Raw genomic sequence first — 56,718 nt, forward strand, 5'->3', positions numbered from 1 at the left:
TTCGAAGAGTCCTTTGGCGTGGTCGCGGGTGAGCGGTTCGAGGCGGACGCGTTCGCCCGCCAGGGTCGCGTGGTCGTTCCAGTCGTTCACGATCTTGACGTTACGTCCCGGCATTGGCCCTGCTGGATAGCCAGTTTCGAAGCATTCGAGAAGGCCACTGAGGCGTTGCCTATGCTCGCGGGAACGATCGAGAAGGCGAGGCGCGCATGGCCGAGGAGCGGGAAGAGCTCACCTGGGAGTTGTTCGGAACGGCCAGCAGGGAGCTGGCGCAGGCCGTCGCCGACGACGGGTTCGAGCCGGACCTGATCCTGTCGATCGCGCGCGGCGGGCTGTTCGTCGCCGGCGCGCTCGGCTACGCACTGGACGTGAAGAACCTGCACGTGATGAACGTCGAGTTCTACACCGGCGTCGATCAGCGTCTCGACCTGCCGGTGATGCTGCCGCCGGTACCGAACGTCGTCGACCTGACGAAGAAGAAGGTGCTCGTCGCCGACGACGTGGCGGATACCGGCGCGACGTTGAAGCTGGTCCGCGACTTCTGCGCCGACCACGTCGCCGAGGTGCGCTGCGCGGTCGTCTACGAGAAGCCGCGCTCCGACGTGAAATGCGAGTACGTCTGGAAGCACACGGATCGGTGGATCAACTTCCCGTGGTCGGTGCAGGCGCCGGTCGTGCGCCGCGAGGGTCAGGTGCTGGACGCGTGACGGATCCACTGAAGCCGCTGCTGGACCTAGAAGGTGTCGCGGCGGCCGCGAAATCGGCGCAGGACGCGGTGTTCGCCGTCCACCGGCTGCCCGCCAACCTGCGCGGCGGCGCGGCGACGGCCGCCGAAGCGTCCGTGCGGTCGGCGCGCGCGTCGGCCGGGATCGAGGGCGCGGCGCCCGAACTGCCGGAATCCGGCGAAGTGACCGATCCGGTGCTGGCGGGTGCGTTGCGCGTCGCGGAAGCGCTGGAGGGGCTGCTCCCGGTGTGGCGGCGTGCGCCGCTGCAGGCGTTGGCGCGCTTGCACGTCCTCGCCGCGTCGGATCTGGTGACGGACCTCGACGCGCTGGGACGACCGCGGTCGTCCGGTGACGTCGGGCCGCGGCTGGAGATGCTGGCGCAACTCGTCACCGGCGCGACGTCGGTCCCCGGACCGGTGCTCACCGCCGTCGTGCACGGGGAACTGTTGGCGCTGAAGCCTTTCGGGTCGGCGGACGGGATCGTCGCGCGGGCGGCGGCCCGGCTTTCGGCGGTGGCGACGGGGCTGGACCCGAAGGCGCTGACGGTGCCTGAGGTCGCGTACTTCCGGCGCGTGCCGAAGTACCTCGAAGCCGCTTCGGCTTTTACGGACGGGACTCCCGAGGGCGTCCGGTCCTGGCTGCTCTTCTCCTGCGAAGCCTTCGAGGCGGGCGCCCGCGAGGCGAAGTCCATCTCGGACGCCGCCGGCTGACTCCCTCCGCCCGCGTTTCGTCCTCTAGTTGCGGTACTTGCACGCGCAACTACCGCAACAAGAGGACGAAACGCGCGACTTGAGACACCCTCCCCCCCGGCTGCCCCCTCGCGCCCCTCCGGCCACCGGCCCCGGCTGGCCCCTCGCGCCCCCCGGGCTACCGCCCCCGGCTGACCCCGGACCCCCTCCGCCTCCCCCCGGACCGCCTCCGGCAGACGCTAGGAACGGGCCTTTCCTTGCAAAATTTGCAAGGAAAGGCCCGTTCATTGCGGGGCTCGAGGGGCACCGGGGCGACCCGACGTGCGGGACGCGACCGGACACCCCGGGCGTTTAGTCCTCTAGTGGCGGTAGTTGGCGGGACGAACGACCGCAACTAGAGGACGAAACGCGGGGGTGTGGTGTGCCGACAGGGGATCTTGAGCAGGTGTAGCGAGTAGCCACATGGCTTAAGTGCCTGCAGCGACCTAACGTCGTCGGGCATGAGTGGTGCGTATCACAGCGATCTGGCGGGTAAGTCCGCGCTGGTCACGGGCGCGGCGAGCGGGATCGGCCTGGCCTGCGCCGAAGCGCTCGCCCAGGCCGGGGCCAAGGTCCACCTCGTCGACATCGACGATGCCGTCGAGAAGGCTGCGGCCGAGGTCGACGGCATCGCGCACGTCGCCGACCTCACCGACGCCCGGGCCATCGAGACCCTCCCGGCCGAGGTCGACATCCTCGTCAACAACGCCGGCTTCCAGCACATCGCGCCGATCCACGAGTTCCCGCCGGAGACGTTCACCCGCCTCCAGACGCTCATGGTCACCGCGCCGTTCCTGCTCATCCGCCGCGTGCTGCCGCGGATGTACGACCGAGGCTGGGGTCGTGTGGTCAACATGTCCAGCGTCCACGGCCTCCGCGCGAGCCCGTTCAAATCCGCGTACGTCACCGCGAAGCACGCGCTCGAAGGACTCTCCAAGGTCACCGCGCTCGAAGGCGCCGAACACGGGGTGACCAGCAACTGCGTCAGCCCCGGCTACGTCCGGACCCCGTTGGTCACCGGTCAGCTCGAAGCGCAGGCCGAAGAACACGGCCTCGAACGCGACGCCGTCATCGAGCAGGTCCTGCTGCGGCGTTCGGCGATCAAGCGGCTCATCGAACCCGCGGACGTCGCCGCGTGCGTGCTCTGGCTCTCCGGCGACCACGCCGCCCATGTCACCGGTACCTCGATCCCCCTCGACGGCGGCTGGACCGCCGCGTGAACCCTCCAGAAAGGACGTCCCCGGTGACCACGCAACCCCGTGGCTCGATCGCGAAGGTGGTCAGTGCCAGCCTGATCGGAACGACGATCGAGTGGTACGACTTCTTCCTCTACACCTCCGCCGCGGCGCTGGTGTTCGGCAAATTGTTCTTCCCCACCAACGATCCGCTGACCGGCACGCTGCTCGCGTTCCTGACCTACGCCGTCGGCTTCCTCGCGCGGCCGATCGGCGGGCTGGTGTTCGGGCACTTCGGGGACCGGGTCGGCCGCAAGAAGCTGCTGGTGCTGAGCCTGCTGCTGATGGGCGGTTCGACCTGCGCGATGGGCATCCTCCCGACGTATGCGACCGTCGGCGTGCTGGCGCCGATCCTGCTGACGTTGCTGCGGCTGGTCCAAGGGTTCGCCCTCGGCGGCGAATGGGGCGGCGCGGTGCTGATCGTCTCCGAACACGGTGACGACAAGCGCCGTGGGTTCTGGGCGTCGTGGCCGCAGTGCGGCGCCCCCGGCGGGAACCTGCTCGCGACGGCGGTCCTGGCGATCCTCGCCGCGACCCAGTCCGACGAGGCGTTCCTCAGCTGGGGCTGGCGGATCCCGTTCCTGCTTTCCGGGGTCCTCGTGGTGATCGGGCTCTGGATCCGGCTCGCGGTCAGCGAATCGCCCGTCTTCCTGGCGGCACAAGAAAAGAGCGCGCCCGAGCACGCGCCGGTCGTCGAGGTGTTCCGGAACAACTGGCGCGCGGTGCTGATCACGATCGGTTCGCGCATGGCGGAGAACGTTTCGTACTACGTGATCACCGCGTTCATTCTGGTTTACGTCACCACCGGATTGAGTTTGCCGAAATCCGCGGGACTCAACGCGGTGCTCATCGGTTCGGCCGTGCATTTCCTGACCATTCCCTTGTGGGGCATTCTTTCCGACCGGATCGGCCGCCGCCCGGTCTATCTGTTCGGCGCGATCGGTATGGCGGTGTGGAGCTTCGCGTTCTTCGCGATGCTCGACACGAAGAATTCCGGTGTCATCATTCTCGCGGCGACCGTCGGGCTGGTGCTGCACGGTGCGATGTACGGTCCGCAGGCCGCGTTCTTCTCCGAGCAGTTCCCGACGCGGGTCCGCTACACCGGCCTTTCGGTCGGCGGGCAGCTGTCGTCGATCGCGGCGGGCGCGGTGGCGCCGCTCATCGCGGTCGCGCTGTTCAAGGAGTTCGGCAGCACGGTCCCGGTCTCGCTCTACGTCGTCGCGATGTGCGTGCTGACGGTGATCGCGCTGCTCGCCGCCCGCGAGACCAAGGGGGAATCCCTGCACTCCGAAGTTCTCACGGAGCGCGGTCACGTGTCAGCATGACCGTTGTGGACGGTGCGGAAACGACGAGGGCTTTGCGCCGGCTGCTCGAACTGCTCGCCTCCGGGGCGGGCAGTGAGCAGCTGGCGCACGTCCCCGTCGACCCGAAGGCCACCGAGCTGGCGCTGCGGATCCGCGACACCGTCGCCGAGCACCGGCGGCGCGAGGCGGAGCTGGCCGCGCTGTTCGACACGGCCAGCGACCTCGCCAGGCTGGACGATCCGGACGCCGTCCTCCGGTCGATCGTGCGGCGGGCGCGGGCACTGCTCGGCGTGGACGTCTCGTACCTCAGCCTCAACGACGAGACCGAGGGCAACACCTACGTCCGCGTGACCGACGGCTCGGTTTCCGCGCTGTTCCAGGACATCGTGCTGGGGATGGGCGAGGGGCTCGGCGGGCTGGTCGCGCAGACCGCGCGGCCGTACGCGACGGCGGACTACTTCAACGACAAGCGGTTCCGCCACACTTCGTCGATCGACACCGGCGTGCTCGACGAGGGGCTGACAGCGATCCTCGGGGTGCCGCTGGCGATCGGAAGCAAGGTCATCGGGGTGCTGTTCGCCTCGGATCGGACCACGCGCGAGTTCTCGCCGGAAGAGGTCGCGCTGCTGTCGTCGCTGGCCGACCACGCGGCGATCGCGCTGGACAACGCGCATCTGCTCGACGAGACGCGGCGCGCGGTCGCCGAGCTGAACGCCGCCAACGCGACGATCAGCGCGCACAACGACGCGATGCGCCGCGCCGAAGACGCGCATGACCGGCTGATGGATCTCGTGCTGCGCGGCGGTGACCTGGCCGAGGTCGCCGCGGCGGTCGCGGACGTGCTCGGCGGCGGGATCGCCGTCTACGACGCGGACGGCGCTGTGCTGGCCAGGACCGGTGGGGAGCTGAGCCTCTCGCGTGCCGCCGTGTCCGTGTCCCGCGCGAGTGGACGGGCGGTGTCCACTGAGGACGGTTGGCTGTGCGCGGTCCAGGCCGGGCAGGAGTTCCTCGGCAGCCTGGTGCTGGGTGGCGGGCGGTCGCTCGGCGAGGCCGACAGGCGGCTGTTCGAGCGGGCGGGCGTGGTCACCGCGGTACTGCTGATGCAGCGGCGGTCCGTCGCGCGTGCCGAGGACGAGGTGCGCGGAGAACTGCTGTCGGACCTGCTCACCGCGCCGGGCCGCAATCCCGCCGCGCTGCTGGCACGAGGTCGCCGCCTGGGAGTCGATCTGTCGACATCGCACGCGGTGCTGATCGCCCACTCCGACGACGTCTCCCGGCGGCGGCTGGCCATGGCCGCCGCCCGGCACGCGGATCTGGTCGGTGTCCACGCCGACGAGGTCGTCCTGCTGGTCCGCGGCGAGGACGCCGGCGCGCTGGCCCGGTCCGTCGCCGCCGAACTCGCGTCCACAATGGACTGCCCGGTGACGGTGGGCGCGGCGGGACCGGCCACCTCGCCACGGGCCCTGGCCGAGGCGCACGCGGAGGCCGCGCGGTGTGTCGCGTCGTTGCTCGCCCTCGGCCGGGTGGGTGAAGGCGCGAGCATGGCCGACCTCGGGTTCGTCGGGCTGCTCCTCGGCGAACACGCCGATCTCGACGCGTACGTGACGGCCACGATCGGCCCGGTCCTCGACTACGACGAACGCCGCGGCACGGATCTGATCGGCACTTTACGGGCGTATTTCGCCTGTGGCGGCAACTTGACGCGGGCGAAGGACCTGCTTCACGTGCACGTCAACACCGTCGTGCAGCGGCTGGACCGCATCGCGTCGTTGCTGGGCGAGCAGTGGCAGACGCCCGAGCGCGCGCTGGAACTCCAGCTCGCGCTCAGGCTGCACCGTCTCACCAATGACCGAACCGGATGACGTCGGAGAAGTCGCGTCGAGCGACCGTCGTCGCCGACGAGCCGGGCGATGGGCCGGGCTCGTCGCCGTGGCCGAGGGCCACGACGCCGATCGGATCGTGATCCTCCGGCACGCCGAACTCGCCGTGGAGGCGCTCCACACTCTCGGGGGCGAGGCCGAAGAACACCGCGCCCAGCCCCTCGTCGACGGCGGTCTGCAGGATCAGCAGCGCCGCCATCCCGGTGTCGACGTCCCAGTACGGCACGCGCCACCAGGAGTCGTCACCTTCGGCGAAACCCTTGTCGGGCTTGGCGTAGCGGTCGAGGTAGGCGTTCTTGACCGAGAGCGGCACGATCGCGACCGGTGCCGTGGTGACGGATTCCGGCGCCCAGCTGGCTCCGAACTCCCAGAACTTGGCGAGTTCTTCACCGGTCAGGACGAGAAATCCTTGTCCTTGTGAGAATCCGGCCGAGGGACCTTTCAGCGCGTTGCGCAGGATGCGCTGAAGGCTCGCCTGGGCGACGGGCTCGTCGGTGAACTTCCGGACCATGCGACGGCGTCGTACGACGTCCTGGAATTCCATGAGATCAGTTTAGTGCGCAAGAGCTCGCGAGGTCGCCGCTCGCGCGCGGGATCGTCGCCGAGGGCGGCGGGCGGACGCCGCCGAGCCAGCCTTCGAGCGCGGTGAACGCCGTCCGGAAGCACGGGCCGATCGGGCGCAGTTTGTCCGGGTAGGCGTCGTACAGTCCGTCGACATGGTTGCCGTCCACGATCCGGTAGTAGCGCTGGAGCCTTGCGCGGCCCTGATCGGCGATCATCCGCTGGTAGACGTCGGAATCGCGGGTGATCGGCAGGAGCGTGTCGAGGGTGCCGTGGAGGGTGATCAGCGGTTTGCCGATCCGGCCGGTCAGCGAGATCCGTTCGACCGCGCGATGCACCGACGGTGGGCGAGCGGTGTAGTCGTAGTCGGTCCCGGTGAACGACGGGTCGAATTCGGCCTGGTAGATGCGCTGGGTCAGCCCCCAGTAGACGTCGTTGTGGTACTGCCACAGGAATTCCGAGCTCGGCGCGAAACCGGCGTCGAGAATCCGTTGGTGTGCCTGGGCGGAACCGGCGACGTACGCGGGATAGGCCTTGATCGCGGGCGGGAGGAAGGTGAACAGGTTCGGGCCGTCCTCGTGCCAAAGCGTGCCCTCCCAGTCGATGCCGCCGTCGTAGAGCCACGGCCGGTTCTCGAGCTGCCAGCGGACGAGGTAGCCGCCGTTCGACATCCCGGCCGCGAGTGTGCGGTTCGGCAGGCGCCCGTAACGGTGGGCGACGGCGGCCTTCGCGGCGAGGGTCAGCTGCGTCACGCGCGAGTTCCATTCGGCGAGCGCGTCGCCGGGCCGCCGTCCGTCGGTGTGGAAGTCGGCGCCGGTGTTGCCCTTGTCGGTCGCGGCGAACGCGTACCCGGCGGCGAGGACCTGGTCGCCGATCGCGCGGTCGTTCGCGTACTGCCGTCGCACGCCGGGCGAACCCGAGACCACGAGCCCGCCGTTCCAGCGATCGGGCAGCCGCAGCACGAACTGCGCGTCGTGGTTCCAGCCGTGCGTGGTGTTGGCCGTCGAGGTGTCCGGGAAGTAGCCGTCGATCTGGATCCCGGGGACGCCGTGGGGGACGGGGAACCCGGCCGAGGTCAGCCCGGCCCAGTCGGCCTGGACGGTGTGCCCGGTGGCCAGGGTGCCGGTGGTCGTCAGATCGTCCAAACAGGACAGTTGTTGTTTCGCGGCCCCCGGAACGCGCACGTTCGCGCATCCGCTCGCCGCCGCTTCGGCGGGCGAGATCAGGGCCAGCATCATCGCGAGGACCAGAATGAGCCGCATCGGCCGACGGTAAACGCGTCCCTTCCGGATCGGTACCCGGCGCGACCACACAAAACGGGCCGTCGCTGTGGTGGTCGTCCACGTGGGAACCGGGCCGTGGCGGTTTTAGCCTGAAATGATGCGAAAACTCCTCATCGGCGCGGTGGTTTCGACATTGGTCCTTCTCTTCGCGACTCCGGCACAGGCGGCGGCGATCCGTCCCGTGACCGGGTTCGGGAGCAATCCCGGTGCGTTGCAGATGTTCGAGTACGTTCCCGACGGGTTGCCGTCCGGACGTCCGGCGGTGGTCGTGCTGCACGGCTGCACCCAGGACGCGGCCGGATATGCCCGTGGCTCCGGCTGGATCGGCCTCGCGGACAAGCTGCGGTTCAAACTCGTTCTGCCACAACAGGTTTCGGCGAACAACTTCAGTAAATGCTTCAACTGGTTCCAAGCGGCCGACATCAAGCGCGGCGTCGGTGAAGCCGAATCGATCGCGCAGATGGCGCGGTTCGCGGCCGGAAGCCGGACTTATGTGACCGGTCTGTCGGCGGGCGGGGCGATGACCTCGGTGATGCTGGCGGCGTATCCGGAACTGTTCGCGGGCGGTGGTGTCGTCGCGGGCCTGCCGTACGGCTGCGCGGCTTCGATGATCGACGCCTACTCGTGCATGAATCCCGGCAAGGATCTGACCCCGAAGCAGTGGGGTGACAAGGTGCGGGCCGCGGGCACGGGCGCGCGTTCCCCGGTCAGCGTCTGGCACGGGACCGCGGACTACACGGTCGCTTCGATGAATCTGCGTGAGCTCTCCGAGCAGTGGACGGACGTCGGCGCCACCGTCGACACGCACGCCGTCACCGGGATGGGGCACGGTCAGCCGATCGCGCCGGCGGCCGGTTGCGGGCAGGCCGGGCCGTATCTGCTGGACGTCGGCGTGTGCGCGGCGGCGGAACTCGCGGCGAAGTGGCGGTTAGGCGAGAACGGCGTCCAGTAGCCCGGGGAACCGCTCGTGGATGTCCTCGGTCCGTAGCTCGACCCAGCGGGTCCGGCCCTCGACGAAGGTGGTCGTGAGGCCGGCCTCGCGCAGGACCTTCCAGTGGTGGGAGAGCGTCGGCGCGCTGATCTCGACGTCGTACTCGGTGATGGCGCAGCTTCGCGGCGAAGGATTGCTTCGCAGGGCGCGGATCAGCTCCAGGCGCACGGGATCCGCGAGCGCCTGGAGCACCGGCACGATCTCGATTTCGCCGGTCGGCGGCTGCGGCAGCGTGCTGGTCACTTCGCTCCAACTGTTTGACAGTCATCGAATAGTCCGGCCACTATACCTCCCATGACGATTCGACGATCATCAAATGATCGGCTCGCCTTGGGGGCTCTGCTGGTACTCGCCGTCGGGACGTTCACCGTCGGCACCGACGGGTTCGTCTTGAACGGGCTGCTGCCCACCATCGCCGCCGACCTGCGTGTTTCCGAAGCCACCGCGGGACAGCTGACCACCGTCTTCGCGGTGACATACGCGATTTCTTCGCCGCTCATCGCGGCGTTCACCGGACGGCTCGACCGGCGCTGGGTGCTCGGCGCCGGGATGGTGCTGTTCACGATCGGCATGGCCGGGCAGGCGCTCGGCGAGTCCTTCGCCGTGGTCGCCATCGCCCGCGTGCTGGCCGCCCTCGGCGCCGCGGCGTTCCAGTCCAACGCGTATGTGCTCGCCGGCGCCCTGGCGTCGGACGAGCGGCGTGGCCGCGCCTTGGCGACGGTCTCCGCCGGGATGAGCGTGTCGATGGTGGTCGGTGTGCCGATCGGGGTGCTGGCGGGCACCTGGTTCGGCTGGCGCGCGGTGATGTGGGGGATCGGTGCGGTGGCGGTGGTCGTGGCGCTGCTCGTGCCGTTGCTGCCCGGTGTCCGGATGCCGACGGTGTCCCTGCGCGACAGGCTCGCCGTCGTCGCGCGGCCGCCGATCGCGCGCGTGCTCGGCGTCAGCGTTCTCGGCACCGCGGCGGGCTTCGCGGCCTTCGTGTACCTGCCCGTTCTGGTCGCTCCGGTCGCCGCGGGCGCGATGATCTCGTGGCTGCTCATCGGTTTCGGGATCGGGCAGATCGCGGGCAACGCCTTCGCGGGCCGGGCCACCGACTCGCTCGGGCCCGCACGCGTTCGCGCGATTTCGCTCGTCGGTACGGTCGTGACACTCGCGCTGGTGGACGTCGCCGTGCTGAGCCTGCCCGGCGCGCTGGTCCTCGCGCTGGCTTCGGGGATCTTCGGCGGGATGCTGATGGTGCCGCAGCAACACCGGCTGTTCTCGCTGGCACCCGACGCGCCGACGGTCGCCTTGGGGCTCAACGGTTCCGCGATCTACGCCGGTGGTGCCCTCGGTGCCGCGCTGGGTGGCGTCGTCCTGTCGTCGGCGGGCGTCTGGTGGGTCGGCCCCGTTGCCGCCTTCATCGCACTGCTCGCCTTCGCGCTTTCGCTCCCTTCGCGCACGCGGGTGGCCCAGCCCGCCTGATCGAAAGTGGGAGCAAGGGACCTTTGCTATCGTTAGCGTGGGTACGCTAAGTAAGCGACAGCAAAGGTCCCTTGCTCTCTTTCCACAGGTCAGAGGGCTACTTGACCGGGATCCTGGCCGACCAACGCTCCTCGATACGCGCGAAGCGCCACACGAAGAGCGCGAGGGCCCAAGTAAGCACGAAGAGCGCTACGACCGCGTAACCGACGTAGTCCAGGCTCAGGGACCCGATCGCCGCGAGCGGTCCGGTCGTGATGCCCAGGCGCTCGGTAAGGATCGAGATCAGCTCGATCGTCCCGATGAGCAGCGCGACCGCGACGGAAAGCGCCGTCACGGTGAGGTTGTAGTAGATCTTCCGCACAGGCTTCGCGAAGGCCCAGCCGTACGCGAAGTTCATGAAGCAGCCGTCGGCGGTGTCGAACAGCGTCATCCCCGCGGCGAACAGGATCGGCAGCACCAGGATCGCGTACCAGGGCAGGGAGAACGCGGCCGCGCCGCCGGCGAGCACCAGCAGGCTGATCTCGGTCGCGGTGTCGAAGCCGAGGCCGAACAGCACGCCGATCGGGTAGATGTGCCACGGCTTGCGCACCGCCTTGGTGGCACCCCGCAGCAGTCGGTTCATGAAGCCGCGGTTGTCGAGTTGCCGTTCCAGCGCCGCTTCGTCGAACTCGCCCCGCCGCATGCGCCGGAACACCTTCACGATGCCGACCAGTACGACCAGGTTCATGATGCCGATGAGGTACAGGAACACCGCCGAAACGGACGTACCGATCAGCCCGGTCGCCTCGTGCAACGTCGACGAGTCGTCCTCGACGGCGCCGGCGAGCGCGCGGACGCCGAGCGACAACAGCAGGCACAGGACGAAAACGATCGTCGAATGGCCGAGGGAGAACCAGAAGCCGACCGAAAGCGGCCGTTGCCCGTCGGCCATCAGCTTGCGGGTGGTGTTGTCGATCGCGGCGATGTGGTCCGCGTCGAAGGCGTGCCGCATCCCGAGCACGAAGGCGGTGACGCCGAGGCCGATCCCGAACACGCCCGTGGCGCCGAGCTCGTACTGGCGCGGCGCCACGAAAAGCGTCAGGACCCCCCAGCCCACGACGTTGAGCAGCAGGATGAACCCGGCCATCCCGGCGACGGACGCCCGTTCGCGTCGCGTGAGCGCGAGGCGTCGGGATGAACGGGGCTGTCCGCCGGTGCTCATGACCACCCGACCTCTCAGTCGCGAATACCTGAGAGCCTAAGCAGATGAGCAGGTGATGGGCAATCGGTGATGTTTCAGCTCGCGCGCACCCGCAGGGAGTCGAGAGCCTTGCGTACGTGGCCATCACTGTTCGCCAGCGCCTTCGCCGCGTTCGCGACGTCTTCGCCGGACAGCAGATGGACCAGCGCGACCTTGAGGTCGCCGTCGGCCTCGGTGAGCGCGTCGGAGCAGTCCGCCATGCTCATTCCCGTGGCCTCGCGCAGGATCCTGATGGTCCTTCCGCGCAGCTTCGCGTTGGTCGCGCGCATGCTGACCATCAGGTTCGAGTAGGTCCGGCCGAGTTTGATCATCGTCGCGGTGGAAAACGCGGTGAGGATGATCTTCTGGGCCGTGCCCGCCTTCATCCGGGTCGACCCGGCGATCGCCTCGGGGCCGGTGTCCACGGCGATGAGGACATCGACACCCGGCGGCATCACCGCGGCCGGATTGCCCGAGACCAGCGCGGTCCGGGCGCCGCGGCGGCTGGCCGCGGCCAGCGCGCCGAGAACGTAGGGCGTCCGGCCGGAAGCCGTCAGCCCGAGCACGAAGTCGCCGGGTGCGACGGTCTCGGCCACCTCGGCGGCTCCGGCCTTCGCGTCGTCCTCGGCGTCTTCGACGGCTTGGCGCAGAGCGCGCGCACCGCCCGCGTGATGCGCGATGAACCAGTCGGACGGCACGTTGAACGTCGGCACGAGCTCCGCCGCGTCCAACGTCGCCAGCCTGCCGGAGGTACCGGCCCCGAAGTAGTGCACGCGGTGTCCCGACCGCAGCGCTTCCACGGCGAAGTCGACCGCCCGCGCCACCTGCGGCAGCACCGCGGCGACGGCTTCGGGGACCCGGCGGTCCTCGGCGTTGATCGCGCCGAGGATGCCCATGGTCGACATCAGGTCGATGTCGGTCGTCCGTGGATTGCGCTGTTCGGTTGGCGAATCGACGTGCACCACCTGGCGTGGGACGGTCATCATGCGCCTCACTTTTTCGCTCATTTGCCGGTTTCCCGCGGCCGTCGCCTGCCGTCGGGCCGAACGCCCAGCCGGTGCGAACCCACCGCGTCCCTGGTCGCGTCGAGCGCGTTGACCGACGCGTCCATGTGCCGCTGCGCGACACCGATGAACAGGCAGTCGATGACGGTCAGCTGCGCGATGCGACTGGCGGTCGCACCCGAGCGGAACGTCGTTTCCCGCGCGGCCGTGGTCAGCACGTGGTCGGAGACCTCGGTGATCGGCGAACGCGGGAAGTTCGTCACGGCGACGGTGATCGCGCCGTGCTCACGGGCCACACGCAGCGCCTCGACGGTGTCCGTGGTCGCGCCCGTGTGGGAGATGCCGATGGCGACGTCTCCGGGGCTCAGCACGGCGGCCGAGGTCAGCATGATGTGCGTGTCGGACCAGGCGAAGCTGACCCGGCCGATGCGGTGCAGCTTCTGCTGCAGATCCGCGGCCACGAACGCGCTCGCGCCGACGCCGTAGACGTCCACACGGCCCGCGCCCGCCAGGACGTCGATCACGCGCTGTAGCGACGGGATGTCGAGCTGGTCGGCGGTCTCCTCCACGGCACGAGCGTCCGCGAAGCTGACCTTGCCGATGACCGCGGCCAGGTCGTCTTCCGGCCCGATCTCGCCGCCGAGATTGCGGCTGGACCGCGCCTCGGACCGGGCGGTGTCGGCCGCCAAAGCGATCCTGAGCTGCGGATATCCACCGACGCCGACCGCCTTGCAGAAGCGCGTGACGGTGGTTTCGCTGGTGTTCGCCGCGAGCGCGACCTCGGTGATGCTGCGCCGCGCGACCGTCGCCGGGTCGTCGAGGACGACCTTCGCGACACGCTGTTCGGCCCGGGCGAGCCCGGGCAGCAGTGAGCGGATCCGGACAAGCGGGCTCGCGTCAGCGTCCCGTGTCGGCTGGGCCGGCACGGACTCGGACGGTGCGACCGCGATTACGGATTCGGTATCGCCCACCGTGGGAAAGTTACTAACCGTTGGCATCTGCGACAAGGCTACCCACACCCTTCGGGAAGATCGCAACCTATCCGTGTCTGCGGATTCGATTTGCGATTAATCGTTGACCAGAAAGTCGCTAACCAGGTCGAGGCCGTTAACGAGGTCGAGCTAACGACTTGGCAACTTAGTGTCGCGACGCAAGGGGCTGTGTCCCGGTCAACGGGGCGGTTCGGTCTGCGAAACGGAACCGCTCAACTACCTAGCGCTCAACTTCCATCCGGTAGCTACAAAAGTAGGGGGATTATGCTCACTGTCCAGCAGTATCCGGCCTCGTTCAGTGACTTTCACACTGTCCAGGGAAATTCCGCGTCCCGTGTAACGGGCATCGGTCGTGTAACGCCACCGGAGGGTGATTTGTGAGCTTTGTGACACCTCGGCGGCGGCTCGCCACCAAGCCCGGTGTCCGTGCCCGCCGAGGCCGGCCAGGTCCCCCGCGGGAGCGCCTGGCCCGCTCGCACGCAGAGTAATCGTTTTCCAGGTGGCGCCACCGTCGGTACTTATTTCCAGGAAGAGCGAATCGGAGGGTCCTTCGGTGTCCACGAACGTGTCGAAGGAGACCTTCAGAGGGCCGCCACGGGTCCGCAACGGCGGGGTCGTGAGCGTGGCCGTGGAGACGTCCCCTGCGCCGCTGAACCACGCGTCACGGCCATGTGCCGGGCGGACGGCCATCGCCTTCGCGAGCGAACTCGCCCACGCCTCCCTGGCGAGGTTGATCGAGCCCCAGTTCCGCGTCGGGTGCACGCGGTTGGTGAGCAGGATCGCGAACGACCTCGAGAGCGGGTCGATCACCAGCGAGGTCCCGGTGAACCCGGTGTGGCCGGCGGTCGAGGGCGCCGACAGCGCGCCCATGTACCAGGGCTGGTCGAGTTCGAAGCCGAGTCCGTGGGAGTTGTCGGGGAACTTCTGGTTGTAGTTCGTCAGCATCGATCGCACGGTTTCCGGCCGCAGGATCCGCTGACCGCGGTACGCGCCGCCGTTGAGGATCGTCTGCGCCAGCACGGCCATGTCGGAGGCCGTGGAGAACACGCCCGCGTGCCCGGCGACGCCGCCCAGCGACCAGGCGTTCTCGTCGTGGACCTGCCCGCGTACGAGGCCCCGAGGCGGCTTCACCGCGTACTCGGTCGCCGCGACCCTGGCCAGTTTCGACGCCGGCGGGTTGTAGCCGGTGTCGGCCAGGCGAAGCGGAGCCGCGATGCGATCCTGGACCACCTTGTCCAACGGCGCCCCGGCCAGCTTCTCGACCAGGAGGCCGAGCGTCAGCAGATTGATGTCGGAGTAGAGGTACGTACTGCCAGGCGGGTTCTTCAGCGGGCTGTCGAGGATGGCCTTCCGGCGCGACGGGATGTCCGGATAGCCCTCCCACAGCGACGGGAGCGGTGTCGCGGCGAAGCCCGAAACGTGGGTGAGGAGCTGCTGGACGGTGACGGCTTCCTTGCCGTTCACCCCGAACTCCGGCAGGTACCGCACCACCGGCGCCGAGATGTCCAGCTTGCCCGTCTCGGCCAGCTGCATCACCGCGATGGAGGTGAACAGCTTCGAGATCGAGGCCATGTCGAAGATGGTGTCCGCGCGCATCGGCACCTGCTGCTCCGGTGGCAGTTCCGTGCCGTTCGCGTCGGCGTAGCGGACGGCACCGCCGACGGCCTGGCGCTCGACGACGACGCCGTCGTGCGCGAGCAGGCCGACGGCGCCGGAGAAGTGCGGATGCCCGGTGGCGTCCGGTTTCGTCCAGCTGTCGATGAACCGCTCGGCCGCTTTGATCGGCTCCGGGTCGAGGCCGACGTCGCCGGGCGCGCCGTCACGGAGCACCGTGGACGCGGGCGCGAAACCCTCACGCGGCTTGTCGAACCGGCCCGCCACGCGGTCTCGCTGTTGTTCCGAACCCGGAATCGCCTGTGCTCCCGCCGTCGACAGCGTGGTCGCCGCGACCAGAACGGAAACGGTCGCGATCAGGATCTTCCTAGCACGGTGTCGACGCGGCTCCGCGCGCGACCGCGATCGCATCGCCAGGGCGTCCGTTGGCACCGGCGGTGCGGTGGCCGGTGTGGACGCCCTGCCGCTGCGATAGCGGGGCCTGCCGGCTGAAGCGCGCTCTTGGCTCCTGTCGGGTGCCGCGCCTTGCGTTCCCATCGCTTCGCTCCCTTCAGCGATAGATGAGATGGCGACGGCGTTTCCGGTCGAACTCGGCGAGCTCGGCCTGCCAGGAGCCGACGATCTCGTCGACTCCGGCGCCCTTGTCGACCATCGTGCGCAACCTGTCCGAGCCCGAGAGCTTGTCGAGGAAGTTGTCGGGCCGCCACTTGAACTTGTCCGGGTGCACCTGCTTCGCGGTGACGAACATGGTGACCGCGGTGCGGATGGCGTCGAACGCCCGCGGATCCGTGATCGTCACCTGCACGCCGCCGCAAGGCTCGTTGACGAACTTGCCGAACGTCGGCACGAAGTACGCCTCACGGAACTTCACGCCGGGAAGCCGTAGTTCGCCGAGCTTCTCGCGCCAGCGCCAATCGAGGCCCGGCGCGCCGATGATCTCGAACGGCCTGGTGGTGCCGCGGCCTTCGGAGAAGACGGTGCCCTCGAACATCCCGGTGCCGGGATAGACGAGCGCCGTGTCCGGCGTCGGCATGTTCGGGCTCGGCGGGATCCAGGTCAGCCCGGTGCGCTCGAAGAGCTGATCACGCCGCCAGTCACGTACTTCGACGATCTCGAGCCTGCCGGGGGTGACCCCTTCGGCGGGCAGGAACTCGGCGGCGAAGTACCGCGCGAGTTCCCCGACGGTCATGCCGTGCTGCTGCACGATCGGCTTCCGCCCGATGCCCGACGCGTACGCCGGGTCCAGCATCGGCCCGGCGGCCCTGCCGCCCAGCGGGTTCGGCCGGTCCAGCACGACCACCGCCGCGCCGACCTTCGCCGCCGCGACCATCGCCGTGTACAGCGACCAGATGTAGGTGTAGAACCGCGCGCCGACGTCGGCGATGTCGAAGACGACCGTGTCGACGCCCGCCTTCGTGAACATCCCGGCGAGCTTCGTCGCGTCGGCGCCGTACGCGTCGTACACGGGGACGCCGGTGCGGGGATCGGTGTAGTCGCCCTCGGAGCCGCCCGCTTGCGCGCTGCCGCGGAAGCCGTGTTCCGGCCCGAACGCGGCGAGCGGGCGGACACCGGCGGCGACCATCGAATCGACGATGTGGTCGCCGCTCGCCAGGACGCCCGTCGGATTCGACAGCACGCCGAGCTTGCGGCCGGACAGCGGCGCCCAGCCACGGGCGGCGAGCACGTCCGCTCCGGTGCGGGTGAGCGAGGGACCTTTGCTCTCGCTTTCCGCCGTGGCCTCGGGCCCTGCCTGCGCGACCGAGGATCCGGCCGTCAGCGCGGGGACCGCGAGCGCCCCGGCGGCGAGGAGGTGGCGGCGATTGAGCGTCACCAGGTCAGCCCGTGGCCGAAGGGGTACTTCACCGTGCCCACGTCCTTGCCCGCGGGGACGTCCACCGGCAGCTTGCCCTGCGGCTTCACCTTCCCGAGGATCACCTTCGCCAGCGCCTCGACCGACGGCGTGATGTAGCCGTACGTCGCGAGCCAGGTCTTGACCGGGTTCTCGTAACCGGCGTCGTAGGGGATCTGCGCGGCGACCGCGACGACGGCCTTCCCGGTGTCCGTCAGGGCCTGCAACAGCTTGCCCTGCAACGGATACGTGCCGACGTTGTTGGTCAGCACCACGACGAGGTCGACGTTCTTCGCGGCCGCGACGGCCTGGGCGATCTGCGCGTCGGTCGGGGTCTGGCCGGTCTGCAGCGCGGTCGCCTGCGTTCCGTGCGCGGTGAGTTTCGAGGCCAGCGCGGTCGTCGTGCTCACGCCCCAGCCGGTCACGAGCGTCTTCGCGGGCTGCTGCTTGAGCGGAAGGACGCCGCCGTCGTTGCGGATCGCGGTGACCGACCGGTCGGCGATGCCCTGCGCGGTCGCGAGGTTGGCCGGGATGCCGACCTTCGAAGCGACCTTGGCCGGGTCGACGAACGGCGAGGTCAGGATGCCCCGGTTCAGTTTGAGCTTGAGCACCCGTAGGACGCTTTCGTCGATGCGCCGCTCGGTCAGTTCTCCCTTGCGGACCGCGTCGAGTACCGAGTTGATCGCGAGGTCGAGGTTCACCGGCATGAGCAGCTGGTCGATGCCGGCCTTGAGCGCCAGCACCGGGATCTCCGCGTCGGTGTGCATCTCGCGCACGGCGTCCATCGAGAGCGAGTCCGTGATGACGACGCCGCGATAGCCCAGCTCACCGCGCAGTTTGCCGGTGAGGATCGGCTTCGACAGCGTGGCGGGCTCACCCGACGGGTCGAGGCTGGGGAACTGGATGTGCGCGCTCATGATCGAGTCGATGCCGGCCTTGATGGCGGCCTTGAACGGCGGCACGTCGGTCTCACGCCAGCTGGCTTCGCTCCGGTCGATCCTGGGCAGTTCCAGGTGACTGTCCGTGGCCGCGTCACCGTGGCCGGGGAAGTGCTTCGCGGCGGCGGACACCGTCTCGGAGCGACGTCCGGAGTCCTGGAAGCCCTTGACCTGGGCTCCGACGAACTGGCTCGCCAGCTCCGGGCGGCCGGAGAAGGAACGGACGCCGATCACCGGGTTCGCCGGGTTCGAGTTCACGTCGGCGTCGGGGGCGAAGTCCTGGTTGATGCCGACGGCGCGCAGTTCGTGCCCGAGGATCCGGGCGGCCTCCTGCGCGGCCTTGGGATCGCGGCCAGCCGAGATCGCCATCGCGTTCGGCAGTTCGGTGGCGGGGGCACCCATGCGGGTGACCGTGCCGCCCTCCTGGTCGGTCGCGATCTGCAGCGGGATGTGCGCGCCGCTGCGGATGGCGGCCCGCTGGAGCCCGTTCGACAGCTTGGCCACCTGGACCGGGTCGTCGAAGTTGTCGCGGCTGTCGTTGTTGAAGTAGATGACGCCGCCCAGGTGGTACTTCTCGATCACCTGCGCGGGGGTCTCCACGCCGAAGTCGGCCTTGTTCTTGGCGTTGACCTCGTCGGCGGACTTGCCGTTCACCCACGTGACGAACAGCTGGCCGACCTTCTGCTCCAGAGTCAGCCCGCGCAGCGTCCGCTGGGCCTCCGCGTCGGCGGTCACCGGCTGCGCGGCGGCCGGAACGCCCGCGACCGCGAGGGTGAGCAGACCCGCGAGGGGCACGGCGAGCGCATGGATCCTCCGATGACGGGCGTGCGCGGTTCGGGTCGTCACCTCAAGCCTCCCAGATTCGTGCCTGACTCTCAGATGGAAAGAAGTCCACCTGGAAGCACTGATATCCGGAAGCTACCCACGAGCACTTTGCTTGTCCATCGGCCACCCGCACGAACGGTCCGTTCATACACAAAGGGACGCGAAGGGGCCTGTCACGCTTGAAAACAAGGCGTCATCGATGCGTGACCGGGCCGGTCACGACGGGAAAGGCGGGCAAAACACTGGCGGCGCCCGTCGGCCTGAGCCGGCGGGCGCCGCCAATCAGTGCGAACGACTCGGGCGACCAAGCGTGCAACTCTGGTCGTACCTTCATGGACTCGGCGTCCGGCGTCCCGGTACGCAGTCCCTAGACGACGAGCCTCCCGCGGCGCGCTGCGCGTGGGTACCCGGTGTCCGCACACGGAGATTCGCCGGGGTGGAACAGGCTTCTCTTCTACCTGTTCCCTGGCCGACCGAACGTCCGCACCTTCTTTCTACGCCGTGAGCCGGGTCACTTCAAGTGCGCAGACGGGTGCACCGGTACAGAGGCTCGATCTAGTGACACGGGCACCCTCCGCGACGGACAATTCGCCGCTCTGTCTGCGAAAACCGGTTCCGTACCGCCGACCGGGTGCGGGCTCAGCGGGTGCGTTTGCGCCGGTTGTAGCCGTACCAGGTGGCACCCGCGGCGACGGCGCCGAGCGCGACCAGGCCCGCCGACCTGGCCGGGATCCTGGTCCGCAGTGACATCGGGTGATCGAACGCGAGGATGTCCCAGCCCTGCTCGGTCGCGTGCTTGCGCAGGACGCGGTCGGGGTTGACCGCGTGGGGCCTTCCGACGACCTCGAGGAGCGGGATGTCGGTGCTCGAGTCGGTGTACGCGTGGCATTGGGTGAGGTCGTAGCCGTAGGTGGCCGCGAGCTCTTTCGCGGCGATGGCCTTGTTCTCGCCGTAGCAATAGAAATCGACTTCGCCCGAGTAGCGGCCGTCCACGATCTGCATCCGCGTGGCCACACTGCGCGTCGCGCCGAGCATTTCGGCGACCGGGGCGACGACCTCTTCGCCGGTCGCCGACAGCACCACGACGTCGTGACCGTCCGCGAGATGCGAGGAGATCAGTTCCGCGGCCTCCGCGTAGACGAGCGGGTCGACGACGTCGTGCAGCGTTTCGCGGACGATCGCGGACACCTGCGCCACGTCCCATCCGGTGCACAGCGCGGAAACCTCGGCCCGCATCCGTTCGGTCTTCGCCGCGTCCGCGCCCGCGAGCGAGAAGACGAGCTGGGCGTACGCGCTGCGAAGCGCGGCTCGCCGGTTGATCAGGCCTTCGCGCAAAAGAGGCTTGCTGAAGGCCAGCGCGCTCGAAGACGCGATGATCGTCTTGTCGAGATCGAAGAACGCCGCGACCGGGCTCGGTGTCGTGCTGGGGTGGGCCACTCGCCAAGGATAGGAGAGCCGGACGGCGGCGCGCCCGTTGGTCGACCACGATCGGGATACGGCGGTGGAAAATTCACGACCGCACACCGGATCGGGCGCGTCGTGCCGTTATCGAATTGTGGGTGCCGCCGCCCACCGCAACGGGCCGGTATCGGAGTTACAGTGACATTGTCCGGTGTTGCACCGGGCCCAGGTTCAGTCCGACCCCCCGGGGCTGAACCCCAGGCGGTCCCCGTCCCTCCCCCCTGGCGGGGACCGCCCTCTAACTTCCCGCCCCGCCAATGGTTCAGACCTTGTTGGCCGCGGAAAACCTCACCGTGACAAGGCCGAATCGGCCGATGTTCGTTGCTTTTCTTTGCCCTCAACCCTTTTCGTGTTCGAATTCGACCGGGAAACGGATCGGGCGCATTCGATGTGGAAAAACCCGGGAGTGTGCCAGAAAGGCCCGACGGAAACGCAGGAAACCGGTTTCCTGCGGCGGAGTTGTCCACAACACCCCGGTTGTCCACAGGCGGAGCGGAATGGCGTTGTGCGGGACCGGGGCCGGGCGCGACCGTGGAGTCACAGCCCGAGTCCGACCGAAACCCCGGGGGAGTCATGATCGAGGAACATCCGCTCGTCGTCGCCGGAGACGACATCCTGCTCGACGAGATCTTGCGCGTGGCGGCCGCCGCGGGCTGCGAGGTCGAACGCGCGCCCGATCTGGACGCCGCTCGCGGGAGATGGGCACGCGCGCCGCTCGTGGTGCTCGACGAAGAAGCCGCGAGCGTGCCGAACCGCCTGCTGCGGCGGAACAAGGTCCTGCTCGTCTGCAAGGGCGCGCCGACACCGGTGACGTGGGAGCGCGCCTTCAACACCGGTTCGGAGAAGGTCCTTTCGCTGCCGGACGAGGAAGGCGACCTCATCGGCGCGTTCGCCGACGTGGTCGACGGGCCCGCCCGTGACGACGGGCTCGTCATCGGGATCATCGGCGGACGGGGTGGGGCCGGCGCCTCCGTACTGGCGGCCGCCGTCGCGTACCAGGCGGAGAAATCCGGGAGTGGCGGGCTGCTCGTCGACTGCGATCCGCTCGGCGGCGGAATCGACGTCCTCCTCGCCGCCGAACGCGATCGCGGGCCGCGCTGGCCGGAACTCGACCTCGGCGGCAGGGTGTCGATGACGGCGTTGAGCGAAGCCCTGCCGCGGAAGAGATATGCGTCCGGGTCACTGTCCTTTGTGTCCTACGGCAGGGAAGGACGCGGTCCCGGGCCGGACGCGATCGAGGGCGTGTTGTGCGCCGGAAGGCGGGCGGGGCGGACGGTCGTCTGCGATCTGCCGAGGTATTTCGGCGCCGAAACGGCCACCGTCGTCGGGCTGGCCGATCTGGTCGTGGTCGTCGTCCCCGCGGAACTGCGTGCCTGCGCGGCGGCGAAACAGGTCCTCGCCAGGCTCGAACCCCACGCGAACCGGATCGGTGTCGCGGTCCGGGGTCCGTCGCCCGCCGGGCTGATCCCGCGAGAGATCGCCGACGCCGTGGGCTTCCCGCTCATCACGTCGATGGGCCGCGAACGTTCCTTGTCCACGGCCCTCGATCGCGGCGAGTTCGTCCCGAGACATCGCGGGCATCTGGCCACCGCCGCCACCGAAGTCCTCGCCGCCGCGCGCGGAAATCTGGCCGGTGCCGTGCGATGACCGACGATCTGGTCGAGCGGGTCCGGCGGCGGCTGGCCGGATCGGCCGTCCCGGCGGATCCGGTGAGCGTGGCGCGGGCGGTCCGCGCCGAAGCCGGTGGCGCGCTCGGTCAGGAAGCCGTCCTCGGGGCGGTCCGGCTGGCCCGCGACGAGTTCGTCGGCGCCGGTCCGCTCACGCCGCTTCTCGGGAAGCCCGGTATCACCGACATTCTCGTCACCGCTCCGGACGAGGTCTGGGTCGATACCGGTGAAGGCCCGGAAAAGACCGACATCCGTTTCCCGGACGAGGAGGCCGTCCGCAGGCTGGCCCAGCGGCTCGCCCTCGCCGGCGGGCGGCGGCTGGACGACGCGCAACCGTTCGCGGACTGCTGGCTGCCGGGAGTGGGGCCGCAGGGGCGGATCCGGCTGCACGCGATCCTCCCGCCGATGGCGCCCGCCGGGACCTCCCTCTCGCTCCGCGTCCTGCGGCCCGCCACCCATGACCTCGCGGAGTTGCGTTCGCGCGGGGTGTTCGGCACCAGCGGCGCGGACCTGCTCGATTCGATCATCCGGCGGCGGCTCGCGTTCCTGGTCTCCGGCGGGACCGGGGCGGGGAAGACGACCTTGCTTTCCGCGCTGCTCGGCGCGGTTTCCCCGGCCGAACGCATCGTGTGCGTCGAGGACGCAGGCGAACTGCAACCGGACCATCCGCAGTTCGTCAGCCTGATCGCACGTCCGGCCAACGTCGAGGGAGCAGGGGAGGTCGGGCTCGGTGAACTGGTGCGGCAGGCGTTGCGCATGCGCCCGGACCGCCTGGTCGTCGGCGAAGTGCGCGGCGGCGAGGTCTGCGCGCTGCTCAACGCGATGAACACCGGGCACGAGGGCGGAGCCTGCACGCTGCACGCCAATTCGCCGTCGGACGTCCCGGCACGGATGGAGGCCCTGGCCGCGCTCGGCGGGTTGAAGCGGGACGCGCTGCACAGTCAGCTGACCGCCGCGGTGCGGGTGGTCCTGCACATGCGACGCCTGCCGAGCGGGATCCGGCGGCTGGACGAGGTCGGCGTGCTGCGGTCACTGCGCGGCGAGGCCAAAGTCATCCCGGTCTGGAGCAAGGGCCATTGGATCGGCGACGAGAGCCCGCTCGAGGAGATGGCGGCATGAGTCCTTGGTTCCTCCTCTCCTGCGGCGCCGGGCTGGCGTGCTGGCCGAGACCGACGGTGGGCACTCCGTTCGCCTGGCGCCTCCCTCAGGCCGCTCGCGCGGGCTGGTGGCCGCTGCCCGCGTTGCTCGTCTTGCCGATTCTCGGGATCGGCTGGGCTTTGGCGACGCTGGTGCTCACCATCACCGTCCACCAGGAGCACCGTCGGCGGGCGCAGGCGAAGGCGGCGCTGGCCGAAGCCGAGCTCACCGCGTCCGTGTTGCGGACGATGGTCGGCGAACTCCGGGCGGGCGCCCATCCGGTGACGGCGGCCGAGGCCGTCGCGGAAGCGGTGCCCGCGGCGTCCGGGCGGCTGCGCGGCCTGATCGCGACCGCCCGGCTCGGTGGCGAGACGGCCGATCCGGACGCGCCACCGGCCTTGGCGAACGCGTGGGCGCTCGCGAACCGGTTCGGCCTTCCGATGGCCGACGTCCTCGAAGCCGCGCGGCGGGACGCCGAAGCGGATATCGGGTTCCGCCGTCGTCTCAAAGCCAAGATGGCCGGTCCCCGGGCGAGCGCCGCCGTACTCGCCGTCCTCCCGCTGGTGTGCCTGCTGCTCGGCGAGGCGATGGGCGCGGGCCCGGTCCGTGTCCTCACCGGGACGGGCACGGGCCAGTGGCTGCTCGTCGTGGGCAGCGGACTGATCTGGGCCGGCACCGCCTGGTGCCGGGCACTCACCGGACGGGTGGCGCCGTGCTGACCGGGGCGGCGTTGAGCCTGCTCGGCGGTGCCGTCCTCTGCTGGCCACGCGTCAGACCTGGGGTCGTCACGCGGCCAGGCCGTCTCCTCAAGTGGCTTCGGGAACGGCCGGTCCGGGACAGAAGTGTCTCCGGTGTCTCGGAACTCCTCCGGTCCGCGGCCACCCTCGACCTCTTGGCCGCCTGCCTGGCGGGCGGGTTGCCGGTGTCCGTCGCGCTCGAGGCGGTCGGGCCCGCCGCGTCACCGAAGACCGCGGCGGCCCTGCGTTCGGTGGCGTCGCACCTCGCCGTGGGCGTCGGCCCGGTCGAAGCCTGGGCGCCGGTCCGCGACCGGCCCGGTCTGACCGAGCTGTCCGTCGCCGCCGTTCGCACGGCCAGGGCGGGCACCGCGCTCGCGGCTCATGCGAAGGACCTCGCGCGACGGCTGCGCGAGTCGCTCTCCGCCGAAGCCGAGGAACGCGCCGAACGGGCCGGAGTGCTGCTGGCCGCGCCGATCGGCCTCTGTTTCCTTCCCGCGTTCCTCTGCCTCGGCATCCTGCCCGTCGTGCTCGGCCTTGCCGGTCGCCTCGACGGCCTCCTCTGATCGAAAGGCGATACCCATGAGCAAGCTCCCCACCTTCCGCGACGACGACGGCATGGCGACGGTCGAGTACGCCATCGCGACCTTGGCCGCCGCCGCGCTGGCCGGAGTCCTGTACCTGATCGTCAACGGTGAAGCCGTCTTCGCCGGGCTCACCGCGCTCATCGAGCGGGCCTTGTCGGTGAAGTTCTGATGCCCGGCGGTGATCGCGGGTCCGTCACGGTGGAGGCCGCGCTCGGCATCGGCGCGCTGACCTTCGTCTCGGCCCTGCTGCTGGCCGGGATCGGGGTCGCCGCCGATCAACTCCGCTGCACCGACGCGGCCCGCGAGGCGGCCAGGCTCGTCGCTCGCGGCCAGCCCGCCCGCGCCGAACAGGCGGTGCGGGAGATCGCGCCGCCCGGCGCACGGCTGGACGTCGTCCGCGAGGGCGACGCCATCACCGCCGGCGTCGAGGCCGAACCGGCGGCCGGTCTGCTGCCGGGGATCCGGCTGCGTTCCCGCGCCTTCGCGTTCGCCGAACCGGGCGGTGGCCCATGAGGCGGGATGACCGCGGCGTCGCGACCGTGTGGACCGCGTCGATCGTCGCCGTCCTGATCTGCGTGGCGGCGTTGACCTTCTGGATCGGCGCCGCCGTCACGACCCGGCACCACGCCGAGGCCGCCGCGGATCTGGCGGCGCTCGCGGCGGCCTCGCACGCGACGGCCGGTCCCGGCGCGGCCTGCGAACGGGCGCGGCTGGTGGCCGTCCGGATGTCGGTCACCCTGCTGACCTGCCGGTGGGAACGTGGCGATGCCCTGGTCGAGGTGCGGTCAGAGCTGTCGGGACACCTCACGGCCGCCGGGCGGGCGGAGGCCCGGGCAAGGGCGGGACCGGTCGACCGGCCACCGTGACGGACGTCGCACGGTGAACGGTCACCCCGGCGGCGACCGGCCGGTAGTACGCACGAGTAACCGCCGAGCGCGAGCAGCGGTCGTTGACGAGCGGCGAGCGGTCGAAGGCATGATCAGCGCTCCGCCGAACGGCCCTGCGCCGCTTGTCGTGAGCAGGGTCACCAGGGCGGGATGCCCTGCTCGGCTGCGACGAACGGCGCCGAACCGGTCGTCGAGGCCCGTTAACCGGACGTGCGGCGTTCGGTCCGTCGAGTCGGGCTACCGCGCGTTCATCGCTAAGTAACCGCCGGTTGTCGCGTGAGGTCTTCTCCCGATGTGCAACTTGCCGTTTATTGAGATGTGCGCCACTTCGGAGAGTTCGCCGGGGCGGCGCGGCAGAGACAGACACAGGACAGAGTTGACCTGAGGCAGGGACAGTAATGTTGGACGCGAATTGGCCGGACAGCTGGCGCGGCGCCTTCCGCATCGAAATGCGGGCGGAGGCGATCGGTCTCGCCTGGCGTGGCTGGCCGGTGCTCCCGGGTGCCGAGCCCGCCGCGATCACCGCGGAAGGTGACGACCTCACCTGGCGGCGTCCCGTCCCGGCCCAGGACAACTGGCGTGAACTGATCGAGACCCACCCGCACGAGGTCGCCACCTGGTTCGGCGACGACACGCACAGCCTGCTCGTGGCCACCGGCACCGTGCTGGACGCCATCGAGGTCGACGACGAGCTCGGCAAGGCCGCCGCCCGTCTGCTGCGCGCCACCGGTCACCCCGCCCCGATCGTCGCGATGCCGAACGGCCGCTGGCTGTTCCTCACCACCGTCGCCACGAGCATCCCGCGGGAACTGGCCGACCACGCCTCGATCCAGTGGCACGGCGCGAACGACTACATCCCGCTTCCCCCGTCGCCGTTCCAGCACGGTGTCGTGCACTGGCGGGTCAAGCCCGAGGTCTGGGGCTGGCAGCTGCCCGAGGCCGCCGAGGTGCACGACGTGCTCGTTCGTGCGCTGGCCGGTGACAAGGCCGTCGCTCCCGTGGCGACCCTGACCACCGCCGCCTGACCAACCCACAACTTCAAGCCAACAAGTGGCCCGACCTCGGCCCGTGCTGACGCAACGCCCCGAGCACGGTGTCGAGAACGGCCACTGCCCCCGCCTTGTCCAGCGGATCGTTGCCGTTCCCGCACTTCGGCGACTGGACGCAGGACGGGCAGCCGGCCGGGCATTCGCAGGAAACGATCGCCTCCCGCGTTGCGGCCAGCCAAGGGACAATTGCGGCAAACCCGCGATCGGCGAATCCCGCACCCCCGGGATGGCCATCGTGCACGAACACCGTCGCCTCCCCGGTGTCCTCGTGCCACGCGGTAGACACCCCGCCAATGTCCCAGCGGTCGCAAGTAGCGAACAGCGGTAGCAGGCCGATCGCCGCGTGCTCGGCGGCATGCAGGGCACCGGGGACGCGCGCCGGATCCAACTCGGCGCTCGTCCCCGGTGCTCCGCCAAGATCCTCGGTCCCCACCTTGGAGCCTCCGGTCCCCACCGGCTCCAGAACCTCGGTCTCCGGCCGATGGCCCCCGGTCCCCGCCAAGCCATCGGAAACCCCGGAGCCATCGGAACAGCCGAGCAACCCGGCCGAGATCGTGTACCAGACGGCGCGGGTGTCGAGTCTCTGCTCCGGCAGATCCAGCGGAGTCTGGTCCAGCACCTCACCCGACGGACGCCTTCGCAAGTAGCCGACCACTTGCGAAGTCACCGACACCTCGCCGAGGTTCACCGTGATCCCGCCGTGCACCCTGCTCTCCTCGACGCGCAGCACGCTGATGTCGACGATCTCGCGCGGTGACGTGCTCCAGTCCGGATCCTCCGCGTGCACCAGGGCGAGCCCGGTCTCCAGATCCAGTTCGTCGACCACGTAGGACGAACCCTGGTGCAGGTACACCGCACCGGGATGGACCGCGTAGCAGGCGGAACCCGGGTCGACCGTGCCGAGCATCCGACCGGAATCGGCTTCCACCACGGCGATCTGCTCGCCGCCGGAACCGCGGATGCCGACGTCGGCGTGCGGCCGGTCGCGGGAGGTCCAGTACCAGCCGCTCGTGCGGCGACGGATGATCTTCTCCTTGACCAGATCGGCGAGCACCGCACGCGCCGCGTCACCGCCGAAGGCCGCGACCTCCGGTTCGGTCAGCGGGAGTTCGGCGATGGCGCAGGCCAGCTGCGGTCCCAGCACATACGGGTTCGACGGGTCGAGGACGGCGGCCTCGACCGGCCGGTCCAGGATCGCGGCCGGATGGTGCACGAGATAGGTGTCCAGCGGATCGTCGCGGGCCACGAACACGACCAGTGCCGCGTCTCCCGCGCGCCCGGCCCGGCCTGCCTGCTGCCAGAACGACGCGAGCGTCCCCGGGTAACCGGCCAGCACCACCGCGTCCAGCCCCGCGATGTCGACACCGAGTTCGAGCGCGTTCGTCGTCGCCACCCCGAGCAATCGCCCGGACAGCAACGCCGCTTCGAGGGCGCGCCGCTCCTCGGGCAGGTACCCGGATCGGTACGCGGCAACGGAATCCGCCAAGGTACCGTCCACTTCGGACAGAATTCGCCGTGCGCCGAGGGCGGTCAGTTCCGCGCCTCGCCGCGACCGGACGAACGCCAGCGAGCGGGCGCCCTCGATGACCAGTTCGGCGAGGATCCGCGAAGCCTCGGCGCCTGCCGAGCGCCGCACCGGAGCACCGTTCTCACCGGAAAGTTCCGACAGCAGCGGGGGTTCCCACAACGCGACCGTGCGGGCGCCGCGCGGTGAGCCGTCTTCGGTGACCGGGACACAGTCCTGCCCGGAGAGTTTCGAAGCGAACGCCGCCGGGTCCGCCGTCGTCGCGGACGCGAGGACGAAGACCGGCGAAGCGCCGTAGTACGCCGCGACCCGGCGCAGCCTGCGCAGCAGCAACGCCACATGGGAACCGAAGACGCCGCGATAGCTGTGGCATTCGTCGACGACGACGAACGAGAGCCGCCGGAAGAACCGGGACCAGCGCGCGTGCGACGAGAGGATCCCGCGGTGCAGCATGTCCGGGTTCGTGAACACCCAGTTGGCGTGCGCGCGGACCCAGTCCCGCTCCTCCAGCGGAGTGTCACCGTCGAACGACGCGGCACGTGCCTTCTTGATGTCCAAAGAGGAAACCGCGCGCAACTGGTCGGCGCCGAGCGCCTTGGTCGGGGACAGGTACAGCGCCGAAGCCCGCTCGTCCTCGACCAGCGCCGAGAGCACCGGCAACTGGTACGCGAGCGACTTGCCCGACGCGGTGCCGGTGGAGATCACGACGTGCATGCCGTCGCGGACCAGCGACGCGGCCTCGGCCTGATGCCGCCACGGCGCCTTGACGCCGCTCGCCGTCAGCGCCTCGACGACCGGAGCCGCCGCCCACTCCGGCCAGTCCACCGAATCCGCCGAGCGTGCGGGCAGTTCGGCCACATGGGTGACCGGGTACAGCGAAGCCGGGATCCCCGCCGTCGCGCGGTCGAGAAGTCGCCGCCCCTTACCGGATTCCGCCGTGCCGTCCACCTTCGGAAGCTTCGCACAGCGCACCGACAGAAAACGGCCGCCGCCGAACGGAACGGACGCCGGAACGGCCCGCGGATGATCGATAAAGTGATCAGCCTCACAAGGTAACGGAACGTGCGGTGGCGGGGACGCCTTGCCGTCCTCCATCCCACTACCAATACACTCCCGCAATCCACACCGTCTGTGGCGAGCGTCATGTGAGACGTGCCTTGCAGTGCGACTAGCGTGACGTTCGGCTCAGATCCCCATGCCAGCGCGCGTGCCGCCGGTTCCATCGGCGGATCGTCGTTGGTCAACGGCGACGTCTCCAGGAGGACGAATGTCCCGGCAGTTCCTCGCGGAGGGCGAAATCACGCTCTCCGGAGGTGGTTACACCATCGTCGGTGTAATCGCCGCGGTCGCCCTTGTTGCACTGGTCATCGGCTACGTCCTGCTCAAGGAGGTGCTGGCCGCCGGCCAGGGCACCTCGAAGATGCAGGACATCGCGAAGGCAGTGCAGGAAGGTGCGGCTGCCTATCTGAAACGGCAGCGCAACACCCTCGTGATCTTCGGGGGTCTCGTGTTCTTGCTGCTCTTCGCTTTGCCGGCCGAAGACTGGAACGAGAAGATCGGCAGGTCCATTTTCTTCCTGGTCGGCGCGGGGTTCTCCTTCGCGATCGGCTACCTAGGCATGTGGCTGGCGACGCAGGCGAACCTGCGCGTCGCGGCCGCTTCGCGTGAATCCGGCGGTCGCGAAAAAGCGATGCGCCTGGCCTTCCGTACCGGTGGCGTCGTCGGCATGATCACCGTCGGCCTCGGTCTCTTCGGTGCCGCGGTCGTCGTCCTCGTCTACACCGGACAGGCTCCGAAGGTCTTGGAGGGCTTCGGTTTCGGTGCCGCGCTGATCGCGATGTTCATGCGTGTCGGCGGCGGTATCTTCACCAAGGCCGCCGACGTCGGCGCCGACCTGGTCGGCAAGGTCGAGCAGGGCATCCCCGAGGACGACCCGCGCAACGCGGCCACCATCGCCGACAACGTCGGTGACAACGTGGGTGACTGTGCCGGCATGGCGGCCGACCTCTTCGAGTCGTACGCGGTCATGCTCGTGGCGGCGTTGATCCTGGGCAGCACCGCCTTCGGTGTGCACGGCCTGATCTTCCCGCTCATCGTCCCCGCCATCGGCGTGATCACCGCGGTCATCGGTGTCTACATCACCAAGGCCAAGGCGGGCGAAGGCGGTCTGGTCACGATCAACCGCTCGTTCTACATCTCCGCGGCGATTTCCGCGGTCCTGTCGACGATCGCGGCGTTCGTCTACCTGCCCGGTTCGTTCTCCGAGTTCGGCGAGGCCTTCGCCGGCAAGTCGGGTAACCCGGCGCTGATCGCGACCCTTTCGGTGATCATCGGCATCGTGCTCGCCGCGATCATCCTCAAGATCACCGGCTACTACACCGGCACCGAGTACAAGCCGGTCAAGGAGGTCGGCAAGTCCTCGGAAACCGGTGCGGCGACGGTGATCCTGGCCGGTATCTCGGTCGGGTTCGAGTCCGCCGTGTACACCGCGCTGGTCATCGCCGCGGCCGTGTTCGGCGCTTTCCTGGTCGGTGGCGGCGTCGCGCTGTTCGCCGTGGCGCTGGCCGGTACCGGGCTGCTGACCACCGTCGGCGTCATCGTCGCGATGGACACCTTCGGCCCGATTTCGGACAACGCGCAGGGCATCGCCGAGATGTCGGGTGACGTCGACGAGGACGCGGCGCAGATCCTCACCGAGCTCGACGCGGTCGGCAACACCACCAAGGCCATCACCAAGGGCATCGCGATCGCCACGGCGGTCCTCGCGGCGACGGCGCTGTTCGGGTCCTACCAGGACGCGATCACCAAGGCGGTCGGCGATGGCAAGGAGTTCATCGCGAACATCGTCGGCCCGGAGACGCTCGTCGGGGTGATCATCGGCGCGGCGGTCGTGTTCCTGTTCTCCGGTCTCGCGGTCAACGCGGTGTCGCGTGCCGCCGGCGCGGTCGTCTACGAAGTGCGCCGCCAGTTCCGCGACATCCCGGGGATCATGGAGGGCACCACGCGGCCCGAGTACGGCCGAGTCGTCGACATCGTCACGCGTGACTCGCTGCGCGAGCTGACCACTCCCGGTCTGCTCGCGGTCTTCGCCCCGATCGCGGTCGGTTTCGGCCTCGGCACCGGCGCGCTCGCCGGATACCTGGGTGGTGCGATCGCGACCGGGACCCTGATGGCGATCTTCCTCGCCAACTCCGGTGGCGCCTGGGACAACGCGAAGAAGCTCGTCGAGGACGGAAGCCACGGCGGCAAGGGTTCGGACGCGCACGAGGCCACCATCATCGGTGACACCGTGGGTGACCCGTTCAAGGACACCGCCGGTCCGGCGATCAACCCGCTGATCAAGGTGATGAACCTGGTGTCGGTGCTGATCGCCCCGGCGGTCGTGCAGTTCTCGATCGGCGCGGACGCCAACGTCGGCGCCCGGATCGGGATCTCGCTGGTCGCCGTCGCGATCATCGTCGCGGCGATCGTGGTTTCCAAGCGCCGCGAGTCGGTTCTCTCCGACACGCCCGCGGAAGCCAAGGCGTAACACCGAAAAGCTCGACCCGCCGGGCCCGCCACGTTTCCCGTGGCGGGCCCGGCGGCTGTCCGGGGCAGGCTAATCTCTGCGCGTCACGCTGATCCCGATCCGGGGGAGTCCCTGCCATGAGGCGTTCGCTCATCTTGTTCGCCGCCGCTTTCCTGCTGGCGGGCTGTGGCGGCGCCGAAACCCCCGCCGCGGCACCTTCGTCTCCCGCTCCCGCCGCCGGAACGTCCTGGATGGACGGTTTCTGCGGTTCGCTGATCGACTTCGCCAAGATCGGCGAGTTCAGGATGCCCGACTTCGAGCAGGGCGACGTCGCGAACGCCCGGAACGCGATGGACGAAGCCTTCCGCGTGTTCGCCCCGGGTTTCGACAACGCCGTCACCGGCCTCAACGGACTCGCTCAGGCGCCGAGCCCGGAAGCCGAGGCCGCGCGCAAGAGCATCGTCGACGCGCTGACGCCGATCCGCGACCAGGTCGTCTCCGCGAAGGCCGAATTGGACGCCGCGCCGAAGGACGACAAAGCCGCCACGGCGGAGGCAGGGCTCGCTTTCCGGCAGATCGGGTCGAACATCAACGACATGCCCGACCCGTTCCAGCAGCTGGAAACGAACGCATCGCTGAAAGCACTGGCCGAACAGGCCCCGAACTGCAAGAAGTTGCCCTCCTGACCATTCTTTTCGTCGTGTTGATCGCCCGGCGATTTGCAATGCCCCCCGGTATCGGTACCGTCGGGGTCCAGCCGGGAAGTCGTCAGGTCGGGAGGTGTTTTGTGCGGCCGCGGTTCACCGTCCTTGCCGCGCTAGCAACAGGTATCGGGCTCGGCCTCGCCGGGTGCGGGCAGCAGCCCGCGGTGACTTCCCACGCCAGACAAGAAGGTCTCGCGACGGTCAGCGCGTCGCAGGCCGACCCCACCTCCGCCTGGGCGGAGGGATACTGCGGCGCGGCGGGCGGCCTCGTGCGGACGCTGGCCACGTTGCCCAGCGTCGACCCGAGCACGCCCCAGCAGGCGTCCCGGACCTCCAGCGAGCTCATGGTCTCGGTGGTCGAGGGGCTGAACCGCACCTCGTCCGCGCTCAAGGGCCTCGGCCCGTCCCCGGTCGCCGGCGGTGACGCCTCGCGCGCGGCCGCCGTCGCCCAGCTCGACGGCATCCGCGTGCGCGCCGACGACGTCCGGCACCGCCTCGACTCCTCAACCGACGCCGAAGCGACGAAGACGGCGCTTCGCGATGCTAGGACGTCGCTCGACGAACTCGACCGTCTCGACCTTCTCAGGGGCCTTAACGACGTGCCTCAGCTCGCTTCGGCGAGCAGCCGGATCCCGGTTTGCCAGGAATTGGTCAAGCAACCGCGCTGAGTCACCGCGCTATCACTGGCCATGACTCGAACTTGTGTTCTATTGTGTCGGGGTGGACGGGACGATCTCGCTCTTCTCGGCGGAGGCGAGCGGGCCGGGGCTCGCCGACCTCGCCGGTGTGCTGTGCGGGCCCGGGCGGATGGCGGGCTTCGGGCGGACGGCGGCACGGCTGTCCGCCGTGGTCGACGAGCCGTGGCGGGCCGGTGCCCTCGCCAGGGAATGCCGCCGCCGTGGCGCCGAGGCGCAGGTCTCGGCCGCCGAATGCGGGCGCCCGCTCGTGAGAACGCCCTTCCGGGTCGATCTGCTGCCGTTGGAGCAGCGGTGGAGCAGTGGTGAGAAGAAGGTCTTGCCGGACGGGTTCCGGCTCGACGGGGCGATGCTGAGGATGTGGGCGCTGGCGGCGGGCAGCCCTCAGGGCAACGGCTACCTGCTCGCGCTCGATCCGGAGGCGCCGGAGACGCACGAACGCCTGATCACGGCGCTGGCCCAGCTGGGCGTCCCGGCGAAGGCGCTGCGCGGTGACGAGGCGTTGCTGCGGGTCACCGGACGCCGGCGGCTGGCGCACGTGCTGGAGCTGATCGGGGACGCGCCTGTGGGGGCGGAACCGGCTTGGCCCAGCTTGGTGCCCGTGGTGCGCGCCGGTTGAGCCTCCCCAAAAACGCTATGAAAGGCCCGTTACTTGCAAATTTTGCAAGTAACGGGCCTTTCATAGCACTCGGGAGACACGCGCGATCAGGGCTTCGGCGCCTTGCAGTTCGGGTTCGACAGGTCCAGCTCACTACGCGAAAGGCAGGAGGTCAGCTGGTAGGTCTGCTCCCCGTAGTTGATACCCTTTCGCACGGTGACATTCCCCGCGGCGTCGACCTCGCACGGGTTGTTCATCGTGCACCGCTGACCGCTTTCGTTGCCGGTGTTGTTGACGCCGACGACCTTGCCCGTCGAGGTCTCGATGATCGGCGACCCCGAGGTCCCGCCGATCGTCTTGCACGCCGGGGTGTACCTGATCGAGTCCTTCCAGACCCAGTTCGCCTCGCGCAGCTCGTGGACGAAGCCGTCGATGTTGCAGGAGTAGATCTTCTTCCAGTATCCCGAGACCACGTCCATCGCGACGCCCGCCGACGGACGGGTCGGCGAGAGGGTCAGCGGGGCGATACCGTAGGTCGCCTGGATCTTGGCGTAGCTGGTGTTGAGCTGGTAGAGCGACACATCCGTGTCGGTCATCGTCGCGTAGAGCAGCTTCTTCGCCTTGAGGGTGCCCAGGGACGAACGACCGTCCTTGGACAGCAGGCTGAAGGTCCGTGACGAAGGCTGGTTGACGACTACTTCTCCTGGGTCTGGGAAACCTTCTTGGAGGCAGTGCCCGTTGGACATGACGAGGGCGGGGTCGTCGAGGCTCGCCGCGGGCGGTTTGACCACCGACCCGGAGCAGTTCGACAGCGCCACGGTTCCGGCGAAAGTGGTCGTCGCCGCTTCCGCCGGGGCGGTTCCGACCAGGGCGGATGCGGTCAGCATGGCGAACAGTGTGCCGAGGAGTCGTCGGGTCACGTGGAGTCCTTTCGGGTCGGCGTGGGTATCAAGTGAAGCGTTGGCGGAGGGGGAGACACCACCGTCGAACGGAGGGTGTTCACCCCGTCACGCGGTACCCCAGGCGGACGTGTCCGACATCACGTGCTAGGTGTTGAAAGGAAACATCGGCGAGGTCAGCGGCGATGCGCTGGACACACGATCGGCGGCGTGTTGTGCCACCTAGACGTGGTCCAGGCGGTGCGAGCGTGCACACTGACGGGTCGAGAGGCGGCGCGAAGGCGCCGAAGATGAGCGGAGAGCAGGACAGCGTGGCAGGAGCACGGACGAAGAAGACCGCGGCGTCGGACGACGGCGCGGGCCGTCGTCGGCTGGTGATCGTCGAGTCGCCGACCAAGGCCCGCAAGATCGCCCCGTACCTCGGCGTCAACTACGTCGTGGAGTCCTCCGTCGGGCACATCCGCGACCTTCCCCGCGGCGCGGCCGACGTGCCCGCCCAGTACAAGGGTGAGTCGTGGGCGCGGCTGGGTGTCGACGTCGACAACGACTTCAAGGCGCTGTACGTCGTCACGCCGGACAAGAAGTCCAAGGTCACCGAGCTGAAGAGCCTGTTGAAGGACGTCGACGAGCTCTACCTCGCGACGGACCCCGACCGCGAGGGCGAAGCCATCGCGTGGCATCTGCTGGAGACCCTCAAACCGAAGGTCCCGGTCCGCCGGATGGTCTTCCACGAGGTCACCGAGCAGGCGATCCGCGCCGCGGCCGACAGCACCCGTGAGCTCGACGGCGACCTGGTCGACGCGCAGGAGACCCGCCGCATCCTGGACCGGCTCTACGGCTACGAGGTCTCACCCGTGCTGTGGAAGAAGGTCATGCCGAAGCTTTCGGCGGGCCGCGTGCAGTCCGTGGCGACCCGGATCGTGGTCGAGCGGGAGCGCGAGCGCATGCGCTTCACCTCGGCGTCGTACTGGGACATCTCCGCGACGATGGACGCGGGCGCCGAGGCGTCGCCCCGGAACTTCCCGGCCCGGATGATCGCCGTCGACGGCGCGCGCCTGGCCACCGGCCGTGACTTCGGCTCGGACGGGCAGCTGAAGGCCTCGAACAACGAGATCCGCGTGCTGGCCGAGGCCGACGCGGTCCGGCTGGCCGAGGGGCTGAAGAACCGTGACTTCAAGGTCGCGAGCGTCGAAGAGAAGCCGTACACGCGGAAGCCGTACGCGCCCTTCATGACTTCGACCCTGCAGCAGGAGGCGGGCCGCAAGCTGCGGTTCACCTCCGAGCGCACCATGCGGATCGCGCAGAAGCTGTACGAGAACGGTTACATCACTTATATGCGTACCGACTCCACGACGCTGTCGGAGTCGGCGATCTCGGCGGCGCGCAGCCAGGCGACGCAGCTGTACGGCAAGGAATACGTCTCGCCGTCGCCGCGCCAGTACACGCGCAAGGTGAAGAACGCGCAGGAAGCCCACGAGGCGATCCGTCCCTCAGGCGAGGTCTTCCGCACGCCGGGCCAGGTCGCGAAGGATCTGGACACCGACGAGTACCGCCTCTACGAGATGATCTGGCAGCGCACGATCGCGTCGCAGATGGCGGACGCGAAGGGCACCACGATGTCGGTGCGCATCGTCGGCACCGCCACCAGCGGCGAAGAGGTCACTTTCGCCTCTTCGGGCCGCACGATCACCTTCGCCGGGTTCCTCAAGGCGTACGTCGAGGCCGTCGACACCGAGAGCGGTGGTGAGGCGGACGACAAGCAGAGCCGTCTCCCGCAGCTGGTCAAGGACCAGGCGCTGACCGCGACCGAGCTGAGCCCGGACGGGCACACCACGTCGCCGCCGGCGCGGTACTCGGAGCCGAGCCTGGTCAGCAAGATGGAAGAGCTGGGCATCGGCCGCCCGTCGACGTACGCGTCGATCATCAAGACCATCCAGGACCGCGGCTACGTGTGGAAGAAGGGTTCCGCACTGGTGCCCTCCTGGGTCGCCTTCGCGGTGATCGGCCTGATGGAGCGGCACTTCGAGCGGCTGGTCGACTACGACTTCACCGCCGGCATGGAGGACGAACTCGACCGCATCGCCGCCGGTGACGAGCACCGCACGCAGTGGCTGTCGAAGTTCTACTTCGGCGGCGACATGGGCGTCGACGGTTCCGTCGGCCGCCTCGGCGGGCTGAAGAAACTGGTCGGTTCCGGCGTCGAGGACATCGACGCCCGCGAGATCAACTCGATCCCGCTGTTCAGCGACCCCGACGGCCACACCGTCGTCGTGCGCGTCGGCCGCTACGGCCCGTACCTCGAGCGCGAGGTCGACGGCACGTCGCAGCGGGCGAACCTGCCCGAGGACCTGCCGCCGGACGAGCTGACCCTGGAACTCGCCGAGAAGCTGTTCGCGACTCCGCAGGAAGGCCGTGTCCTCGGCAAGGACCCGGTCAGCGGACACGAGATCGTGGCGAAGGAAGGCCGCTTCGGCCCGTACGTCACCGAGCTCCTGCCCGAGCCGGAGCCGCTGCCCGAAGGCGCGACAGCCGCGCAGAAGAAGGCCGCGAAGGCGAAGCAGCCGAAGCCGCGTACGGGTTCGCTGTTCAAGTCCATGTCGATCGAGACGATGAACCTCGAAGACGCGCTGAAGCTGCTTTCGCTTCCGCGCGTGGTCGGCAAGGACCCGGAATCCGGCGACGAGATCACCGCGCAGAACGGGCGCTACGGGCCGTACCTGAAAAAGGGCACGGACTCGCGTTCGCTCACCACCGAGGACCAGCTGTTCTCGGTCACGCTCGAAGAGGCGCTGAAGATCTATTCGGAGCCGAAGCAGCGTGGCCGGTCCGCGACCGCGAAGCCGCCGCTCAAGGAACTGGGCGACGACCCGGTGTCGGGTAAGCCGATGGTGGTCAAGGACGGCCGCTTCGGTCCGTACGTGACCGACGGCGAGTACAACGCGACGCTGCGGAAGTCGGACAGCATCGAGGAGCTGACCGCCGAACGCGGTGCCGAACTGCTGGCGGAGAAGCGCGCGAAGGGCCCCGCGCCCAAGCGCAAGGCTCCGGCGCGGAAGCCCGCGGCCGCCAAGACGACCGCGGCCAAGAAGACCACCGCGACCAAGTCGACGGCGGCGAAGACGACTGCGGCCAAGAAGCCCGCTGCGCGCTCGACGGCCACGAAGACGAAGTAGCGCGCCCAGGTCACCACGAACGGCCCGTTTCCTGCGATGAGCAGGGGGCGGGCCGTTCTCGTGTCCGGCCCCGAAAAGTTTTCCGAAGAAATCAGGGGCGAGGTTGTCGGATCGGGGCGAAGGCGTTCGTAGCAGGGGTGAGGCCGCCCGCGAGGGGCGGCGCCGAGGCGAAGGAACCGCTCATGAAGCTGACGACCATCACCCAGATCACCCTCGACGGAGTCACGCAGGGAAACGGCGGTGCGTCGGACGAGGACCGCGGGAACGGCTTCGAGCGCGGCGGCTGGGCAAGGGGGAAGGGTGACGCCGAGACCGTGGCGTTCATCAACCGGACCTACGAGCGCGCCGACGCGTTCCTGTTCGGCCGCCGGACCTACGAGCTGTTCGCCGGCTCGTGGGGAACCATGACGGCCCAGGACATCCCTGGCTGGGAGCCCGTCCTGCGGGCGTTGAACGCGAGGCCGAAGTACGTGGCGTCGACCACCCTCACCGAGCCGGCGTGGTCGGGCACCACCCTCCTGTCCGGCGACCTCGCGAACGCCATCGCGGACCTGAAGGCCAAGCCGGGCGGTGAGCTGCAGGTGCACGGCAGCAGCACCCTGATCCGGTGGCTGCTGGAGCACGAGCTGGTCGACGAGCTCACCCTGATCGTCATCCCGGTGATCGTCGGTCAGGGCGCGCGCCTGTTCCCGGAGAACGGCCCGGATCTCGCGCTCGACCTGGCCGAGTCGCGAACCGACTCGAAGGGCGTGACGATCCAGGTCTACCGGCCGGCCGGGCGTCCGCGGTATGCAACTGCCTGAAGCGCGCCGTCCCGACACCACAGGAGGTGATCCCCGGAATGCAGTACCTGGTTTCCGTGATCGACGACAAGAGCAACCCCGGCAGCACGGACCGGGGACCCGCCATCAGCGAGTTCAACGAACGGCTGATCGCCGAGGGCCATTGGGTTTTCGCGGGCGGACTCGCCGACACCGATTCGGCGACGGTCGTCGACAACCGGGGCGAGCAGGCGTTGCTCACCGACGGGCCGTTCGTGGAGTCGAAGGAGTACCTCGCCGGCGTCTGGGTGTGGGAGGCCCCCGATCTGGACGTGGCGCTCAAGCTCGCCACCGAGGCGTCGAAGGTCTGCGATCGGAAGATCGAGGTGCGGCCGTTCCGGTGAGCGACGTCGACGAGGCGATCACCCGGGCCCACCACGGCGAGTGGGCACGGGTGGTGGCGGCCCTGACCAGGCGCTTCGGCGACCTCGACATCGCCGAGGAGGCGGCGGCCGAGGCGTTCGCGACCGCCGTCGAGCGGTGGCCCGCCGACGGCGTGCCCCCGAACCCCGGCGCCTGGCTGACCACCACCGCCAACCGCAAGGCCATCGACCGGATCCGGCGCGAGAACAAACGCGACGACAAGCAGAAGGAGGCCCGGATGATGCACGACGACGACCCGCCCGGGCCTCCCGTCGCCATCGACGACGACCGGCTCCGGCTGATCTTCACCTGCTGCCACCCGGCGCTGTCGACGGAAGCCCGCGTGGCGTTGACGCTGCGCCTGGTCGGCGGGCTGACCGTGCCCGAGATCGCCCGCGCGTTCCTGGTGGCCGAGAGCGCCATGGGGCAGCGGATCACCCGCGCCAAGGCCAAGATCAAGGCGGCCCGCATCCCCTATCGCGTGCCGTCCGCCGAGGATCTGCCTGCCCGCGTCTCCAGCGTGCTCACCGCGCTGTTCCTCGTGTTCAACGAGGGCTACCTGGCCACCGGCCCCGGCACCGATCCGCTGCGCCACGACCTGACCGCCGAGGCCATCCGGCTCACCCGCCTGATCCGTGCCCTCCTGCCGGACGACGGCGAGGTGGCCGGGCTGCTGGCGCTGATGCTGCTGACCGAGGCCCGCCGCGCCGCCCGGGTCTCGGACGGCGGCGAACTGATCGCCCTCGACGAGCAGGACCGCGGCGTCTGGGACACGGCGCTCATCGCCGAGGGCCACCGGCTGGTGCGCGAACGCCTCGCCGCGGCCGCCGCCGGGGTGGCCCCGGGGCGCTACCAGATCCTCGCTGCGATCAACGCCGTGCACACTTCCGCCCGCGACATGCGTGACACCGACTGGTCGCAGGTCCTCGCCCTCTACGACCAGCTCGTCCGCCTCGATCCCTCACCCGCCATCGCGCTCAACCGGGCCATCGCGGTCGCAGAACTCGACGGTCCGGAAGTGGCGCTGGCGGCTGTCGACCGCCTCGGGGACAGGCTGGCCGGTTACCACGCCTATCACGCGACCCGCGCCGATTTGCTGCGCCGGCTGGGCCGCGGCGGGGAAGCGCGCGAGGCCTACGACAAGGCCATCGATCTGGCGGGCAACACCGCCGAGACAGCCTCCCTGACCCGGCGCCGCGACCGGCTCTAACCGATCGCGGAACACCGCCTCGGGACCGTTCGCCGACCGCTCACCGACCGACCTCACCCGTTCGAACAAAAGTTCTAAAAATTGTCGGTACCAGGGTGTTCAATGGTCAGGTGAGCACTTCAACGACCGCTGTCTTCGACGTCATCGACGAGGTCATCGCCCCGCTGGCAGCCGAGGTTCCGGAGCGTCCCTCGGTGATGGAGTTCTACGATCCCGAACTCGCCGTGCCGCCGGTGCTGGCCGGCGAGGAGCCGACTCCAGGGCTCACCCTGGCCGAGGAGGTGGAGCAGTACACCCGGTTCGTGAGCGGGATGGCGACGATCGGGCTTGCCCCCGGTGGTGAGGTCACGCCCGAGGCCGTCGGGCTGTATCGCGCGCTGCGCGGCGGGTTCATCCGCGGTGTGGTGACCGGGGTCTTCCCGTCGCGGGCGGAGCCGTGGGAGGTCCGGTTCTTCGGCGACGAGGACTACACCACGGTGCTGAACAAGCTCGGCAGGCGAGCGCGGCTGCGGTCCGGTTTCCTCAGCGCGCTGCCGGGCTGGGTGTTCGACGGGCTGCCCGACCATCCGCCGGGTCCCGGCGAGACCGTGCGCATCCAGACGGACGCGGGCGGGCTGATCCCGCTGCGGGCACGAGAAGCCGTCGAGGTGATCCGTGCGGGCGCTTCGCGGCCGAGGCACGGCACGGTCCTCGTCGATCTCGCGGTGCGGAACTCCATCCTCGCCGAGTACCCGCACGGCGCGTTCGGCCTGGTGGACAACGACCTCGGCCGGTACCAGTTCAGCGCGGCGATGGACACCGATGGCCGCTGGACGCTCACCTGGGGTCCGGCCAGCCGGTCGATGGCCGAACAGTGGATCGTGAAGGCGGTGCAGAACCATGCGTGAACCGGCGACGGTGAAGGAACTGATGAAGCGCGCCGCCGAGCCGGTGCTGCGCGCGGTGCCCGAGCGGCGGAGCGTGTACCTGGGCTACGACCCGGAGATCACCGACGACGAGATCCGCCGCCTGTGCCCGTCGTACGACGAGCCCGCGGATCTCGTCACCCAGGCCGAGCGGTACGCGGCCAAGGCGGCGATGCTCGAAGAGGCCGGGCTGATGGAGAACGGCGAGATCCATCCCGCCGCGGTCCAGATGCACGGCGTGATGCTGCGGGGTTCGGTGCGAGGCGTCCTCACCGGCGTCTTCGCGTCGGCGCCCCGCTCGGTGCGGGTCGATTGCTACGGCGACGGGCATCAGGCGGTCGTCTGGCGGATGCGGTCCGGGCGGCGGACCACGTTCAGCCTGAGCGACTTCGGCGAGCTGGGCGCCCGCGTCTTCGGCGGGCTCCCGCACGTCCCGGCCGGTGAAGTGGCCCCGATGCGCATCCGGATCGACGAGCACGGCGTGCCGCTGGCCGGTCAGGACGAGGAGGTCGGCCTGGTCGGGGACACGCTGAACCGGCCGCGGACCGGCACGGCGATCCTCGACCTGGTCGCTTTCGGCGGGTTGAACGCCGAGTACCCGGACTACGGATTCGTGATCGTCGACAACGATCTGGGGAGGTTCGTGTTGTACGCCGCCCCTTCCGAAGGGTGGCTGATGTTCGGTGGAATGGACCGCCGCGCACTGGCGGGCTGGCTGCACGAGGCGGTGGACTTGAGCCGGACGTAGCCGTCTTGGGCGATGAACGAGGGGGAGGGCGGCATGGACCTGGACCGGCCGGCGGCCGACGCGTGGTTCCGGCGGCGAGGGCTGCCGATGGTCATCCACCGGCGCAGGCGAGGGGCGGGCATGCTGCGCCGCTCGACCCCGGGCCTGATGTTCCTGTGCCTGCTCGACCTGCTGCTCGCCGGGCTGGTGCGGCTGCTCGACGTTCCCGAGGAAGTGCTCGAAGCCCGGATGCGCGAGACCGGTCTCGCCTACGTCCTCGGCGTGCTGGCGCTGACGTTCGCCGTGGTCGTGGTGCCGCTGGTCGGCGGCCGTTTGATGGCGAAGCTGCTCCGGACGCTGCGGCGCACCCGGGTCCGGTTGGCCGTCATGGCGGCGACGATCGGTTTCTGGGTGCTGGTGCTGCCGCTCGGCGAGCGGGTCACCGGGCTGGTGTCGTGGGAAGACCCGCTGTGGGCCGCCGTGCTCGTCAACCTCGCCGCGCTGGCCGTGCTGATGCTGCTGGTGCGGATCGGTGTCGGCTCGATCCTGACCTGGGCGGCGCGGAGCGCCGTCGCGCAGGTGAGGGCGATCGGCTCTCTGGCGTCGCGGGCGTTGCCGCTGCTTCTGCTGGTGGTGATGTTCAGCTTCTTCACCGCGGAGCTGTGGCAGGCCGTGGAACGGCTCACCCCGGGGCGGTTGTGGCTGGTGGCGGGCTTCCTCGTGCTGATCGGCGCGGTGTTCCTGGCGTCGATGCTGTCCGACGAGATGAAGGAGCTGAAGTCCTGGACCGTGGACCCCGGGGCGGCGGTTCTGCGCGGCACGCCGTTCGACGACGGTGACGCGGCACCGCCGGTGCGCCGTGCGCTGTCGAAGACGGAGCGGCTGAACATCGCCCTGGTGCTGTTCTTCGCCCAGGCCGTGCAGATCGTGGCGTTCGGAGTATTGGTGTTCGTCTTCTTCATCGTGTTCGGGGTGCTGATCCTCCAGCCGGAGGTCGTCACGGAGTTCGCCGGCCGGGAATCGGCGCCCGGAACACTGCTGGGTGTCCCCCTTCCGGTCAGTTCCGCACTGGTCAATGTCTCCCTTTTCCTTGCGGTTTTCTCCGGTTTGTACTTCGCCGCTTCAACCGCGACAGATGCCCGGTACCGGCGTTCTTTCTTCGAGCCTTTGCTGGAAGATGTGAAGATCAGCCTCGCTGCGCGTGATATTTATCTGGCCCATTGGGCGGATGTGCGCCGGGCCGAGGTGGTTACCCTGGAAGCAGAGGACATTCCTTAGTGAGGTGGTCACCATGAGCGGGAAGGGCGGAACTCCCTTCTTCGATGCCCCGGACGTCGTGAAAGGCGATGGCACTCAGGCAGATCCTCCGGGCGACACATTCGCCGACCCATTGTCCGGGCTGGTCACGACCGGCACGGCCGCGCAAGCGAACTCGTCGGCGGAGTCCGACGACATCCGCGTGCAGGTGCCGGGACCGGTCCAGCACGACCCCGAAGTCGTGAGCAGGATGGTCAACGCGGCCATGCTCGCGGACGACCAGCCCGCCGACGGCCAGGGCGCCGAGCACTCGGCCGGCCTGCCGCCGGGAAAGATCGTGAGCACGGTCGGTGAGCAAGGCCCTACTCCGATCGGGATCCTGCCCCAGCAGCGCACGTGGCCCTCGAGGCCGCCTCAGCTGCTTCGCCAGCCCCGTCGTTTGAAGCAGGAAGAGCCCGTCGAGGTCGACGAAGAGGCCGAGTTCGAAATACGGCGTGCCAAGCGTTCCAAGCAGCTTCCGAAGCTCGGCAAGCCGTCGTCGAACACCACCGGTGTGATGATCGCGATCGCACTTCTGATCGTCTTCGCGATCCTCGCGATTCAGCTGCTGGCCAGCCTGTTCAACAGCATCGCGGGGATCTTCGGGTAACCCGTCCGGCGGTAGCGCCGGACGGGGCCGTCCGCCCGCACGTCACCCATCGGGATACCCTGGCCATACGGTCGGGGGACTCGGCGTTGACCCGGGTCGCGCCCGGCGTCGCGGTGACTAGTGGGGTGGGCGTATCAGCGAGGGCGTGCAGTCGGTGCCCGAAGCGGGCACGGATGGTTCGGCGGGCCGTGACACTTCCACCATGCACCGCGTGCGGCGGGTGCTGGCGATCAAGCCGTTCCGCCGGATCTGGGGTGTCTCGTATCTGTGCAGCGTCGCGGACTGGCTGAACCTGCTGACGCTGACCGGTCTGGTCACCAAACTGACCGACAACTACGCCGCGCAGAACTTCGCGTTCGTCGGCGTCGTGCTGACTTCGCTGCTGCCCGGCCTGCTGTTCGCGCCGCTCGGCGGGCTGCTCGCCGACCGGTTCGACCGGCGCAAGGTGATGGTGCTCTGCGACCTCGGCCGGTGCGGTTTCCTGCTGTCGATCGCGTTCGTCGGCACGCCGTGGTGGGTGTTCGTCGGCAACTTCCTGGTCGGCTGCTGCGCGATGATGTGGATCCCGTCGAAGGACGCGGCGGTGCCGAACCTGCTGCGCCGCCCGGACCAGGTCGAGACGGCCAACCAGCTCGGCATGGTGATGACCTACGGCCTCGCGGTGATCACCGCGGCCGGGGCGAACGCCGTGCTCACCGGCAGCAACACCACGTTCCACTTCTTCCAGGGTGACGCGCAGCTCGGCATCGCGAAGGTCGCCGTCGTCATCACCGGCCTGCTGTACCTGACCAGCGCGATCGTGATCGCCACCCGGATCCCCGAACTTTCGCTGCGCAACGTCCACTCGGTCGAGAAACCCAAGGTCAAGGCCGCCGACGAGGAGAAGTTCGGCTTCCGCCAGATGATCTCCGACGGCGCCCGCTTCGTGCGGACGACGCCGTTGGTGCGCGGGCTGATGATCGGCGCGTTCGGTGCGTTCGCCGCCGGCGGCGCGGTGATCGGTTCGGCCAAGCCGTATTCGTCCAGCCTGCTGGCCGGTGATGCGGCATTCAACCTCCTCGTGCTCGCAGTCTTCCTCGGGCTCGCCACCGGGATGGCCGTGGCCCCGAAGCTCGCGCGGCGGCTCGCGCACGACAGGCTGTTCGGGATCTCGATCGTCGCCGCGGGCCTGTGCCTCATCGTCGTCGCGCTGTCGCCGCATCTCGCGGTCTCGCTGGTGGCTGTCGCCGCGGTCGGTGTCTGGGCGGGGACGGCGTTCCTGACCGGTGTCACGATCATCGGTTCGCGGATCGAGGACTCCATCCGCGGCCGGATCAACGCGATCTACCAGTCGCTGATGAAGATCGTGCTGTTCGGCTCGACGATCCTGGTGCCGGTGCTGATCAGTGCGGTCCAGACGACCGAGATCAACCTGTGGGGCGGCACGATCTCGATCGACGGCACGCGGCCGGTGATGGTCGGCGGCGGTGTCCTCGCGCTGCTCGCCGGGATCTTCGCGTACCGGCAGATGGACGACAGGCGCGCCGAGCCGATCCTCGCCGATCTCCGCAACGCCCTGCGCCGCAGCCCGCGCCGCGTCAACGGGCTGCTGATCGCGCTCGAAGGCACGCGGGCGATCAACACCGAGACCCAGGCCGAGCGGCTGGCCGAATGGCTGCGCGCGGGTACGCGTCCGGTCGTGCTGGCGGCCGACCCGGCGCTGGACGACCAGCGGCTCGCGAAGCTGCTCTCCGGCGCTTCGCTGACCGGTGCACGAGCGCAGGCGCTCGCCGCCGCCGCGGTGCGGGCGGACATCGTGGAACGGGACATCCAGCCCGCGCTCGACGCCGGTTCCGTCGTGGTGATGGAACGGTTCGTGGATTCGCCGCTGGCGCATCTGTCGGCGGTCGCCGGGCTGGACAGCCAGGAACTCGAAGGGCTCGCCGACTGGGCGACCGGCAGGTTGCGGCCCGACATCACCGTCCTGCTCGACGCCGATCCCGGCACGGTGATGCGGAAGTCGGCGTCGCTGGACGCGCAGTGGCGGGTGCAGCATCTGCTCACGGAGATGGCCGCCGCCGACCCGGACCGGTACGTGGTGGTCGACGCGGAGGGCACCGAAGACGAAGTGAGTGACCGGATCCGGACCGCGATTCGCGCGGTGCTCGTCGGCAGGCTCGCCGGACTCGCTCCGGCGGAGGAAAAGGTCGAGGTCAGATGACGGAAGCCCCGGTGCTGATCGGTGTCTGGAAGCAGCTCGTCGGCCAGGAGCCCGGCGCGCGCACGCTTTCCACGGCGTCGGCGGCGGCCGCGCGGATCATCGAGAACCAGCCTGTCGCGCCGGGGGCGATGACCCACGCGTGGCTGGTGACCGGTCCGCCGGGTTCGGGTCGCTCGACCGCCGCCAGGGTGTTCGCGGCGGCGTTGCAGTGCAGCACCGGCACCGGCTGCGGGGCCTGCCCCGGTTGCCGCACCGTGCTCGCGGGCACGCACGCCGACGTCAAGCTCGTCGCGCCGGAAGGCCTTTCGATCTCCGTCGCCGAAATGCGTTCGCTGGTCCAGTCCGCCGCTCGCCGTCCGACCACCGGGCGGTGGCAGGTGGTGATCATCGAAGACGCCGACAGGCTGACCGAAGGCGCGTCGAACGCGCTGCTGAAGGCCGTCGAGGAGCCGCCGGACCGCACGGTGTTCCTGCTGTGCGCGCCGTCCGATCACCCGGACGACGTCTCGGTGACGATCCGCTCGCGCTGCCGTCTGGTCACCCTGCGGACTCCGCCCGCCGAGGCGATCGCGCAGGTGCTCGTGGAACGGGACGGCATCGATCCCGAACGCGCGCAGTGGGCCGCGTCCGTCTCGAGTGGACACGTCGGCCGCGCGAGGCGGCTCGCCACCGACGAGGCCGCGCGGCAGCGGCGGGCGACGGTGCTGCGGATCCCGCTCGGCCTGCGGCGTCCGTCCGATGTGTTCACCTGCGCGGATCAGCTGATCAGCGCGGCCGAGGCCGACGCGGGCGAGGAGAGCAAGGTCCGCGACGAGGCCGAGCGCTCCGAACTCCGCACCGCGATGGGCGGTGACGGCATCGGAAAGGGCGTCTCGGGCGCGAAACGAGCCGCCGAAGCCGCAGTGAAACAACTCGAGAAACGCCAGAAGTCACGCGCGACCCGGACCCAGCGGGACACCCTCGACCTCGCGCTGGTGGACCTCGCCGCGTTCTACCGGGACGTCCTCGTGACCGCGAGCGGCGCGGGCGCGACACTGAACCACCCCGACCACGCGTCGGAAATCTCGCAGGCCGCCTCCGCCTGGGCGCCGGACTCGATCCTGCGCCGCCTCGAAGCGGTCCTGGAATGCCGCGAAGCCATCGACCTGAACGTGAAGCCGCGCATCGCCGTCGAAGCCATGGTCACCACCCTGCGCCAAGGCTGAACCCGCGTAACCCCACCCCCCGCCCGTCCCAGGGGGGCGACCCCGAGTCCAGTTTACCGGGGTTGAGGGCGGAAAAGTGCTGGTCGGGCGAGTTGTCCACAGGTAGGGGTGGTTGTGGACAACTGCTGTGGGTAAGTGAAGCGGCTTCGGGTTTCGGATGCCTCGGGTGGTGCCCCCAATGTGGCATTGGAGACGCTCAACGTCCCCAATGCCACATTGGGGGCAGCTTGCGGAAGCGGTCCGAGAGAAGCGAAAGCGGGGAAGGCCCCTTCAGCTTCCTCGGGAGGAACCCGGGCCATGGAGCGCCGGAAGTACATGAAGGCCCCCTTCACTGCGTCTAGCGCAATGAAGGGGGCCTTCATGTACTTGAGGGTCGAAACCCACAGTGGATACCCAGGCGACCGGTACGAACGGGCCTCTCACGCGGGGGCAAGGCGCGAAAGGACCGTTCATCACCCTCCTCGCCCCGTCTCAGTCCAGAGAGTCCTCGGAACGCGGACGCGGCGAAGGCTTGAAGCCCGGCACGTCCTTGCGGGAGATCGGAACCATCGCGAGCCGGCGCCGTCCCGGCATGGCGGCCACGAGGACCACGCCGATCAGCAGCATCGTGGTACCCATCCAGAACATCGGCACCGTGTCGTAGGCGGCGTTGGTGTAGGCCAGGTTCTTGACCGGGCCCTTCGGCGCAGCGCCGCCGTTGTTGCCCGCGGGCGGCGGAGTCGTCGTGCCGCACTCGACACCGCCGGTCGGCGCGTACGCCCGGGCGATCTGCTCGCCGAGCGACACCTGGGCCAGCGACGAGGGCAGCTTCTTCGCGGCGTCCGGCGGCAGTGCCTTCTGCAGCGCCGTCGTCGGCAGGATCTGCAGGTCCAGCAGTCGCGCCGAGGCGCCCATCTGGAAGCCCTTGAACGGCGACGTCATGTCGCTCGACTTCTGGTTCAGCCCGGCGATCGACAGCTTCAGCACCCCGAGGTCGAGGGTGAGCCCGTTCCCGGCCTCGCCGCCCGGAAGCTGTTTGGTGGCACCGTCGAGCATCTCGGCGAGGCCGCCGATGACCGGCACGTTCTTCAGCTGCTCGAAGCCGGGGACCTGCTTGAGCGACGGCAGCGGAATGCCGATCGGGATGTCCTTGGCCGGGTTGTTCGCGTCGAGGGTGAACAGCACCTTGTCGCCGCGGACGACCTGCAGCACCGGCGCGGTGTACTCGACCTTCGACGTCTTCTTGTCGCCGGTCGAGGTGACCCGCAGCGTCGGCTGGCTGGCGACCCTGATCGTCAGGCCGAGCGGCGTGCCCTTCAGCAGTTCGATGCTGGCCGCCTGCAGGGTCGACGTCGATTCGACGGCCTTGTTCTTCGTGCCGGGGATGTCGACCAGCCGCACGGTCGAGCGCGACGACAGCGTGTTCGGCAGGCTCAGTACCGCGCCCTTGCCGTCACTGTTGGCGCTGGTGCCCGAAAGCAGCCCGCCCAGACTCGCCAGCGGACCCGGAAGCCCGGCGAGCCCCGCCTTGAGCTGGTCGCTCGCCGCGGTCAGCTGGTCGGCGCCCGGGATGTTCGGGATCGACGGCAGCAGTGCGAGGTTCGCGATCGACGTGCTCGAGTCGGCGATCGTGCCGACGCACGGCCCGAGCGTCGGGCTCCAGCGCGCGTGCGCCTCGCCGTTCAGCAGGCCGAGATTGAACAGCGGGTTCTTCGGCGCGTTGAGGCCGCCGCTGATCGGCTTCGGGTTGTCCGGCAGCGCGGTCTGCACGAGGCTGCCGGGCGTCTGCGGCGCGTTGCCCGCGGCGGACAGGCCGAACGGTGACGACTGTGCGATCGACCGCTCGTAGCTCAGGTAGGCCTCGGAGTTGGCCTGCGCGCTGGAAAGTCCCATCCCGGCTTCGAGCGCGGACTGCTTCGGAAGCTGGTCACTGACGCCGGGCAGGATCGCGCTCGTCGGCACGGCGTTGGGCAGCAGCCGCAGCACGCCGAGCGCCGCTCCCGCGTCGCCGACGGCCTTGCCCAGCGGCTGCGGGCCGATCGGAGACGACATGGGCGGCTGTCCCGGGTTGGCCGGTTCGGGGATCGGCGTGGTCGGGATCGTCTGGGCGGTCGCCGGGGCCGCGGTCAGCAAGAGCAGAGCCGCGGCGGCCGGAAGCGCCAGCACACGGGGCAGTCGTCGCCGCATGAACAGGTCCTCCAGTGGGGATGGGCCGGTCTTGGGGGACTGAGACCGGCGTCATAGGACCCTAACGACGGTGGCCCCGGAAGGTGACGTTCAAGCCTCCGCTACACTTGTCTCCGTCATCGGGTGCGAGTCCGATGTACGCCGCCTTAGCTCAGTCGGCCAGAGCGATTCACTCGTAATGAATAGGTCAGGGGTTCGATTCCCCTAGGCGGCTCAAGCGTTTGACCAGGGACTTTCCGGATTCCGGAAGGTCCCTGGTTGCTTTCTGTGTAGCCATTCGTGTAGCCAGCCGGTCGTAGACTGGCTTCATGACCAGCGCAAACGGCCCCCGGAAGCGCATTCGCGGCGAGATCATCAAGCTCCCCAGCGGGTCACTCAGAGTGAAGGTCTACGCGGGTATCGACCCTGTCACGAAGAAGCGGTACTACCTCGACGAGGTGGTGTCCGCAGGACCTAAAGCCGCAGGCCAGGCTGAGAAACTGCGGACGAAGTTCCTCAACCAGGTCGACGAGAAACGCAGCTCACGCACGAGCGCGACCGTGGATCAGTTGATGGACCGGTACTTCGAACTGGTGAAGATCGAGGAAACCACCCGAACGGGGTATGAATCTCTCGTCCGAATCCATGTTCGGCCATTGCTCGGCGGCTCGAAGCTGAGCCGACTCGACGGCGAGATCCTCGACTCCTTCTACAAGCAGCTCCGGACTTGCCGCGCCCATTGCCAGGGCCGCAAGTTCGTCCAGCACCGGACTGAGCGGGCACATGAATGTGATGACCGCTGCGGGCCGCACAAGTGCAAGCCGCTGGCAGGCAGCTCGATCCGGAAGATTCAGGCGATCCTGTCCGGCGCCGGACAGCGTGCCGTTCGTTGGGGGTGGCTCGGCGTCAACCCGTTCGACCTGGCTGAGTCGGTCCCCGTGTCACGCCCGGAGCCGAAACCGCCTACATCCGAGCAGGCGGCGGCCATCGCGAACGCGGCATGGCAGGACGTCGATTGGGGAATGCTCGTCTGGCTCGCGCTGATGACCGGTATCCGGCGCGGTGAGCTGTGCGCGCTGAAATGGGATCGGCTCGACGTCGGCAAGGGCGTTCTGACGATCCGTTCGAGCATTGCCCAGGAAGGTCGCCGGACGTGGGAGAAGGACACGAAGACCCATCAGCAACGCCGGATCACGCTCGACGCTGACACGGTCGCGTTGCTTAGGGCTTACCGCCAGCGCTGTGCGGAGCGCGCCGGAATCGGCTCCGAGATGCCCGCTAGCGCCCGAATCTTCTCCCTGTCGCCAGATGGGAGCACGTGGCTCAAGCCGGACTCTGTGAGCCAGCGGTATGCGCGCATGTGCGAGCGGCTCGGCTGGGACATGAACATTCACCAGCTCCGCCACTACACGGCGACGGAGTTGATCGCGGCCGGAGTCGACGTGCGAACGGTCGCCGGGCGGCTCGGCCACGGTGGAGGTGGCTCGACGACGCTCAAGGTCTACTCGGCTTGGGTCGCCGAGGCGGACCAGCGCGCGGCCGGAACGCTCGCGGGACGGATGCCGGAGTTACCGGTGGCGCTGAGCGCTGACGGTGAGTTCCCGGCGGCCGTGGTCCCGGATGACGACGCGGCACCGTATCGGCGGATCGCTGCTGATCTCCGCGGGGCGATCGTGAGCGGCATTCTTGCGCCGGGTTCGCAGCTTCCGACCGTCGCAGCTCTGGCCGAACGCTATGGCGTCTCGTTCGGCACGGCTCAACGCGCAATCGCTCAGCTCCGAGCGGCGTCGCTCGTGACCGTGAGCCGTGGCAAGCGGGCCGTCGTCGCCAACGCTGAAGCCGCCGCCGACGCTAAGCCCGCGAAGGTGATCGGCTTGCGCGCTGTCCGTGAGAAATAGTTCGCCCTCCTCACCTGCACGCGAGGAGGGCGGTAGATCCGACTTGCGACGTCCGTCTGTAGGCAGAACCGCAGGTCAGCCACCGTGGTGCAAAGGTGCACCAGGGGACGTGACAACTGTAGTAGAAAGGCGGACCACGCTTGGGATGTTGGGCCTCTCGGCGTGGCGAGATGTTTTTGTCGGAACTTTGGGGCAGCATCAATGAGCACAGGGGCTGCACCCCGAAAAATTTCCGTCTGTAGGCCAAACCGGAAGGTGATCAATTTGGCAGTATGTTGTGGCGTGTTGGGCCACCGTGTGATCTGGCAACGGCTAGTGATTCTCGTGGTGGTCATCCTAGTGGCCGCATCCTTGACTTGGTTTGGAATGTCCGTTGCAGGTGCTGTGTCCATCGTGGGCGCGGCTTCGATAGTCGTTCACCGTATCTCGACCGTTTCGGCTCCCCGGCCCAAGTTGGGTTAGCTTCATGCTGTCTGACCTGCAGTTGGACGCCAGTGGCGCTGACTGCAGGTCAGCCATTTTGGGCCCATGAACTCGTTCGCAGACTCGCGGGTTACGGAGATTCAATGACGCACATGGTCATCAAGTGTGCGCTTGTAATCGTTCGTCCAGGGTTTGCAATACGGGCCCGTAAACCTGCATCAGCGGAATGAAGCGAGCTAAATTCACGTGGCTGACCCATGTAGCTGCAACGTTTTCGACAACGTCCAGGTTTTGCGCTTCGCCAGCAACGTAGTCACACAGGATGTAGTCGCAAAGCACCCCAGTAGTTGGGTGTAATCGTTCTCCGATCTTGTGTCGCGCTATGCAGTGAACGCCCGTCTCGGCGAGCGTTTCGTGGACGGCGACGACGGCAGGTTGGCTGCCTGGTTTGACTACACCGGCCGGGAACTGCCAGGAGATCCCGGCTGCGTCATCTCCTCGGCGACACACGATCAGGACGTCATCGCCGCGTACCACCACCGCAACGGCGACGCGCAGCGGTTGAATCTGGGTTGGTGCTGGCCGGTTATGCGGTGCAAGCAACTCCGAGATGCTCAACCCGAAGATCCGTTCAAGCAGTCGCGCCGTGGCTGGCCGCACGGGGCCGAGCGGCCTGCCGTCCGGGTGTGCGCCCGCGACCAGACGTGCAAGATGCCGAACGCTGAGCGTGCCTGGCTCGCCGTGCTCCCTCGCGAACCCCTCGGCGAACTCAACGAACTCTTCGTAGGTCTGCCGTCGCTCCCAGAGCATCTGCTCAAGCAGGGTGCGGGGTCCTGCTGTCCCGTCCGCATCTCGCATTCGTCCACTCCTGAAAGCTTTGTCCTGCTCATGGCGGCCACAAGTCATGCGCGCGTCATGGGTTGCACCCCCGCAGCGACCTGAGACTTATTTCATTCTCTCATAAGGGTCGATTTAGTCCCAGAATGAAAGGCTTGCGGGTGAGCTACGAACGGCCGGGGAAGGTCGCCGGGTTGTTTCTCAGTTGGTACCGCTGCATGTCCGACGAGCACGACCACGCGGTTACAGATGAGCAGTTTCTAGCGGGGATGCAGGCGCGGCGTGGTCGCTACCGCGCTGTCTGCGGCCACATCGTCGAAGTGGCCTCGGTCATGTCCGTACCTGGCGTTCCCTGCCGACGATGCCACGCGTTCCTTGCTGCGCTTGCTGGTGTCAGAGACGTCAGGCGGTCTGAGCCCCACCGGCATCGCAAACGAGGCGTCTGGACTCGGCTCCTTCGGTGTGCGCCTGCTTCAACCAAGTTCGAGAAGGGCAGCAAATCTTGAAGTCCCACAGCACCATGTTCGAGCGCGACTCGGACGACGACGCGGAAGCCATGGCGGAAGTAACCAAGGCACAGCATCAGCTCGGCAAGATCCGAAAGGCGCGTGGGTGGACTTGTGCCTATGTCGCCAAACAGTTGGACGTGCACCCCGCGTCTGTGTGGAAGTGGGAGAACCACCCCGCATGCGCTCGGGTCCTGGACCATCTCCAGATGTATGCCCGGTTCCTCGGGTACACCTTGCGCGTCGTCCTGGTCGAGTCAGATGAAGACGACGCGCCGATGGTCGAATCCTGACCAGAGCGACCAGCAGCGGCGTCCAATATCGGCGGATAGGCCGATTTCTGGCCGTCGAGACAGGCTCCGGCGAACCCGTCTCACTTGTCACAACCATCGTTTCCGCTGGTCAAGCGCACGCGGACCCGTCACGCCGCCTGTGACGGCGTGACGGGTTCGCGAGACGGGTTGTGACAGGTTACGGATCGTCGTCGAGCCCTCTGGCATCGCCAATGGCTTCGACGGCGGCCCGGATTTCGGCCGTGGCGTAGCCGCGTATCTGCCGCATCCGGCCGCCCTCACCCGGGACGCGGAACCTCTCTGGCCGACACCCGAAGTCCCCCATCTGGCGACCGAATGCGGTCGGCTCGAAGTTGAGCGCTTCGACAAGCTCCGCCGTGGGAACGAACTCCCGACCGCCCTCGTCGAGATCTTCTCCGAGGTAGTCGGCGACGGACGCCAGTGGTTCAGGCAGTTGGATCGGTGCGGCTGGTGACGCAACCGGACCGCTCGCGCCGAGGGCGCGAGCAACGGCCGCGTGGTCGAGCGTCGGTCGGGTGTCCTGCCCGGCCGCATGACCGGTCAGCGTCCCGGCTGCCTCCCGCAAAGCACGGCCTTGCTGGCAGATCGTCTGCCAATCCTCGTTCGGCATGTAGTAGGTCCGGACCGTCATGGCGAGTACATCGGCCCCGGCCGCCGTGTCGCCATCCGGACGAAGGATGCCGACGCCCTTGTGCGACGGAAGCAGACGGCTGCTGTCGTATCCGCGTGTGTTCATCTGCTCGCCCAACACGATGTTGGAGTCGCGCCAGTCCATCACCCGCAGGGCGAACCGCGACCCGAGGACTGCCCGCAGCCCGGACGGGATCGTCTTCGAGTCAGGCCGTTGCGTTGCCAGCACGAGCACGATCCCGGCGGCCGGTCCCTTCTTCGCCAGCCACGTGAGCAACTCGCCGATGTACTCGCCAACCGTGAGCTTCTTCCCCTGCACCACGAGCGGCGTCCGGTCTTCGAGCGGTACTTGGACCTCATCGATGAAGATCGCCGTGACCGGCATGTCCAACGCCTTGTCACGAGACATCTCCGGCGTGACCTTCGACTCGGGACATGTCAGGTCATCCAGGTCGCGCATGCGCCGGTAGCGTCCCTGAACTTCGGCCACCAGTTCGACGAGCCAGTCTTTCAGCGCCAACACGTGTTTGGTCTCGTCGCCGGCCATGAACCGGTGCGCCACCTGGCCGGCGGCGTCCCAGTCCTTACCGGCCTTGAAGTCCGCCACGTAGAGGCGCACCCATGCGTCCAGGATGAGCCCCGCGGCCGCGAGCCTGGCAGCGAACGTCTTGCCCTGCCTTGGAATGGCGCCCACCAGAAGCGACGTCCACACCAAGGGCAAGTCGATACGCCGGTCTCGTGCATCCCGCCCGAACGGCACCGGTCGCCACGCATCCCACCGTGTCACGCTGAGAAGGGGCGTCCGGAGTGGAGGTCCGCCGTAGGGGTCCTCGTCGGCGACCCACATGGACACCCGCCCGGCATGACCGCCGTTGCCCCGAACTCGCTCCACGATGAGCTGAACCTCATCGACTGCCAGCGCCGACGCGAGCGCATCCCGGTTTTTGACGACGTCGGCGGCCTTGCGGGTCGCCGGTAGGTCGACCGTGATCGCCCAGCCGTCACCGATCCGGGTTGCCCGCTCCACCAGTCGCAGCGTTTCATCCTTGCCGATGAGCTTGGCGTCTCGGAACGCATCGACGAGCACTTGAGGGTCCATCGTCCATGTGAGCGTGCGCGGCCCGGCTAATGCAGGCTTCCGACCAGGGCTGCCGTCCTTCCGTCGGCCGAGGATTGCCAGGGCGGCTGACGTGACGGCCCCGGCGATCCACAGCGGATCGGCGCCATACACGAGATGCACGACCGCGACAGCCAAGGTGACAACGGCCAGCACCGCGCCCGTGACCTTCCACCGGAACAACGTGAGTTCACGGATCTCCGTGAACTTGTCCGCGAGCTTCTCCGACTCCTCGGCCGCCGCGCGGTAGTCCCGGACGGTGACCCAGTTGCGCCACCACCGGACACCGACCACCACACCGCGCATGACCGAACCCAGGTAGCGCCACGGCGACTTGAGCACAGCAGCGGCGGCGTCCTTCGCTGCCTGTACCGCTTGCGCCTTGCTCTTCAGTGCTCGCGGAACCCGAGGTGAGTGCTGCCACCACTGAGCGAACCGGCGACGTACCTTCTTCCGCCGGGGCTGCGGCAACGTGTCGTCGATCAACTCGCCGTCGAGTACCGGCCCGACGTGCTCGACGTCCTGCGACCTCGCCCGCTCGGCGAGCGTTCCAGTGTTGTCGTTGGCGTTCATGACCGGTCCTCCTCTCCTGGCACTGTGGTGTCTTGGCTGCCTTCGAGTTCTGCCGTCAGCGCCGAGGCAAGCCGGGGCGACAGGCCGCGCGAGCACCTGGTCACGTTCCGGACCCAAGCTGGTGTCACCGTCACGTCCGGCGTCCACGCCTGCCGTGCCTCGTGGAGGTAGTCAGCGAACAACTTCCGCCGGGTCGACTGCGTCCGCCGAGGCGCTCGGTGTGGCTTGCTGGGCTGCGATTCGTGAACGCCGTCCGTCGCTTGGGATGGCATCGGCGGTTCGGCCCGTTCGGCCGCATCCATGAACGCCACCGCAACCGCCTCGGTGAGCTTGTCGCGTAGATCCGTGATCGCCTCGGCAGCCGCGAACACGATCAGCGGCGGAACAGAGTGGAGAACAACCCCGGACAGTGAACCGGCCGCGAACGATGCCCAGGTGTTCATGACGTAGGTCGCGCCGAGCGCGGACCACTTGGCCGCGCGCACCCAACGACCGGTGTGCACCTGGTACCGCGCGGTCACCTGCTCGGCCCGCAGGATTGCCAGCAGCACCAGAGACACTGTCGGATCAAGCAACCACGCGGCCAACCACGGCAGGGACCACGGAGCCGATCCAGCCGCCGCGAACCATTGGACGTTGGCCATCGTGAACGCGAGGCCGAGCACGATTCCCGCCCAGCACAGTCGGTCCACTTGCGACCGGACCCGCTCCACGCGGAGCGCGACAACGTCGGGGTGGCCCTGCCATCGTCGAACTTCTGCCGCGTTGGCAGCGTCTCGTGCGAGCCTCTCCGCTCGCGTCGGCCGGGCGGCGGGTGGCCGCCCGAAGGCGGCCACCCCTTCCAGCCCGTTCTGATCGGTTGGCGCGTTCATCGCCGACCACCGCCCCGGCGGTTCGTGGTGTCCAGTGACGTGACCGTCAGCGCGCGTGTCAGCACGTGCGCTGCGATCAGGTCCGGAACCGAGAGCACCACCACCAGGAGAGTCGGGTTCCCAGGGTGGCTGATCACCAGCCACTGGACGCCCACGAACGCGGCGCCCGTGAACAAGACTCGCCCGGCCAGCGACACCACCCGCGCCGACGCGCGGGCTGCGTCGGCGGCACGGCGCGCCTTGCGTGCACCGAACCGCCACACCACGATCAAGGCGAGCAGTACGCCGATCCCCGCGAGGATCTGTGTCGGAGTCAGGTTGACCGTCATCCCTGCTCGCCCCCTTCCAAACGCATCCGGCGTTCTCGCCACGCGCGGTAGACCCGGCGTCGGTCGGTGTCTGGGAGCGCGCCCCACACGCCGACCGTGTCTTCACCGGCCGACCGGAGTTCCAGTTCCAAGCACTCATCGATGACCGGGCATCCGGCGCACATCCGAGCGGCCAGTTCGCGATCAGGCGTGTCCATTCCGGACAGTTCTGGAATCTCGCTACGGTCGAAGGCCCAGAAGCAAAGGCCGTCACGGGTCACGACCTCGGCCAACACCTCATCAGGCACGTCGGCGTACCGGTCCAGGTGGGCGGCCGTCTCCTCGTACTTGTCTCGGTTCATCACGACGCACCCCCGGTTGCCCGGCCTGCCTCGCGCGCCGTTCGCCGGTCGGCGATCAGGTCGGCGAGATCGATGCAGCCGCCCGATGCCGTGACCTCGGCAATCAGGTCTTTGAGGGCGGCGGCAGGAACGACGTAGCGGGTACGAATGCGGACCGCGGGGA

The 56,718-nt window shown here is 68.8% G+C and carries 51 protein-coding genes and 1 tRNA gene (2 of these 52 only partly in view); 32 read left to right on the plus strand and 20 right to left on the minus strand.

Going from position 1 to position 56,718, the window contains the following annotated elements; all coding sequences use genetic code 11:
* On the minus strand, positions 1-90 hold the 5' end (the start) of the coding sequence (locus ACLJPX_RS37080) for a GNAT family N-acetyltransferase (protein ID WP_410604966.1). 489 nt of this gene lie to the left of the window's left edge; 90 of the gene's 579 nt are visible here — the first part of the coding sequence; the start codon lies at positions 88-90; its stop codon lies off the left edge, out of view.
* Between the two features lie 116 nt (positions 91-206).
* On the opposite strand from ACLJPX_RS37080, the gene ACLJPX_RS37085 reads away from it, so the two are divergent.
* The 5 genes from ACLJPX_RS37085 (at position 207) to ACLJPX_RS37105 (ending at position 5,851) form a co-directional block, all read left to right on the plus strand.
* Entirely contained in the window at positions 207-704 is a 498-nt protein-coding gene (locus ACLJPX_RS37085; RefSeq protein ID WP_101611127.1) for a phosphoribosyltransferase, read from the plus strand.
* Positions 701-1,432 carry an oxidoreductase gene (locus tag ACLJPX_RS37090; RefSeq protein ID WP_410604967.1) on the plus strand — a complete coding sequence of 244 codons (732 nt, stop codon included), beginning with the start codon at positions 701-703 and terminating at the stop codon, positions 1,430-1,432. Before ACLJPX_RS37085 ends, ACLJPX_RS37090 begins: the two co-directional genes overlap by 4 nt.
* Positions 1,433-1,911: 479 nt before the next feature.
* Positions 1,912-2,670: a 3-hydroxybutyrate dehydrogenase gene (locus tag ACLJPX_RS37095; RefSeq protein WP_410604968.1), complete on the plus strand. Its 759-nt coding sequence runs from the start codon at positions 1,912-1,914 to the stop codon at positions 2,668-2,670.
* Positions 2,671-2,693: 23 nt separating this feature from the next.
* Positions 2,694-4,010, plus strand: coding sequence for an MFS transporter (locus ACLJPX_RS37100; RefSeq protein WP_410604969.1), 1,317 nt, complete (start codon positions 2,694-2,696; stop codon positions 4,008-4,010).
* Positions 4,007-5,851, plus strand: coding sequence for a helix-turn-helix domain-containing protein (locus ACLJPX_RS37105; protein WP_410604970.1), 1,845 nt, complete (start codon positions 4,007-4,009; stop codon positions 5,849-5,851). Before ACLJPX_RS37100 ends, ACLJPX_RS37105 begins: the two co-directional genes overlap by 4 nt.
* On the opposite strand, the gene ACLJPX_RS37110 is transcribed toward ACLJPX_RS37105, so the two are convergent.
* Positions 5,829-6,413 (minus strand): nitroreductase family protein, encoded by a 585-nt coding sequence (locus ACLJPX_RS37110; RefSeq protein WP_410604971.1) that lies wholly within the window; start codon positions 6,411-6,413, stop codon positions 5,829-5,831. The two genes, ACLJPX_RS37105 and ACLJPX_RS37110, sit on opposite strands and share 23 nt — an antisense overlap.
* A 4-nt stretch (positions 6,414-6,417) precedes the next feature.
* Complete coding sequence (locus ACLJPX_RS37115; protein ID WP_410604972.1) at positions 6,418-7,692, minus strand: tannase/feruloyl esterase family alpha/beta hydrolase; 1,275 nt, start codon at positions 7,690-7,692, stop codon at positions 6,418-6,420.
* 115 nt (positions 7,693-7,807) lie between these two features.
* Here ACLJPX_RS37115 and ACLJPX_RS37120 point away from each other — a divergent pair, with 115 nt between their 5' ends.
* Positions 7,808-8,665, plus strand: a complete 858-nt coding sequence (locus ACLJPX_RS37120; RefSeq protein WP_410604973.1) for an alpha/beta hydrolase family esterase — start codon at positions 7,808-7,810, stop codon at positions 8,663-8,665.
* Here ACLJPX_RS37120 and ACLJPX_RS37125 read toward each other — a convergent pair.
* Entirely contained in the window at positions 8,642-8,947 is a 306-nt protein-coding gene (locus ACLJPX_RS37125) for an ArsR/SmtB family transcription factor (RefSeq protein ID WP_101611120.1), read from the minus strand. The genes ACLJPX_RS37120 and ACLJPX_RS37125 overlap by 24 nt on opposite strands.
* A 51-nt stretch (positions 8,948-8,998) precedes the next feature.
* Between ACLJPX_RS37125 and ACLJPX_RS37130 the strand changes: the two genes are divergently transcribed.
* Positions 8,999-10,168 carry an MFS transporter gene (locus ACLJPX_RS37130; RefSeq protein ID WP_410604974.1) on the plus strand — a complete coding sequence of 390 codons (1,170 nt, stop codon included), beginning with the start codon at positions 8,999-9,001 and terminating at the stop codon, positions 10,166-10,168.
* 97 nt (positions 10,169-10,265) lie between these two features.
* Here ACLJPX_RS37130 and ACLJPX_RS37135 read toward each other — a convergent pair whose 3' ends face one another.
* The 7 genes from ACLJPX_RS37135 to ACLJPX_RS37165 form a co-directional block, all read right to left on the minus strand.
* Positions 10,266-11,369, minus strand: coding sequence for a HoxN/HupN/NixA family nickel/cobalt transporter (locus ACLJPX_RS37135; protein WP_410604975.1), 1,104 nt, complete (start codon positions 11,367-11,369; stop codon positions 10,266-10,268).
* Positions 11,370-11,443: 74 nt separating this feature from the next.
* Positions 11,444-12,373 (minus strand): N-acetylmuramic acid 6-phosphate etherase, encoded by a 930-nt coding sequence (locus ACLJPX_RS37140; RefSeq protein WP_410604976.1) that lies wholly within the window; start codon positions 12,371-12,373, stop codon positions 11,444-11,446.
* A 17-nt stretch (positions 12,374-12,390) separates the two neighbouring features.
* Entirely contained in the window at positions 12,391-13,362 is a 972-nt protein-coding gene (locus ACLJPX_RS37145; RefSeq protein ID WP_410604977.1) for a MurR/RpiR family transcriptional regulator, read from the minus strand.
* A 237-nt stretch (positions 13,363-13,599) separates the two neighbouring features.
* Positions 13,600-15,408 (minus strand): serine hydrolase, encoded by a 1,809-nt coding sequence (locus tag ACLJPX_RS37150; protein WP_410604978.1) that lies wholly within the window; start codon positions 15,406-15,408, stop codon positions 13,600-13,602.
* 139 nt (positions 15,409-15,547) lie between these two features.
* Positions 15,548-16,828 (minus strand): exo-beta-N-acetylmuramidase NamZ domain-containing protein, encoded by a 1,281-nt coding sequence (locus tag ACLJPX_RS37155; RefSeq protein WP_410604979.1) that lies wholly within the window; start codon positions 16,826-16,828, stop codon positions 15,548-15,550.
* Positions 16,825-18,630, minus strand: a complete 1,806-nt coding sequence (locus ACLJPX_RS37160; RefSeq protein WP_410604980.1) for a glycoside hydrolase family 3 protein — start codon at positions 18,628-18,630, stop codon at positions 16,825-16,827. The genes ACLJPX_RS37155 and ACLJPX_RS37160 overlap by 4 nt, the downstream gene beginning before the upstream one ends.
* 618 nt (positions 18,631-19,248) lie before the next feature.
* Positions 19,249-20,046, minus strand: a complete 798-nt coding sequence (locus tag ACLJPX_RS37165) for an HAD family hydrolase (RefSeq protein WP_101611113.1) — start codon at positions 20,044-20,046, stop codon at positions 19,249-19,251.
* A gap of 597 nt (positions 20,047-20,643) precedes the next feature.
* On the opposite strand from ACLJPX_RS37165, the gene ssd reads away from it, so the two are divergent.
* The 8 genes from ssd to ACLJPX_RS37205 all read left to right on the plus strand — a co-directional run bounded on the left by ssd (position 20,644) and on the right by ACLJPX_RS37205 (position 26,107).
* Positions 20,644-21,717, plus strand: a complete 1,074-nt coding sequence (ssd, locus tag ACLJPX_RS37170; RefSeq protein WP_410604981.1) for a septum site-determining protein Ssd — start codon at positions 20,644-20,646, stop codon at positions 21,715-21,717.
* Positions 21,714-22,856 carry a TadA family conjugal transfer-associated ATPase gene (locus ACLJPX_RS37175; RefSeq protein WP_410604982.1) on the plus strand — a complete coding sequence of 381 codons (1,143 nt, stop codon included), beginning with the start codon at positions 21,714-21,716 and terminating at the stop codon, positions 22,854-22,856. The genes ssd and ACLJPX_RS37175 overlap by 4 nt, the downstream gene beginning before the upstream one ends.
* The gene (locus ACLJPX_RS37180) at positions 22,853-23,593 is read left to right on the plus strand and encodes a type II secretion system F family protein (protein ID WP_410604983.1); all 741 of its coding nucleotides are present in this window, start codon (positions 22,853-22,855) and stop codon (positions 23,591-23,593) included. The genes ACLJPX_RS37175 and ACLJPX_RS37180 overlap by 4 nt, the downstream gene beginning before the upstream one ends.
* Positions 23,587-24,174 carry a type II secretion system F family protein gene (locus ACLJPX_RS37185; protein ID WP_410604984.1) on the plus strand — a complete coding sequence of 196 codons (588 nt, stop codon included), beginning with the start codon at positions 23,587-23,589 and terminating at the stop codon, positions 24,172-24,174. The genes ACLJPX_RS37180 and ACLJPX_RS37185 overlap by 7 nt, the downstream gene beginning before the upstream one ends.
* Before the next feature lie 16 nt (positions 24,175-24,190).
* Positions 24,191-24,364, plus strand: coding sequence for a DUF4244 domain-containing protein (locus tag ACLJPX_RS37190; protein WP_101611108.1), 174 nt, complete (start codon positions 24,191-24,193; stop codon positions 24,362-24,364).
* Positions 24,364-24,708, plus strand: a complete 345-nt coding sequence (locus ACLJPX_RS37195) for a TadE family type IV pilus minor pilin (protein WP_101611107.1) — start codon at positions 24,364-24,366, stop codon at positions 24,706-24,708. Before ACLJPX_RS37190 ends, ACLJPX_RS37195 begins: the two co-directional genes overlap by 1 nt.
* Complete coding sequence (locus ACLJPX_RS37200) at positions 24,705-25,061, plus strand: Rv3654c family TadE-like protein (protein ID WP_410604985.1); 357 nt, start codon at positions 24,705-24,707, stop codon at positions 25,059-25,061. Before ACLJPX_RS37195 ends, ACLJPX_RS37200 begins: the two co-directional genes overlap by 4 nt.
* A 419-nt stretch (positions 25,062-25,480) precedes the next feature.
* Entirely contained in the window at positions 25,481-26,107 is a 627-nt protein-coding gene (locus ACLJPX_RS37205) for a bifunctional DNA primase/polymerase (protein ID WP_410604986.1), read from the plus strand.
* 13 nt (positions 26,108-26,120) lie between these two features.
* Here the strand turns inward: ACLJPX_RS37205 and ACLJPX_RS37210 are convergent, their stop codons facing one another.
* Positions 26,121-28,604, minus strand: coding sequence for a DEAD/DEAH box helicase (locus ACLJPX_RS37210; protein WP_410604987.1), 2,484 nt, complete (start codon positions 28,602-28,604; stop codon positions 26,121-26,123).
* A gap of 319 nt (positions 28,605-28,923) precedes the next feature.
* Here ACLJPX_RS37210 and ACLJPX_RS37215 point away from each other — a divergent pair, with 319 nt between their 5' ends.
* From ACLJPX_RS37215 to ACLJPX_RS37230, 4 genes are all read left to right on the plus strand, one after another.
* The gene (locus ACLJPX_RS37215) at positions 28,924-31,185 is read left to right on the plus strand and encodes a sodium-translocating pyrophosphatase (protein WP_410604988.1); all 2,262 of its coding nucleotides are present in this window, start codon (positions 28,924-28,926) and stop codon (positions 31,183-31,185) included.
* A gap of 116 nt (positions 31,186-31,301) precedes the next feature.
* Complete coding sequence (locus tag ACLJPX_RS37220) at positions 31,302-31,850, plus strand: hypothetical protein (RefSeq protein WP_410604989.1); 549 nt, start codon at positions 31,302-31,304, stop codon at positions 31,848-31,850.
* Positions 31,851-31,951: 101 nt separating this feature from the next.
* Positions 31,952-32,536 (plus strand): hypothetical protein, encoded by a 585-nt coding sequence (locus tag ACLJPX_RS37225; protein ID WP_410604990.1) that lies wholly within the window; start codon positions 31,952-31,954, stop codon positions 32,534-32,536.
* A 52-nt stretch (positions 32,537-32,588) separates the two neighbouring features.
* Entirely contained in the window at positions 32,589-33,182 is a 594-nt protein-coding gene (locus ACLJPX_RS37230) for a hypothetical protein (RefSeq protein WP_410604991.1), read from the plus strand.
* An 86-nt stretch (positions 33,183-33,268) separates the two neighbouring features.
* Here ACLJPX_RS37230 and ACLJPX_RS37235 read toward each other — a convergent pair whose 3' ends face one another.
* Positions 33,269-34,081: a serine protease gene (locus ACLJPX_RS37235; protein WP_101611101.1), complete on the minus strand. Its 813-nt coding sequence runs from the start codon at positions 34,079-34,081 to the stop codon at positions 33,269-33,271.
* Positions 34,082-34,350: 269 nt separating this feature from the next.
* Between ACLJPX_RS37235 and topA the strand changes: the two genes are divergently transcribed.
* The 10 genes from topA to ACLJPX_RS37285 all read left to right on the plus strand — a co-directional run bounded on the left by topA (position 34,351) and on the right by ACLJPX_RS37285 (position 46,570).
* On the plus strand, positions 34,351-37,233 hold the full coding sequence (gene topA / locus ACLJPX_RS37240; protein ID WP_410604992.1) for a type I DNA topoisomerase: 2,883 nt from the start codon (positions 34,351-34,353) through the stop codon (positions 37,231-37,233).
* Between the two features lie 182 nt (positions 37,234-37,415).
* A complete protein-coding gene (locus ACLJPX_RS37245) occupies positions 37,416-38,036 on the plus strand; it encodes a dihydrofolate reductase family protein (protein WP_410604993.1) in 621 nt (206 codons plus the stop codon).
* Positions 38,037-38,074: 38 nt separating this feature from the next.
* A complete protein-coding gene (locus ACLJPX_RS37250; protein WP_410604994.1) occupies positions 38,075-38,398 on the plus strand; it encodes a YciI family protein in 324 nt (107 codons plus the stop codon).
* Positions 38,395-39,627, plus strand: a complete 1,233-nt coding sequence (locus ACLJPX_RS37255; RefSeq protein WP_410604995.1) for an RNA polymerase sigma factor — start codon at positions 38,395-38,397, stop codon at positions 39,625-39,627. The genes ACLJPX_RS37250 and ACLJPX_RS37255 overlap by 4 nt, the downstream gene beginning before the upstream one ends.
* Before the next feature lie 95 nt (positions 39,628-39,722).
* Complete coding sequence (locus ACLJPX_RS37260) at positions 39,723-40,514, plus strand: ESX secretion-associated protein EspG (protein WP_410604996.1); 792 nt, start codon at positions 39,723-39,725, stop codon at positions 40,512-40,514.
* Entirely contained in the window at positions 40,507-41,280 is a 774-nt protein-coding gene (locus ACLJPX_RS37265; protein ID WP_410604997.1) for an ESX secretion-associated protein EspG, read from the plus strand. Before ACLJPX_RS37260 ends, ACLJPX_RS37265 begins: the two co-directional genes overlap by 8 nt.
* Before the next feature lie 33 nt (positions 41,281-41,313).
* Positions 41,314-42,537, plus strand: a complete 1,224-nt coding sequence (locus ACLJPX_RS37270; RefSeq protein WP_410604998.1) for a hypothetical protein — start codon at positions 41,314-41,316, stop codon at positions 42,535-42,537.
* Between the two features lie 13 nt (positions 42,538-42,550).
* On the plus strand, positions 42,551-43,165 hold the full coding sequence (locus tag ACLJPX_RS37275) for a hypothetical protein (RefSeq protein WP_410604999.1): 615 nt from the start codon (positions 42,551-42,553) through the stop codon (positions 43,163-43,165).
* A 145-nt stretch (positions 43,166-43,310) separates the two neighbouring features.
* Entirely contained in the window at positions 43,311-45,365 is a 2,055-nt protein-coding gene (locus ACLJPX_RS37280; protein WP_410605000.1) for a bifunctional MFS transporter/dTMP kinase, read from the plus strand.
* Positions 45,362-46,570 (plus strand): DNA polymerase III subunit delta', encoded by a 1,209-nt coding sequence (locus tag ACLJPX_RS37285; protein WP_410605001.1) that lies wholly within the window; start codon positions 45,362-45,364, stop codon positions 46,568-46,570. Before ACLJPX_RS37280 ends, ACLJPX_RS37285 begins: the two co-directional genes overlap by 4 nt.
* A 471-nt stretch (positions 46,571-47,041) precedes the next feature.
* On the opposite strand, the gene ACLJPX_RS37290 is transcribed toward ACLJPX_RS37285, so the two are convergent.
* Positions 47,042-48,736, minus strand: a complete 1,695-nt coding sequence (locus ACLJPX_RS37290; protein ID WP_410605002.1) for a hypothetical protein — start codon at positions 48,734-48,736, stop codon at positions 47,042-47,044.
* Positions 48,737-48,876: 140 nt separating this feature from the next.
* Between ACLJPX_RS37290 and ACLJPX_RS37295 the strand changes: the two genes are divergently transcribed.
* Positions 48,877-48,950 (plus strand) — tRNA-Thr (locus ACLJPX_RS37295).
* Positions 48,951-49,044: 94 nt separating this feature from the next.
* Complete coding sequence (locus ACLJPX_RS37300) at positions 49,045-50,613, plus strand: tyrosine-type recombinase/integrase (protein ID WP_410605003.1); 1,569 nt, start codon at positions 49,045-49,047, stop codon at positions 50,611-50,613.
* Positions 50,614-51,195: 582 nt separating this feature from the next.
* Here ACLJPX_RS37300 and ACLJPX_RS37305 read toward each other — a convergent pair.
* The gene (locus ACLJPX_RS37305; RefSeq protein ID WP_410605004.1) at positions 51,196-51,894 is read right to left on the minus strand and encodes an NUDIX hydrolase; all 699 of its coding nucleotides are present in this window, start codon (positions 51,892-51,894) and stop codon (positions 51,196-51,198) included.
* 481 nt (positions 51,895-52,375) lie between these two features.
* Here ACLJPX_RS37305 and ACLJPX_RS37310 point away from each other — a divergent pair, with 481 nt between their 5' ends.
* The gene (locus ACLJPX_RS37310; RefSeq protein ID WP_410605005.1) at positions 52,376-52,672 is read left to right on the plus strand and encodes a helix-turn-helix domain-containing protein; all 297 of its coding nucleotides are present in this window, start codon (positions 52,376-52,378) and stop codon (positions 52,670-52,672) included.
* Positions 52,673-52,850: 178 nt separating this feature from the next.
* Here the strand turns inward: ACLJPX_RS37310 and ACLJPX_RS37315 are convergent, their stop codons facing one another.
* The 5 genes in view from ACLJPX_RS37315 to ACLJPX_RS37335 are tightly spaced (each overlapping or abutting the next) and all read right to left on the minus strand, a layout consistent with a single transcriptional unit that may run on beyond the window.
* The gene (locus ACLJPX_RS37315) at positions 52,851-55,013 is read right to left on the minus strand and encodes a cell division protein FtsK (RefSeq protein WP_410605006.1); all 2,163 of its coding nucleotides are present in this window, start codon (positions 55,011-55,013) and stop codon (positions 52,851-52,853) included.
* Positions 55,010-55,885 carry a hypothetical protein gene (locus ACLJPX_RS37320; RefSeq protein ID WP_410605007.1) on the minus strand — a complete coding sequence of 292 codons (876 nt, stop codon included), beginning with the start codon at positions 55,883-55,885 and terminating at the stop codon, positions 55,010-55,012. The genes ACLJPX_RS37315 and ACLJPX_RS37320 overlap by 4 nt, the downstream gene beginning before the upstream one ends.
* On the minus strand, positions 55,882-56,214 hold the full coding sequence (locus ACLJPX_RS37325) for a hypothetical protein (RefSeq protein ID WP_410605008.1): 333 nt from the start codon (positions 56,212-56,214) through the stop codon (positions 55,882-55,884). The genes ACLJPX_RS37320 and ACLJPX_RS37325 overlap by 4 nt, the downstream gene beginning before the upstream one ends.
* The gene (locus ACLJPX_RS37330) at positions 56,211-56,555 is read right to left on the minus strand and encodes a WhiB family transcriptional regulator (protein WP_410605009.1); all 345 of its coding nucleotides are present in this window, start codon (positions 56,553-56,555) and stop codon (positions 56,211-56,213) included. Before ACLJPX_RS37330 ends, ACLJPX_RS37325 begins: the two co-directional genes overlap by 4 nt.
* On the minus strand, positions 56,555-56,718 hold the 3' portion of the coding sequence (locus tag ACLJPX_RS37335; protein WP_410605010.1) for a helix-turn-helix domain-containing protein. 109 nt of this gene lie beyond the right edge of the window; the window shows 164 of its 273 coding nt (coding positions 110-273); its start codon lies off the right edge, out of view; its stop codon occupies positions 56,555-56,557. Before ACLJPX_RS37335 ends, ACLJPX_RS37330 begins: the two co-directional genes overlap by 1 nt.

The organism is Amycolatopsis sp. lyj-90 (genome assembly GCF_046549035.1).
Lineage (GTDB): Bacteria > Actinomycetota > Actinomycetes > Mycobacteriales > Pseudonocardiaceae > Amycolatopsis.

Coding starts and splice junctions, on each gene's coding strand:
- ACLJPX_RS37275 (WP_410604999.1), top strand. CDS start 42,551: ATGAGCGGGAAGGGCGGAACTCCCTTCTTCGATGCCCCGGACGTCGTG.
- ACLJPX_RS37285 (WP_410605001.1), top strand. CDS start 45,362: ATGACGGAAGCCCCGGTGCTGATCGGTGTCTGGAAGCAGCTCGTCGGC.
- ACLJPX_RS37195 (WP_101611107.1), top strand. CDS start 24,364: ATGCCCGGCGGTGATCGCGGGTCCGTCACGGTGGAGGCCGCGCTCGGC.
- ACLJPX_RS37215 (WP_410604988.1), top strand. CDS start 28,924: ATGTCCCGGCAGTTCCTCGCGGAGGGCGAAATCACGCTCTCCGGAGGT.
- ACLJPX_RS37200 (WP_410604985.1), top strand. CDS start 24,705: ATGAGGCGGGATGACCGCGGCGTCGCGACCGTGTGGACCGCGTCGATC.
- ACLJPX_RS37085 (WP_101611127.1), top strand. CDS start 207: ATGGCCGAGGAGCGGGAAGAGCTCACCTGGGAGTTGTTCGGAACGGCC.
- ACLJPX_RS37290 (WP_410605002.1), bottom strand. CDS start 48,736: ATGCGGCGACGACTGCCCCGTGTGCTGGCGCTTCCGGCCGCCGCGGCT.
- topA (WP_410604992.1), top strand. CDS start 34,351: ATGAGCGGAGAGCAGGACAGCGTGGCAGGAGCACGGACGAAGAAGACC.
- ACLJPX_RS37315 (WP_410605006.1), bottom strand. CDS start 55,013: ATGAACGCCAACGACAACACTGGAACGCTCGCCGAGCGGGCGAGGTCG.
- ACLJPX_RS37150 (WP_410604978.1), bottom strand. CDS start 15,408: ATGCGATCGCGGTCGCGCGCGGAGCCGCGTCGACACCGTGCTAGGAAG.
- ACLJPX_RS37180 (WP_410604983.1), top strand. CDS start 22,853: ATGAGTCCTTGGTTCCTCCTCTCCTGCGGCGCCGGGCTGGCGTGCTGG.
- ACLJPX_RS37110 (WP_410604971.1), bottom strand. CDS start 6,413: ATGGAATTCCAGGACGTCGTACGACGCCGTCGCATGGTCCGGAAGTTC.
- ACLJPX_RS37300 (WP_410605003.1), top strand. CDS start 49,045: ATGACCAGCGCAAACGGCCCCCGGAAGCGCATTCGCGGCGAGATCATC.
- ACLJPX_RS37120 (WP_410604973.1), top strand. CDS start 7,808: ATGATGCGAAAACTCCTCATCGGCGCGGTGGTTTCGACATTGGTCCTT.
- ACLJPX_RS37270 (WP_410604998.1), top strand. CDS start 41,314: ATGGACCTGGACCGGCCGGCGGCCGACGCGTGGTTCCGGCGGCGAGGG.
- ACLJPX_RS37320 (WP_410605007.1), bottom strand. CDS start 55,885: ATGAACGCGCCAACCGATCAGAACGGGCTGGAAGGGGTGGCCGCCTTC.
- ACLJPX_RS37245 (WP_410604993.1), top strand. CDS start 37,416: ATGAAGCTGACGACCATCACCCAGATCACCCTCGACGGAGTCACGCAG.
- ACLJPX_RS37140 (WP_410604976.1), bottom strand. CDS start 12,373: ATGATGACCGTCCCACGCCAGGTGGTGCACGTCGATTCGCCAACCGAA.
- ACLJPX_RS37325 (WP_410605008.1), bottom strand. CDS start 56,214: ATGACGGTCAACCTGACTCCGACACAGATCCTCGCGGGGATCGGCGTA.
- ACLJPX_RS37130 (WP_410604974.1), top strand. CDS start 8,999: ATGACGATTCGACGATCATCAAATGATCGGCTCGCCTTGGGGGCTCTG.
- ACLJPX_RS37095 (WP_410604968.1), top strand. CDS start 1,912: ATGAGTGGTGCGTATCACAGCGATCTGGCGGGTAAGTCCGCGCTGGTC.
- ACLJPX_RS37220 (WP_410604989.1), top strand. CDS start 31,302: ATGAGGCGTTCGCTCATCTTGTTCGCCGCCGCTTTCCTGCTGGCGGGC.
- ACLJPX_RS37250 (WP_410604994.1), top strand. CDS start 38,075: ATGCAGTACCTGGTTTCCGTGATCGACGACAAGAGCAACCCCGGCAGC.
- ssd (WP_410604981.1), top strand. CDS start 20,644: ATGATCGAGGAACATCCGCTCGTCGTCGCCGGAGACGACATCCTGCTC.
- ACLJPX_RS37105 (WP_410604970.1), top strand. CDS start 4,007: ATGACCGTTGTGGACGGTGCGGAAACGACGAGGGCTTTGCGCCGGCTG.
- ACLJPX_RS37190 (WP_101611108.1), top strand. CDS start 24,191: ATGAGCAAGCTCCCCACCTTCCGCGACGACGACGGCATGGCGACGGTC.
- ACLJPX_RS37305 (WP_410605004.1), bottom strand. CDS start 51,894: ATGCGAGATGCGGACGGGACAGCAGGACCCCGCACCCTGCTTGAGCAG.
- ACLJPX_RS37330 (WP_410605009.1), bottom strand. CDS start 56,555: ATGAACCGAGACAAGTACGAGGAGACGGCCGCCCACCTGGACCGGTAC.
- ACLJPX_RS37135 (WP_410604975.1), bottom strand. CDS start 11,369: ATGAGCACCGGCGGACAGCCCCGTTCATCCCGACGCCTCGCGCTCACG.
- ACLJPX_RS37115 (WP_410604972.1), bottom strand. CDS start 7,692: ATGCGGCTCATTCTGGTCCTCGCGATGATGCTGGCCCTGATCTCGCCC.
- ACLJPX_RS37175 (WP_410604982.1), top strand. CDS start 21,714: ATGACCGACGATCTGGTCGAGCGGGTCCGGCGGCGGCTGGCCGGATCG.
- ACLJPX_RS37205 (WP_410604986.1), top strand. CDS start 25,481: ATGTTGGACGCGAATTGGCCGGACAGCTGGCGCGGCGCCTTCCGCATC.
- ACLJPX_RS37265 (WP_410604997.1), top strand. CDS start 40,507: ATGCGTGAACCGGCGACGGTGAAGGAACTGATGAAGCGCGCCGCCGAG.